This window comes from Pedobacter steynii, from assembly GCF_900103665.1.
Classification (GTDB): domain Bacteria; phylum Bacteroidota; class Bacteroidia; order Sphingobacteriales; family Sphingobacteriaceae; genus Pedobacter; species Pedobacter steynii.
On the sequence record NZ_FNGY01000006.1, the window covers coordinates 1 to 57,671 of the forward strand.

46 protein-coding genes (1 of these 46 running past the window's edge) are annotated in these 57,671 nt (G+C 41.3%); 22 read left to right on the top strand and 24 right to left on the bottom strand.

What is annotated here, in order from left to right; all coding sequences use genetic code 11:
• On the top strand, nt 1-719 hold a 719-nt coding region (locus BLQ87_RS16835), incomplete at its 5' end, for an IS3 family transposase (RefSeq protein ID WP_074609045.1).
• 207 nt (nt 720-926) lie between these two features.
• Here BLQ87_RS16835 and BLQ87_RS16840 read toward each other — a convergent pair.
• Nucleotides 927-1,787, bottom strand: a complete 861-nt coding sequence (locus BLQ87_RS16840) for an HlyD family secretion protein (protein ID WP_074609047.1) — start codon at nt 1,785-1,787, stop codon at nt 927-929.
• A 255-nt stretch (nt 1,788-2,042) separates the two neighbouring features.
• Here BLQ87_RS16840 and BLQ87_RS16845 point away from each other — a divergent pair, with 255 nt between their 5' ends.
• From BLQ87_RS16845 to BLQ87_RS16875, 7 genes are all read left to right on the top strand, one after another.
• The gene (locus tag BLQ87_RS16845) at nt 2,043-2,810 is read left to right on the top strand and encodes a carbonic anhydrase family protein (RefSeq protein WP_074609049.1); all 768 of its coding nucleotides are present in this window, start codon (nt 2,043-2,045) and stop codon (nt 2,808-2,810) included.
• A gap of 70 nt (nt 2,811-2,880) precedes the next feature.
• Entirely contained in the window at nt 2,881-4,068 is a 1,188-nt protein-coding gene (locus BLQ87_RS16850) for a winged helix-turn-helix domain-containing protein (RefSeq protein ID WP_074609051.1), read from the top strand.
• A gap of 114 nt (nt 4,069-4,182) precedes the next feature.
• Nucleotides 4,183-4,728 (top strand): RNA polymerase sigma-70 factor, encoded by a 546-nt coding sequence (locus BLQ87_RS16855; protein WP_074609053.1) that lies wholly within the window; start codon nt 4,183-4,185, stop codon nt 4,726-4,728.
• Between the two features lie 68 nt (nt 4,729-4,796).
• A complete protein-coding gene (locus BLQ87_RS16860) occupies nt 4,797-5,873 on the top strand; it encodes a FecR family protein (protein ID WP_074609055.1) in 1,077 nt (358 codons plus the stop codon).
• A gap of 185 nt (nt 5,874-6,058) precedes the next feature.
• A complete protein-coding gene (locus BLQ87_RS16865) occupies nt 6,059-9,415 on the top strand; it encodes a TonB-dependent receptor (RefSeq protein ID WP_074609057.1) in 3,357 nt (1,118 codons plus the stop codon).
• Nucleotides 9,416-9,504: 89 nt separating this feature from the next.
• On the top strand, nt 9,505-10,992 hold the full coding sequence (locus BLQ87_RS16870) for a RagB/SusD family nutrient uptake outer membrane protein (RefSeq protein ID WP_218129458.1): 1,488 nt from the start codon (nt 9,505-9,507) through the stop codon (nt 10,990-10,992).
• A gap of 75 nt (nt 10,993-11,067) precedes the next feature.
• Nucleotides 11,068-13,353 (top strand): glycosyl hydrolase family 95 catalytic domain-containing protein, encoded by a 2,286-nt coding sequence (locus BLQ87_RS16875; RefSeq protein ID WP_074609059.1) that lies wholly within the window; start codon nt 11,068-11,070, stop codon nt 13,351-13,353.
• Between the two features lie 184 nt (nt 13,354-13,537).
• Here the strand turns inward: BLQ87_RS16875 and BLQ87_RS16880 are convergent, their stop codons facing one another.
• The 6 genes from BLQ87_RS16880 to BLQ87_RS16905 all read right to left on the bottom strand — a co-directional run bounded on the left by BLQ87_RS16880 (nt 13,538) and on the right by BLQ87_RS16905 (nt 21,274).
• Nucleotides 13,538-14,542, bottom strand: a complete 1,005-nt coding sequence (locus BLQ87_RS16880; RefSeq protein ID WP_074609062.1) for a metallophosphoesterase — start codon at nt 14,540-14,542, stop codon at nt 13,538-13,540.
• Nucleotide 14,543: 1 nt separating this feature from the next.
• Nucleotides 14,544-16,064: a RagB/SusD family nutrient uptake outer membrane protein gene (locus BLQ87_RS16885; RefSeq protein ID WP_074609064.1), complete on the bottom strand. Its 1,521-nt coding sequence runs from the start codon at nt 16,062-16,064 to the stop codon at nt 14,544-14,546.
• 20 nt (nt 16,065-16,084) lie between these two features.
• On the bottom strand, nt 16,085-19,075 hold the full coding sequence (locus tag BLQ87_RS16890) for a SusC/RagA family TonB-linked outer membrane protein (RefSeq protein WP_074609066.1): 2,991 nt from the start codon (nt 19,073-19,075) through the stop codon (nt 16,085-16,087).
• Nucleotides 19,076-19,099: 24 nt separating this feature from the next.
• Nucleotides 19,100-20,098, bottom strand: coding sequence for a FecR family protein (locus tag BLQ87_RS16895; RefSeq protein WP_074609068.1), 999 nt, complete (start codon nt 20,096-20,098; stop codon nt 19,100-19,102).
• 58 nt (nt 20,099-20,156) lie between these two features.
• Nucleotides 20,157-20,687, bottom strand: a complete 531-nt coding sequence (locus tag BLQ87_RS16900; protein WP_074609071.1) for a sigma-70 family RNA polymerase sigma factor — start codon at nt 20,685-20,687, stop codon at nt 20,157-20,159.
• A gap of 227 nt (nt 20,688-20,914) precedes the next feature.
• Nucleotides 20,915-21,274 carry a winged helix-turn-helix transcriptional regulator gene (locus BLQ87_RS16905; protein WP_074609074.1) on the bottom strand — a complete coding sequence of 120 codons (360 nt, stop codon included), beginning with the start codon at nt 21,272-21,274 and terminating at the stop codon, nt 20,915-20,917.
• A gap of 168 nt (nt 21,275-21,442) precedes the next feature.
• On the opposite strand from BLQ87_RS16905, the gene BLQ87_RS16910 reads away from it, so the two are divergent.
• Complete coding sequence (locus BLQ87_RS16910; protein ID WP_074609957.1) at nt 21,443-22,162, top strand: alpha/beta hydrolase; 720 nt, start codon at nt 21,443-21,445, stop codon at nt 22,160-22,162.
• A gap of 408 nt (nt 22,163-22,570) precedes the next feature.
• Here BLQ87_RS16910 and BLQ87_RS16915 read toward each other — a convergent pair whose 3' ends face one another.
• Both BLQ87_RS16915 and BLQ87_RS16920 read right to left on the bottom strand, forming a co-directional pair.
• A complete protein-coding gene (locus BLQ87_RS16915; protein WP_074609076.1) occupies nt 22,571-23,473 on the bottom strand; it encodes a DUF6266 family protein in 903 nt (300 codons plus the stop codon).
• Between the two features lie 393 nt (nt 23,474-23,866).
• Nucleotides 23,867-24,622, bottom strand: a complete 756-nt coding sequence (locus BLQ87_RS16920; RefSeq protein ID WP_074609078.1) for a hypothetical protein — start codon at nt 24,620-24,622, stop codon at nt 23,867-23,869.
• 492 nt (nt 24,623-25,114) lie between these two features.
• Here BLQ87_RS16920 and BLQ87_RS33800 point away from each other — a divergent pair, with 492 nt between their 5' ends.
• Both BLQ87_RS33800 and BLQ87_RS16925 read left to right on the top strand, forming a co-directional pair.
• On the top strand, nt 25,115-25,279 hold the full coding sequence (locus tag BLQ87_RS33800; RefSeq protein WP_172664854.1) for a hypothetical protein: 165 nt from the start codon (nt 25,115-25,117) through the stop codon (nt 25,277-25,279).
• 215 nt (nt 25,280-25,494) lie between these two features.
• Complete coding sequence (locus tag BLQ87_RS16925; protein ID WP_074609080.1) at nt 25,495-26,013, top strand: GNAT family N-acetyltransferase; 519 nt, start codon at nt 25,495-25,497, stop codon at nt 26,011-26,013.
• A gap of 80 nt (nt 26,014-26,093) precedes the next feature.
• On the opposite strand, the gene BLQ87_RS16930 is transcribed toward BLQ87_RS16925, so the two are convergent.
• The 3 genes from BLQ87_RS16930 to BLQ87_RS16940 are packed head-to-tail and all read right to left on the bottom strand — an operon-like array spanning nt 26,094 to nt 27,470.
• The gene (locus BLQ87_RS16930; RefSeq protein ID WP_074609082.1) at nt 26,094-26,546 is read right to left on the bottom strand and encodes a DinB family protein; all 453 of its coding nucleotides are present in this window, start codon (nt 26,544-26,546) and stop codon (nt 26,094-26,096) included.
• On the bottom strand, nt 26,530-26,964 hold the full coding sequence (locus BLQ87_RS16935; protein ID WP_074609086.1) for a VOC family protein: 435 nt from the start codon (nt 26,962-26,964) through the stop codon (nt 26,530-26,532). Before BLQ87_RS16935 ends, BLQ87_RS16930 begins: the two co-directional genes overlap by 17 nt.
• A 47-nt stretch (nt 26,965-27,011) precedes the next feature.
• Nucleotides 27,012-27,470, bottom strand: a complete 459-nt coding sequence (locus tag BLQ87_RS16940; protein ID WP_074609088.1) for a helix-turn-helix domain-containing protein — start codon at nt 27,468-27,470, stop codon at nt 27,012-27,014.
• Between the two features lie 103 nt (nt 27,471-27,573).
• Between BLQ87_RS16940 and BLQ87_RS16945 the strand changes: the two genes are divergently transcribed.
• The 3 genes from BLQ87_RS16945 to BLQ87_RS16955 all read left to right on the top strand — a co-directional run bounded on the left by BLQ87_RS16945 (nt 27,574) and on the right by BLQ87_RS16955 (nt 29,739).
• Nucleotides 27,574-28,026, top strand: coding sequence for a carboxymuconolactone decarboxylase family protein (locus BLQ87_RS16945; RefSeq protein ID WP_074609958.1), 453 nt, complete (start codon nt 27,574-27,576; stop codon nt 28,024-28,026).
• A 95-nt stretch (nt 28,027-28,121) separates the two neighbouring features.
• The gene (locus BLQ87_RS16950; RefSeq protein ID WP_074609090.1) at nt 28,122-28,472 is read left to right on the top strand and encodes a YciI family protein; all 351 of its coding nucleotides are present in this window, start codon (nt 28,122-28,124) and stop codon (nt 28,470-28,472) included.
• 10 nt (nt 28,473-28,482) lie between these two features.
• The gene (locus tag BLQ87_RS16955; RefSeq protein ID WP_074609092.1) at nt 28,483-29,739 is read left to right on the top strand and encodes an RNA polymerase sigma factor; all 1,257 of its coding nucleotides are present in this window, start codon (nt 28,483-28,485) and stop codon (nt 29,737-29,739) included.
• Here BLQ87_RS16955 and BLQ87_RS33805 read toward each other — a convergent pair.
• From BLQ87_RS33805 to BLQ87_RS16985, 6 genes are all read right to left on the bottom strand, one after another.
• Nucleotides 29,662-31,467, bottom strand: coding sequence for a substrate-binding domain-containing protein (locus BLQ87_RS33805; protein WP_172664855.1), 1,806 nt, complete (start codon nt 31,465-31,467; stop codon nt 29,662-29,664). The two genes, BLQ87_RS16955 and BLQ87_RS33805, sit on opposite strands and share 78 nt — an antisense overlap.
• 109 nt (nt 31,468-31,576) lie before the next feature.
• Nucleotides 31,577-33,313, bottom strand: a complete 1,737-nt coding sequence (locus BLQ87_RS16965) for a RagB/SusD family nutrient uptake outer membrane protein (RefSeq protein WP_074609096.1) — start codon at nt 33,311-33,313, stop codon at nt 31,577-31,579.
• A gap of 12 nt (nt 33,314-33,325) precedes the next feature.
• Nucleotides 33,326-36,712, bottom strand: a complete 3,387-nt coding sequence (locus BLQ87_RS16970) for a SusC/RagA family TonB-linked outer membrane protein (protein ID WP_172664856.1) — start codon at nt 36,710-36,712, stop codon at nt 33,326-33,328.
• A gap of 257 nt (nt 36,713-36,969) precedes the next feature.
• On the bottom strand, nt 36,970-38,112 hold the full coding sequence (locus tag BLQ87_RS16975; RefSeq protein WP_074609960.1) for a FecR family protein: 1,143 nt from the start codon (nt 38,110-38,112) through the stop codon (nt 36,970-36,972).
• Between the two features lie 80 nt (nt 38,113-38,192).
• Entirely contained in the window at nt 38,193-38,762 is a 570-nt protein-coding gene (locus BLQ87_RS16980) for a sigma-70 family RNA polymerase sigma factor (protein WP_074609100.1), read from the bottom strand.
• 404 nt (nt 38,763-39,166) lie between these two features.
• On the bottom strand, nt 39,167-39,922 hold the full coding sequence (locus tag BLQ87_RS16985; protein ID WP_074609102.1) for an SDR family oxidoreductase: 756 nt from the start codon (nt 39,920-39,922) through the stop codon (nt 39,167-39,169).
• Between the two features lie 213 nt (nt 39,923-40,135).
• Between BLQ87_RS16985 and BLQ87_RS16990 the strand changes: the two genes are divergently transcribed.
• Nucleotides 40,136-40,714 carry a TetR/AcrR family transcriptional regulator gene (locus tag BLQ87_RS16990; RefSeq protein ID WP_074609104.1) on the top strand — a complete coding sequence of 193 codons (579 nt, stop codon included), beginning with the start codon at nt 40,136-40,138 and terminating at the stop codon, nt 40,712-40,714.
• 150 nt (nt 40,715-40,864) lie between these two features.
• Here the strand turns inward: BLQ87_RS16990 and BLQ87_RS16995 are convergent, their stop codons facing one another.
• Nucleotides 40,865-41,302: a GNAT family N-acetyltransferase gene (locus BLQ87_RS16995; RefSeq protein WP_074609106.1), complete on the bottom strand. Its 438-nt coding sequence runs from the start codon at nt 41,300-41,302 to the stop codon at nt 40,865-40,867.
• 218 nt (nt 41,303-41,520) lie between these two features.
• On the opposite strand from BLQ87_RS16995, the gene BLQ87_RS17000 reads away from it, so the two are divergent.
• The gene (locus BLQ87_RS17000) at nt 41,521-43,281 is read left to right on the top strand and encodes an alpha-L-fucosidase (RefSeq protein ID WP_074609108.1); all 1,761 of its coding nucleotides are present in this window, start codon (nt 41,521-41,523) and stop codon (nt 43,279-43,281) included.
• 2 nt (nt 43,282-43,283) lie between these two features.
• On the opposite strand, the gene pdxR is transcribed toward BLQ87_RS17000, so the two are convergent.
• A complete protein-coding gene (gene pdxR, locus BLQ87_RS17005) occupies nt 43,284-44,753 on the bottom strand; it encodes a MocR-like pyridoxine biosynthesis transcription factor PdxR (protein WP_074609110.1) in 1,470 nt (489 codons plus the stop codon).
• A 76-nt stretch (nt 44,754-44,829) separates the two neighbouring features.
• On the opposite strand from pdxR, the gene BLQ87_RS17010 reads away from it, so the two are divergent.
• Nucleotides 44,830-45,471, top strand: coding sequence for an FMN-dependent NADH-azoreductase (locus BLQ87_RS17010; protein ID WP_074609112.1), 642 nt, complete (start codon nt 44,830-44,832; stop codon nt 45,469-45,471).
• Nucleotides 45,472-45,526: 55 nt separating this feature from the next.
• Here BLQ87_RS17010 and BLQ87_RS17015 read toward each other — a convergent pair whose 3' ends face one another.
• Together BLQ87_RS17015 and BLQ87_RS17020 are read right to left on the bottom strand one after the other, a co-directional pair.
• The gene (locus BLQ87_RS17015; RefSeq protein WP_074609114.1) at nt 45,527-45,961 is read right to left on the bottom strand and encodes a carboxymuconolactone decarboxylase family protein; all 435 of its coding nucleotides are present in this window, start codon (nt 45,959-45,961) and stop codon (nt 45,527-45,529) included.
• Nucleotides 45,962-46,106: 145 nt separating this feature from the next.
• Nucleotides 46,107-47,462, bottom strand: a complete 1,356-nt coding sequence (locus tag BLQ87_RS17020) for a hypothetical protein (RefSeq protein ID WP_074609116.1) — start codon at nt 47,460-47,462, stop codon at nt 46,107-46,109.
• Nucleotides 47,463-47,563: 101 nt separating this feature from the next.
• Between BLQ87_RS17020 and BLQ87_RS17025 the strand changes: the two genes are divergently transcribed.
• The 4 genes from BLQ87_RS17025 to BLQ87_RS17040 all read left to right on the top strand — a co-directional run bounded on the left by BLQ87_RS17025 (nt 47,564) and on the right by BLQ87_RS17040 (nt 53,555).
• The gene (locus BLQ87_RS17025) at nt 47,564-48,166 is read left to right on the top strand and encodes a Crp/Fnr family transcriptional regulator (RefSeq protein WP_216857794.1); all 603 of its coding nucleotides are present in this window, start codon (nt 47,564-47,566) and stop codon (nt 48,164-48,166) included.
• 89 nt (nt 48,167-48,255) lie between these two features.
• Nucleotides 48,256-48,924, top strand: coding sequence for an MBL fold metallo-hydrolase (locus BLQ87_RS17030; RefSeq protein WP_074609118.1), 669 nt, complete (start codon nt 48,256-48,258; stop codon nt 48,922-48,924).
• 206 nt (nt 48,925-49,130) lie between these two features.
• Complete coding sequence (locus BLQ87_RS17035; protein WP_074609120.1) at nt 49,131-52,220, top strand: DUF6493 family protein; 3,090 nt, start codon at nt 49,131-49,133, stop codon at nt 52,218-52,220.
• 6 nt (nt 52,221-52,226) lie between these two features.
• Nucleotides 52,227-53,555, top strand: coding sequence for an SWIM zinc finger family protein (locus tag BLQ87_RS17040; RefSeq protein ID WP_074609122.1), 1,329 nt, complete (start codon nt 52,227-52,229; stop codon nt 53,553-53,555).
• A gap of 13 nt (nt 53,556-53,568) precedes the next feature.
• On the opposite strand, the gene BLQ87_RS17045 is transcribed toward BLQ87_RS17040, so the two are convergent.
• Nucleotides 53,569-54,417 carry a hypothetical protein gene (locus tag BLQ87_RS17045; protein ID WP_074609124.1) on the bottom strand — a complete coding sequence of 283 codons (849 nt, stop codon included), beginning with the start codon at nt 54,415-54,417 and terminating at the stop codon, nt 53,569-53,571.
• A 169-nt stretch (nt 54,418-54,586) separates the two neighbouring features.
• Between BLQ87_RS17045 and BLQ87_RS17050 the strand changes: the two genes are divergently transcribed.
• The gene (locus BLQ87_RS17050; protein WP_245723874.1) at nt 54,587-57,016 is read left to right on the top strand and encodes a mechanosensitive ion channel family protein; all 2,430 of its coding nucleotides are present in this window, start codon (nt 54,587-54,589) and stop codon (nt 57,014-57,016) included.
• Nucleotides 57,017-57,048: 32 nt separating this feature from the next.
• Here BLQ87_RS17050 and BLQ87_RS17055 read toward each other — a convergent pair whose 3' ends face one another.
• Nucleotides 57,049-57,671 carry the 3' portion of an MFS transporter gene (locus BLQ87_RS17055; protein WP_074609126.1) on the bottom strand. It continues 640 nt past the right edge of the window, so 623 of the gene's 1,263 nt are visible here — the last part of the coding sequence; its start codon lies beyond the right edge, outside the window — the gene reads right to left on this strand; its stop codon occupies nt 57,049-57,051.

Below are 57,671 nucleotides of genomic sequence, written 5' to 3' on the forward strand. Positions count from 1 at the left end.
TTAAAATCGGAAGGGATTATTTATTTGGTCTAATGCGGGAGCATGGCCTCCATATCAGAACACGAAAAAGGAAAGCGGTGACGACTAATTCAAGGCATTGGATGCGGAAATATAACAACCAAATCAAGGAATTGACCATCAATCGTCCGGAACAGGTTTGGGTAAGTGATATTACCTATATTCAGCTTACAAAACAGTGGGGCTATCTAAGCCTGATCACAGATGCCTATTCTAAAAAGATCATGGGATGGGCTTTTAGAACTGATTTGTCTGCTCAGGGATGTATAGACGCCCTTGAAATGGCAGTAAAAACACGCAAATACCCCAAAGATAAGCTCATACACCATTCTGACAGAGGATCACAATATTGTAGCAAAAACTATGTGGACCTGCTTACCGAAAATCAGGTGGCAATAAGTATGACTGAAAATGGAGATCCTTATGAAAATGCAATAGCGGAACGCGTAAATGGAATATTAAAGGCGGAGTTTGATATGCATAGTTCAAAAGCAAACTTTAAAGAAACAACGAGAAGAATCAGGGAAAATATTCAAACTTATAACCAACTAAGACCACATGCAAGCTGTGATTATCTTACACCAGAACAGGCCCATCTTAAACAGGGAATTCTTAAGAAAAGATGGAAGCCTAAAAAGTACAAAACAAAGGAAAACCAAACTTGTATAACCCGATCAGGAATAACAAATTTGCATGTATAGTCAATTTAAAATTAATTCAATAACCTGTATAGCCATACACGGATAAGACAACCTCGCTCTAACCAGGCTCTATACACGCTCTATACTCGGTGCACGCCCGCTTGAAAGCGTGTTAAAGGCGCATAAGCAACGTGTAAAAAACAGGGCTAAAACAAGTGTTTCTGCAACGTGTTGATTCCCTGATCGATTGCTGGTTTGGCAAAGGTTTTACGGGGCTGTAGCTATTTTAACACTACAGCTCATTTTACTTTTGAATTTGTCCTTAGCTGCTGCCGGTATTTCAAGTTTTATGGTAACGGGAAACCTTTCCATCATTTTTAAGTAGTTCCCACTCTGGTTATTGGGTGCAGTAAGCGGAAAATCATTTGCATTTTTTTGATGGCTAATCTCCGATACTGTGCCGGAAAGATTAAATTCAGGTAAATCATCTACAATAATTGTTGCGGTCTGGCCTTTAAGCAGATGTTGTACCTGATCTGATTTAAAACGGGCAGTAATATGAAACTGATCAACCCCATTTATATCGAGATAGGCATCGTCAGTGTATTCATAGTTTCCTGCTTTCGAGGGGACGATCCGGCTGTTTAAGAGGATTTCCGTCCATTGTTTCAGAAAGTCTGCTGAGAATTTTGATGTTTTCACAGAAATAAGAACAATATGCCTGCAGGTCTTGCCATCTATAAGATAAGTAAGGGTAGAAATGGGCGGGTTTTCCAGGCTGATCAGTTTATAGGGAAAGAGACCGGTTTTTTTTTCTTTAAGGAGTTTAAAAATGCTGCTTTTATCATTTGATAAGTCAGGGAAAATATCAATGCTGTCCAGACTCCTGGTATTTTTGGTGAGGTCATCATTGAGTATCATGACCATTTTTTGCCAGCTTTCCTTACTGTTGTGTTTAAGGTCCCACTTTTGCCGGCGACGGGAAAAATCAGTTTGGACCGATAATTTTTCGTCAGGCTTCCAGGCTTCAGCTTTAGGCCAGCGTATTTCTATATCTTCTCTGTTAGATTGAGCTTTGACCAGTCCACAGGTTAATACTAATAAACTGATTATAAAGATGTTTTTCATGTTGGTAATTGCGATTGTTAAATGATTGAAAACTTCGCTCTACAATCTACGGTGATTTCGAAATAAATGAAAATAATTCGGATTTTTTATGCCCGTGCTTTCTGTTGACGAGGTTGTATGAGTATCTATTTTTGTTTGAAAATCAGAAAGTCTTAAATGTATGTTTTGAAATTTTTTGCCCTGGATAAAAAGAGGAAATAATGAGCATTGGGAAATCGAAATAACTTATAAATTTGACTATTAATTATTTAAACTATGAGAATATTCTGTTTGCTATTTCTATTCGTTGCAACGATAATGCTAAATTCCTGCAGACAACAATCCCCCGAGACAAAAACAGCATCAATCGACGACGAAAAAGATACACTGACCATTGCTGCTGAAGATGTCCTGACTTCGGATATTTTGACAAAAGAGGAACAGGCAAAACTTAAGCCGATAGATGTACTTGAACGTTTAAAAAAAGGAAATCTGGATTTTACAAAAGACAACCTGACGATCCGTAATACTACCGAACGGGTGAGGAAATCATCACTTGGGCAATACCCCAAAGCGGTAATACTTTCCTGCCTGGATTCAAGAGTGCCGGTAGAGGATATATTTCACAGTGGAATAGGCAATCTTTTTGTGGCCAGGGTGGCAGGAAACATTGTAAATGATGATATCCTGGGTAGTCTGGAATATGCCTGTAAGGTTTCAGGTGCGAAACTGGTTCTTGTATTGGGGCATGAATACTGTGGTGCGATCAAGTCGGCCATCGATGGTGTGAAGCTTGGAAATATCACTACATTACTGGATAAAATCCGTCCTGCGGTAAGCGCGACAAAGACTTCATTCTCCGGTGCTGCGGTATCTTCGAATCCGGATTTTGTCGCAGCAGTCTGCGATGAAAACGTAAGGTTGGCAATCACCAAGCTTCGTGCTGGCAGTCCTATATTGAAGGAAATGGAAGAAAAAGGGGCAATAATGATCGTTGGTGGTGTTTATGATATGAACTCCGGGAAAGTCGAAATATTTAAATAGGAATATCCATAGGATGTTTCTCCCCATCCTTGTTATGTGTTAAACGATGACCTCTGGTTAATTTTATCTTATGGAATATATTACCCTTACGAAACTTCAGGCGCGGAAGATCATTCTTAATGCTGTCGGACTTGCCCATAAAGCGCAGTTCGGAACAGGAATCGAAGCTGTTTACCGGGTGATCGACCATCTGGGGTTCGTCCAGCTGGATACGAATTATGTGGTGGAACGTGCCCATCACCATGTGATGGCAGCACGCATACCGGATTACCAAACAGAATGGCTGGCCAACCTTTGCGAAGACGGCCGCGTTTATGAGTACTTTACTTCGGATGCAGGTTATCTTCCCATGAACGACTTCCGTTTTTCGCTATCGGTAAAAAGGGCTTTTGAAACACAGAGCAAGCCGCTCAGCAAACCGGAAGTTAATTTAATGAAAGAGATTCTGGACCGGGTGGAAAGGGAAGGAGCACTAATGGTTGGCGATTTTGAGAACGACCGTGTGGAAGCAAGCTCTGGATGGTGGGATTGGCGGCCTGCAAAAGTCGCGCTGGAAAGGCTTTACCTTAATGGAGATTTGATGATCAGCCGCACTAAAGCCTTCCATAAAGTTTACGACCTGCCGCTCAATTTGGTGCCCCAGGAAACAGACTTAACGACGCCTGAACCTGAAGAATATGCCCGTTTTATCATCCGCAGTACTTTAGCTGCTCTGGGTATTGCCTCTGTTAAGGAAATGGCCTGGCGTTCCCGTCGGGTGAAAGGCAACCTGGTTAAACAGGAGCTGGAAAAAATGGCTCAGGCTGCTGAGGTAAAAGTAGTCACTGTTGAGGGCCTGAAAGGTCCGCTCTATATGCTCCCCAATCAGGAAATTAACATCGAACTGTCTGATGATGTTTTTATCCTTTCCCCCTTTGATATCCTTAACGTCTTCCGCCACCGGTTAAAAGACTTTTTTAATTTTGATTACCAGATCGAGTGCTTCGTGCCCGAGCCCAAACGCCAGTATGGTTATTTTTCGCTACCAGTACTTGCAGGAGACCGTTTTATTGCCAGGATGGATGCCAAAGCAGATCGCAAGCAAAAGGTATTGATCGTCCATAACATCCATTTTGAACCTGTTGATCTGGAGCAAATCACTATTGAAAAGTTCATCCTGACCTTAAAAGCATTCGTCCTTTTCAATCAATGCCAGGACATTGTTTTCAAGCGGTCTAACAATGAAATTTACCTGGAAGCAATCAGAAAAAGTTTTTAACTTTTCAAAGTGGCTGGAGATGAAATTTCTGTATGTAAAATATTTGTTATACTAGTTCTAATTTGATACGTTTACAATAACAAAAAGGGGATCAGGCAATTTTTTACATACCGAATGGACATCAATACGCTACAGAGAAGGATCGCCTTAATGAGAGATGAGGTTGCTTATAAGGAGCTATTCCTCCATTTCTATCCAAGTCTTCTGCGCTTTAGCCTGACCTATGTAAAACAACGTGAAATAGCGGAAGAAATCATATCAGATGTGCTGCTGAAGGTTTGGACAATGGATACTCTTCTTGAAATTTCAAACCTTAAAGTGTATTTATATTCCTCCGTAAGGAACAGTTCGATTAATTTTCTTGTGAAAAACAGAAAATATACCATATGGGATATTGATCAGGTTGCACCATCAGATATGGTAGAGCTTTCTACGCCGATTGATCTGATGCTGGATGCTGAACTCAAAGAGAAAATAGCAAAATCTGTTAAGGCCTTACCTCCAAAATGCCGCATGGCTTTTATGCTAAACAGACAAGATGGACTTTCCTACAAAGAAGTCGCCGAAATCATGGACATTTCCGTAAATACAGTTGATCGTCATCTACAGATCGCCCTGCAAAAAATTGGTATGACACTGAGATCATACCTTTATCAATAAAAAAATAAATTCCTATTGGGGACTTTCCCTCTTTTTATTGTCTTAGCAAATAACAACCTAATATTTTAATGGAGGACGAACGCTTTTATTGGCTCATCAACAGGACTAATGCTGGTGACATTAAGGATCATGAATTTAATGAACTGCTCAGTTTGATTGCGGAAAAGCCAGAATTACGTTCCGTTTATGAGGTGCTTACAGCGAAGCCGGAAACCGGAGGTGCTACAGAATATGTGGAAGCAATGAAAGCTTATACGGTACATTATGCCAAAATGCAGCTATCGGGCCATTTGGAGCATAACCACTCAGATCAATCTATGGAGGGAATCAGGGACTCAAAAGGGAAGGGCATATTCAAAATGTGGATTTTGAAAACTATAGCGGCATCACTTCTGCTCGGTGTTTTTGTTTTCTTCTTTGTTTCAAAGCAAAGCGAAAATGCGCAGCTCGTTTTTATTTCAAAAAAGGGAACTAAGAATAAAATGATATTGCCCGATGGAACAAAAGTATGGCTTAATGCAGATAGTAAGCTGACGCTCGCAAAACAGTTTACTGGCCCTACAAGAGAAGTCAGGCTAAGTGGAGAAGCTTATTTCGAGGTGGCTCATGATAAAAGTCATCCCTTTGTTATTTCAGCAAATGCCATAAAAGTGAAGGTTTTAGGAACGGTTTTTAATTTAAAAGCCTACCCGGATGATGAAGACACTGAAACAACCTTAATTCAGGGGCAGGTCGAAGTGAGCATCGATGGCCAGTCCTCGAGCCGGATCAGTCTGAAACCGGGCGAAAAATTAAAGGTACATAATGAAAAAAATACCTCGGCCAACGCCACAAAAAAGAGGGTAAAGCCAACCATATTGCTGACGAAAACAAGCGTAGCGATCAAGGATAATCAGGCCAGCGAAAGTTTGTGGACGGAAGATAAACTGGTTTTTGATGGCGAACCCTTTGAAAACGTAGCTGCTAAATTAGGGAGGTGGTATAATAAAAATATCATCATAGAAGATGAAGACCTGAAACAAGCCAGCTTCACGGCAACCTTCGAGGAAAAAACCTTAAAAGAAGTGCTCGCTGCACTCCAATATACCACCCGGTTCAGATACAGGATCGAGGAAAACGTAGTCTACATACAACGGGATAAATAAACGAGAATTAAACAACCGACCAAATATAAAACTAAACCAATGAATATGAAAAGAACCTAAACTACGACCAAACAAAAAAGGAGAATGCTGAAACATTCCCCTTTACATTTTAATGTGAATTGTCAAATGACCTCCGTCTGAACACGTAAACGGTCATTTTATTAACAAAACCTAGAACCAAATATATGAAAAAAATTGGACCACAGGCCGTATCCTTACGGTTGGACCGTTCTATGCTCAAGCTTTTATTTATGATAAAAATTGTCATGCTTTTTATTCTACTGGGAACCCTTCAAACTTTTGCCGTTAAGAGTTCTGCTCAGGAAAAGGTTTCGATTTCTATGAAGAAAGCAACTTTGAAGCAAATCTGTAAATCAATAGAAAGTCAAACCACGATTCATTTTGTTTATAATGATGAAATCCTGAAAAAAGTCAGGTTAACAGATATTAATTTTTACAACAGTGCCTGGACTGATGTACTGAAGGAAGTACTCGAAAGCACTGGAATCTCCTTTCGTCTCCTTGACGAAAATTTAGCCGTACTTACCTTGATCAATGACAACGTAATCGTGGTCAAAGGTAAGGTGACAGATGCTAAGGGGCAGGTCGTACCTGGGGTAAACGTCGTGGAAAAAGGGACCAGAAATGGTACGGTAACCAACGAAAAGGGTGAATTTAACCTCAGCGTTAAAGACCTGTCAGCGGTATTGACTTTTAATTTCATAGGTTTTGAAAGCAAGGAGGTAACTGCAAGTGATGGTTTTATGACTGTTGTGCTGCAGGAACAAGATAAGAGTCTGGAAGAGGTGGTTGTAGTTGGCTATGGCACACAAAAGAAAGTAAATCTTTCAGGTTCTGTCGCAAGCGTTTCAGGAAAAACGATGGCAGAGCGCCCGGCTCCCAATGTCCAGAACTTATTACAGGGCCGGATCGCTGGATTAGACGTGGTACAATCTACCGGAGAACCAGGCAGAGACAACGGATCTTTAAGAATACGGGGATTTGGCTCAAGTGGCGCGTCCCCCAATCCATTGATCTTAGTTGACGGGGTAGTCGGATCCATTTCCAATCTTTCCCCTCAGGATATCGAAAGTGTAACCGTACTTAAAGATGCGGCTTCTGCCTCTATATATGGGTCAAGAGCAGCGAATGGCGTAATTTTAGTGACCACAAAGAAAGGTAAAGCCGGTACGAATGATATCGAATATACGGGCAACTGGGGAACCAGTGAGGCGACTAAGTTTCCTGAATTAATTACCAATTCGGTTACTTATATGGAAATGTACAACCAGGCCAAAGCAAGAAGCGGACAAGCGGCTCAATACACCCAAGCTCAGATCGACGCTTACAAAGCCAATCCAAATAGTGCGCAATATCCAAATTTTAACTGGCTGGATTATGTTTTGGGAAAAGGACCGATACAAAACCATAACCTGAGCTTTTTAGGTGGTACTGATAAGAACAACTATAACATTTCATTCAATTATCTTGATCAGAATAGCATCACCAAGGGATATCTTTATAAACGGTATAATGGGCTTGTTGATTTTTCTACCCAGGCCTACAAGCGGGTAAAAGTAGGGACCAATGCTAATTTTTCCTATCAGGATTTTAAAGCACCATGGTTAACCAATGACGACTTATTGCTGCTGGCTTATGCGTCGGCGCCAACTTTTCAACCCTTTTTGCCAGATGGTAGCGGAAGGGTGGTCAGCAGAGATTATGTTTCGAGCGGAGGAACGAACAGAACGGTAGAAGAAGTTTACAACACTGGTGCCCAGTTCACAAAAAACTATAATATCAACGCACAGGCTTTTGTGGATGTTGACCTCGCGACGGGCCTGAAATGGTATTCAAAAGCAGCCGTTACCTTTTTTAATCAGGATTACAGGCAACGTCAATATGCAAGCCCTTCATTTGCTTACCAACCCAACTCAACCGGAGAATATCAACAGGTAAGTAATGGTAACCCTTCTTTTTTCGGGCTCAGACAAACGTCGGCCAGAAATATCACTAAGATATTTTATAGCACCCTTAACTATACCAAAACAATTGCCGATCACCACAACATCAGTGCTTTGGCCGGATACGAGCAGCAAGACAACAGAAGTACAAGCATAGGCGGTAACCGATATGATTTTCCAAATAATACCATTATGGAATTAGATGGAAGCTCGCCTAAAGACCAATCGTTAAGCGGGAGTTCTTTTGAATGGGCCCTGCAATCACTGTTTGGCAGAGTAACCTATAATTACAAAGACAAATACATTTTGGAAGGCAATATCCGTTACGATGGTACATCAAGGGTGGATCCAAAATATAGATGGGGAACATTTGGCGGAGGGTCGGCAGCATGGAAACTCTCTGAAGAAAGTTTTATAAAAAATAAGGTTTCCTGGCTTGACAATTTAAAATTAAGGGCATCTTATGGTGTGCTTGGCAATCAGGAGATACAGACTGGCGGTAATCCTAATTATTATCCATATCAGGATATCCTTTCGAACACGACTTATCCATTTTCTGGTTTAAGTTCTGGTGTTTTGCTATCCAGGCTAACACAAAAAGATTTAAAATGGGAAAAAACAGCCATTACTGATTTTGGTCTGGATGTCGATTTGTTTAAAGGAAAGTTTGGTGCAACTGTCGACTGGTACTATAAAAACACAACGGATATATTGGCGGCACGTGCCGATCAACCTGCTAGTGTAGGCTTAACTGCCCCTATTGTGAACGCGGGGGCGATGGTCAATAAAGGAATAGAAATAGAGTTGAGGCACCAAAACCAAATTGGGGAATTTACCTATGGGGCCAATTTTATATTCAACAGGTACAGAAACAAAGTAACCAAAGTTTTGGCCGAGAGTATTGGAACGATTGAAGTTGGCCAGCCTTACAATAACTTTTTTTTATATGACTGGATCGGGGTTTTTCAGAGCCAGCAGGAAATAGACAACTCGCCAAAACAACCCAATTCCGGCACACTAAAACCTGGAGATCTAAAAATCAGGGATGTAAGCGGAAATGGTACCGTAGGTCCGGAAGACAGGATTCGCATCAGCAGTTTCCCAAATTACACTTACTCTTTCAGTGTGAATGCAGGTTGGAAAGGGTTTAACCTGAGTGCATTTTTTCAAGGTGTAGAAGGCCAAAAGGTACAGGTAAGCCAATGGGGCTATGAACCATTTATGCAAGGGTCTGCTCCACCAACAAAATTTTTAAATGCATGGTCGCCAACCAATCCGAGTAATACGGTTCCGGCTGTTTACCTGACCGGTTATTCAGGTGTGTCTGGGTATAACTCAACCTATTTTCTACAGGATGCTTCCTATCTGAGGTTAAAGAACCTGTACCTTTCTTACACACTTCCCGAACTGATCACTAAAAAAGTTGCAGCAAAGAGCATCACCGTATATGTATCGGGCGACAATTTGATCACATGGACGAAGTATGAAGGTAATGATCCTGAAAGAGCGGGGTCCGGCAGATTTGCCCAGTTTCCCCAGCTCAGGATATACACCGCAGGTTTAAAAATTAAATATTAACCTGGGCAATAGAGATAATGATCACATATATGGTATTCAATAAAAAAAATCATAAAATGAGCATAAAACAAACCAGCATATCGTTAATTATGGCCATCATAATTAGCATGCTAAGCGCTTGTAAAAATGACTTTCTGGATAAGAATCCTACTGCAGCAATTGCCAGTTCGGAATTTTGGAAAAGCGATACAGATACACGAATGGGACTGGCCGGCGTTTATAGAAGGCTGCAAAATGGTTTCTATGGCCAGAGCAAATTATGGCTCGATACTTATTCTGACAACGCATTAGACCGGCACACTTTTTTTGGCTTTAATAACCTGACACTAGGTGTCGTAAATTCAACCAATGTTCCGGGAACCTTTTATAACACACCGTACGAAGGAATCGCAGGATGTAATTTCTTTCTGGATAATGTAGACAAGGCCCCGGTTAGCGATGCGATAAAAACGGGTTATAAAGCCGAAGTGAGATTCATCAGAGCGATGATTTACTTTGATCTGGTACAAGCTTTCGGTGGGGTGGTATTGTACAAAACGGCGCCACAAACGGTTGATGCCGCTAAAATAGCAAAGAGTTCAAAAGAAGATGTTTTGGCTTTTGTACATAGTGAACTGGATTTTGCCATCGCTAATTTGCCGGATGTGGCTTATAGTGGTCATGCCGTAAAAGGCAGCGCTCAGGCATTAAAGGCTAAAGTTTATCTTTTTCAACAGAATTGGCCCTTGGCAGCAAGCACAGCAAATGAAGTCATTACTGGTGGTAAATTTCAAATTTATCAGGGTGGCTATCCAAACCTGTTTCTTACCACAACCCAGCAAAACAACCCGGAAATTATATTTTCCACCAAATACCTTGCTCCAAACAATCCGCAAGGTGGTGAAGGAGTTTTAGTTGAGATAGGCTGGTATGGCTCTATTGCCCCATATCAGAATTTAGTGGATGATTATGAAATGGCGAATGGGAAAAGGATCAATGAAGCGGGCTCTGGCTATGATCCGGCGAATCCATATGTGAACAGGGATCCACGTCTAAAATTCACGATTAAGGTCCCTACCGAAAAATACATCAATCCGGATGGTTCCGTATTTAATGAGTCTGATCCGCTATTGACAACTTATTCCCAAAAGAAGTATCTTGATTTAACTAAACTTCCTTTTGATAGAAGTAAGACACCACTTACCGATCAGAATATCATTCACATCCGTTACGCCGATGTGTTGTTAATGTATGCAGAAGCGAAAAATGAAGCGACCGGGCCAGATGGAACGATCTACGCCGCTTTGAATCTAATCAGACAAAGAACGGGTATTAATTTACCTCCGGTTGATCAGGCCGTATACAATACCCAGGATAAACTGAGAGAATTCATCCTTCACGAACGAAGAATAGAATTGGCCCTGGAGGGTCATCGCTACTATGATTTAAAAAGAAGAAATTTAATGCAAACTAAACTGGCGCCCCTAAAAAATCCAGGCGGCGCACAATTGGTTTTTGGTGAAAAAAACAATGTATTGCCCTTTGCACAATCTGAACTGGATAGGAATAAGCAACTCATCCAAAATAAAGATTATTAAGTAAATTGATCCAAAGTCTCCAATCATCCCGACAGGAGTTCGGGTTGATTGGATTCCCATTTTAAAATGTATCCAATGAGAAGAATATTCACTATCGTTATCGGTGTGCTGTTTTATGCCGGTGTATTTGCACAAACAGGCAGTCATGATCTGCAGTTTGATAGCCTTGCCAGCCGTTGGGATGAAGCAATACCATTGGGTAATGGTATGTTGGGTGTACTGGTATGGCAAAAAGAAGGGCATCTGCGCTTTTCGCTTGACCGTGCTGATCTTTGGGACCAACGCCCGATGAAAGGTCTGCACCGTCCTGAGTTTAATTTTTCCTGGGTGGTCGAGCAGGTAAAGAAAAAAGATTATGCCCCTGTACAGCGATATTTTGATGAACCTTATGACCATGAGCCTGCACCCTCAAAAATTCCCGGCGGCGCGCTGGAATTTGAGACTAAAGGATGGGGAAGTGTAAAATCTGTTCATCTGCAAGTGCCAAAGGCCATGTGTGAAGTGAAATGGAGCAATGGTATCGTCCTGAAAACATTCGTTCATGCTACGAAGCCGGTGGGCTGGTTTAGGTTTGAACACATTAATGACCGTATTGTCCCACAGTTAATCGCACCCAGATATCAGGGCGAAGTAAAGGTATCCGGTGATCCGGTTGGTGGAGATGACTTGTCACGCCTGGGCTATCCGCAAGGTGTCATTAAAAAGGACGGGAATAACATTACTTACCGCCAGCAGGGTTGGGGTGGATTTAAGTATGAAATTAATGTGCAATGGAAACGGGTCAATGCAAGTACTATAGAAGGGGCATGGAGCATTTCATCTCAATATCCCGGTAAAAAGATCAATCCCACAGCATCAGCTGTGTCCAGGGGGGCATTGCAACAGAATTATGCAAAAGATTACGTTTCACATCTGGCCTGGTGGAAAAACTTCTGGGGTAAATCGGCTATCCATATCCCTGATACTTTACTTGAGAAACAATGGTACCTGGAACAGTATAAGTTTGGTTCGGCATCAAGGCAGGGAGCTCCACCCATCTCCTTACAGGCCGTGTGGACCGCCGATAACGGGAGGATACCACCATGGAAAGGGGATTTTCATCATGATCTGAACACGCAGCTGAGTTACTGGCCAGCCTACAGTGCCAATCATTTACAGGAAGGCATGGCCTATCTGGATCATCTGGATGCCAATAGTGCTAATTATAAGCGCTATACGAAAATGTATTTTGGAAAGGCTGGGCTCGCTGTGCCGGGAGTGACCACGATGGATGGTACAGAAATGGGGGGCTGGATCCAATATTCGCTTTCGCCAACAGTATCCTCCTGGTTGGCGCAACATTATTATTTGCAATGGCGTTACAGCATGGATCGGGATTTTTTGCGTAAAAGAGCCTATCCCTGGATAAAAAACACCGCAACGTTTATTGAAAACCTGACCATCCTGGATCAAAATGGCCGTCGTAAATTGCCCATCAGTTCCAGCCCGGAGATCAACGACAATGACCTCAGCGCGTGGTTTCCGCAAAACACGAATTACGATCTGTCTTTGATGAAATTTATATTTAAAGCTGCGGCAGAACTAGCGGGAGAACAGGGCTTGAAAAAAGAAGAACTGCATTGGAAAAAAATATACTCGGAATTTGATGACTTTGCGATCACATCAAATTCTGAACTTATGTTTGCCCCTTCGATGGCTTACAACCAGTCGCACCGTCATTTTTCAAATATGATGGCGATTCATCCCTTAGGACTTGTCAAATGGGAAGACGGGATTAAATCGCAGGCAATTATCAAAAATTCCATTCATTTGCTAGATAGCATAGGGCCGGCCTATTGGTGCGGTTACTCCTATTCCTGGCTGGCCAACTTAAAGGCAAGGGCAAAGGATGGGGAAGGGGCGGCGAGAGATCTTGGTATTTTTGCAAAGGCGTTTTGCTCGGTCAACAGCTTCCATTTAAATGGTGACCAAACCAAATCTGGGTATTCCAAATTTCAATACCGTCCGTTTACACTTGAAGGTAATTTTGCATTTGCAGCTGGTTTACAGGAAATGCTATTGCAGAGTTATGCAGGTTTCATTGAAATCATGCCGGCAATACCCGTTGCATGGAAAACGGTTTCTTTTGAAAACTTAAGAGCGGAAGGTGCTTTTCTGGTCAGTGCCAGGACAAACGATGGCCAGGTGGATGAAGTTAAAATTGTTTCGGAGAAAGGCGGTGTAACAAAATTGAAATTGCCCTTTAAAACATGGTATGCAGTTAGCCAGAAAGGCGTGGTTGTAAACCGTAAGGAAGATGGTTTTTTAAGTCTGATCTGCAAACCAGGGGCGGTACTTGTTTTAAAGAATGGGTACGAATAAATTTTTACAAGAACTTGAACTTTATATTGCTGATTTGCAAAATATACTGAAACGGTACCGGGTCAATAGTAAGATACTTAATGGCCTATAAAAGACGACAAAATACCCGTCTTTCGAAGTAGAATAATGATGGCCGCATTACTCCCAACATTGATCTTCAGAATCAATGTTGGGAGTAATGCGGCTAAACTTTTCTTAAAGTAGTTTCATAAATATTTTTTCCGGTATGGTCTATTATCTTCGCATTTAAACGGGTTTGATCCACCGAAAAATACATAAAACCATACTCCGAAGCTTCGAACTTGCTGTAAGGTATTCCAGCGGTTACATGCGTAACCTCAGAACCCGCACCGGAAATAAACTGTTGGGTAAAACCTCCTGTGCTCAGGTGTTGCAGGGAATGGTCATGTCCGGAAAGGTAAACATCTACTTTGTTGCGTTCAAAGATATCAGATAGGGCTTTTCTTACCGCCAGGGTATCATAGTTTTTGATTCTGGGGCCAACGGTATAAATAGGGTGATGCCCCATCACCATTGTCCATTTTACTTCTGAGCTTGCATTTTTTAAGGTTTCATCCAGCCATTTGAGCTGCATTTCGGGCTGCTGATCTTTTACCCAGGGCTGGTATTGTTCGCTGGTATGAAATTCAGGGATCAGCGGACAGGTATCTATAAAAACCATTAACAGTTTTCCACCGCCTTTTATCGGCACTTCTTTCGAGTAGTACCTGGAAGGCATTTTCCACCTTCTGCTGATCTTACTATACCTTACCTGTGCATCGGGATCTGAGATGTAATCGTGATTTCCAAGAATCGGATACCAGTCCCATTGCAAAGCAAAGTCTGTATAAATATTTTCAAAGGAATAATGCCATAATGGGTCATGTTCGCTGGTCACTCCTTTAGGATAGAAGTTGTCACCAAGGGAAAGAATAAAGTCGTTCGGATTTTCGGTTGCCCATTTACCCATTTGTACCGCAACATGTTTCTGGTGATCGGCTCCATTGCGTCCCCAATCGCCTACCGCCATAAAGTGGATGGGATAATCGTCTTTTAACTCATTGCGTGGTGCTACATCTTCACTTTCCAGGTAGGTCTCAGGACTGACAGCAAGCGATTGCAGGGGTGCAAGCATACTTGCACCTATCGCAGTAAGCGCAGTGCTTTTTACAAAATCTCTTCTCTTCATCTTAATATCCGGTATTTTGTTTCAGGTTTTTATTCAGCACCAGTTCGGTAGCCGGAATCGGGAAGATATCTCTGGAAGCACCTTCATTGCCCGCTTTGAAGCCCCATTTGCCCTGATATTTTCCGAAGCGGATCAAATCATTGCGGCGCCATCCTTCCCAGGCAAGCTCGCGTCCTCTTTCCTCCAGAATGCCATCCAGAGTAATGGTCGTAATTTCCCCGGCTTTTGCGCGAACACGGACCTTATTTACCAGCCCAACTACTTCAGCCATCGACCCACCTGTTCTCAGTAAAGCTTCTGCTTTTAACAGGTAAACATCGGCAAGTCTGAAAATCGGCATATCATTGTTCTGAAAACGGGTGCCGCTATTGGTATTCGGATCAGGATAGAATTTGATAGACCTGACTCCCCTGGATATCCCGTTTACCTCAGGGCCAACGTCCATAGTTTCCGTGTTGGTGAGTACGATCTCTGGTGTAAAATCAAGTTGTGCCGAACCATTTAGAATTTTCGTGGTACCGTCCGCAAGAAACTGTTTCCCCGCCAGCCAGGTCGCATTTCGGATATCTCCCGGCAAATTAAAGGTATCATAAAACTCTTTTAAGGTACACTGTGCATTACTTGGACTAAAAGGGAGATTATACTTGGCCCTTAGTGCGCTGTGAAGCGTAAAACGGGTGATCGCGTTTCCGGCCGAATAATTGGCATCGTATATCGCAGCAAAGATGGTTTCGGAGTTCGCTCCATTAGTTGGCGAAAAAAGCGTGTTGTAATCGCTAACCAGTGCCATTGATGATCCGGTAATAATTTTATCGGCATAGACAATGGATTCCGTATACATCGGCTTTCCGATGTAATGTTCCGCATTGATGTACAATTTTTGCAATAGCGCATAGGCCATCCATTTGGTTGGGCGCCCGTAGAATTCTGAGGTAACAGTAGGAGGGGAAGATAGCCCTTCAGATACCGCAAGCAACTCTTTCTCTATGTAGGCGAACACTTCTGCACGGGTAGATTGTTTTGGGCTTTCTGCAGTTCCGAAACTCGTAATAGGAGCATTGCCAAACATGTCCATCACATAAAAATAATATAAGGCCCGCATGGTGCGTATCTCGTTTAAAAACTGCGTTTTTGTAGGACTATCTGCCGATTTCTCCAACAAATTGAGTACCCGGTTACAGTCGCTTATTCCAGCATATCCCCATTGCCATGCGCCTTGAATGATGGGGTGATCCGGCAACCAGTTGTGTTTATGCAGGGTCTGATATCTTCCCTGATCATAATAGCCCCCGTTCCTGGCGGTAATGATTGCTTCCTCGCTGGTCAGTTCATACATCCTCCAGATATCGACACCGAAACTGGCATTAAATTTTTGATAAACGGTTCCTGTTGCTGCCACGAATGCATCGGGTGTTACCGGAAAATTTCCATTTGTGAGTTGCGATTCCACATCAACATCCAGTTTTGTACAGCTTCCCAATGTGAAAACCATCAGAGCTGCCGCGGTTATATATCTTTTCATTTTCTCTTTTTTATAGAATGTTATAAATTGAAGTTTAGCCCAAAAATTGCAGAGCGTGTTTTAGGATAGAAATTGCGGTAATCGATGCCAGGTGTCTGACCAGCCATGTTGATCTCCGGATCTACACCTTTATACTTGGTAATGATAAAAAGGTTATTCCCTGAAGCGTAAAGCCTCAATGTTCTGCTGCCTTTCATTTTAAAAGTATAACCCAGAGTCGCATTGTCCAGACGGAGGTAAGAACCACTTTCCAGGTAACGGTCTGACACAAACTGTGCTTTATCATCGCTGATCGATTCTGTTAAAGTGACCTTTGCGATGTTGGTTTGAGATGCATAGATCGGTGCGTTCATATCGGCAAGGGTCGCATTAAGGACTTTATTTCCGTAAACCCCACGAATGAAGAAGTTAAAATCAAACTGTTTGTACCTGAAGGTATTGTTCCAGCCATATAATACTTTTGGCTGCGCAGAACCCGTTACACTGAAATGTTCAAATCCTGTGTTTGCTGTAGAAGCGTTTCCGTTTTTGTCATAGAACATTGATTTCCCGTTGGCATCTTTGCCGGCATACCTTAAGGTGTAAAACGATCCCAGGGGAAGCCCTTCTTTAATCACCTGGTAACCCAGTGCGCCCGACTGACCTCTGCCACCCACATTAGCGGTATAAAACTCATTGGCCTGGAACAGATCGTTAGAAATCGAGGTGATTTCGTTTTTGTTGTGTGATAAGTTAACCGCCGTGTTCCAGCTAAAATCTTTGGTTTTAACCGGCGTGCTGTTCAGCGTAAATTCGATACCCTTATTGGTCATTGCGCCAACGTTTGCTGTTAACACATTGAACGGATATTGGGTGGTAGATACCGAATAAGGTGCAATAAGGTCTGTGGTTTTCTTGTTGTATACCTCGATTGAACCGGAAAGTTTGTTTTTAAAGAGACCAAAGTCTAAACCGATGTTCAATGTAGCTGTACGCTCCCATTTCAGATTGGGGTTGTCATTTTGTGTAGGACCAATTGCGGTCAGCCATTTTCCATTCGAGTAAAAATACGATCCGTTTTGCGCACCATAAACCAGTTTGGCAGTGTAGGCATCAAAACCTACTGAATTTCCAGAAACTCCATAACCGGCACGGAGCTTAAGGTGATCAACGAAAGTTACATTTTCCATAAATGCTTCACGGTCTATGTTCCATCCCGCAGAAACTGAAGGAAACATTCCCCATCTGTTGTTAATTCCAAAGGCCGATGAGCCATCACGGCGAATCGTTGCCTGCAACAGATATTTTCCTTTATAATCGTAGATGGCTCTTCCATAAAAGGAGATCAAACGAAGCGTTGAGATGTAAGTATTGCCATAATTCACAACAGTAGATCCGTTTCCGTTACCTAATCCCAGGTTGTTCCACAAAAGATCATCCGAAACGAAGTTTTGTCCGGAAGTCTGGAAGCCATCGCCGTTGCGGTTTTCCTGCCAGGAGTAACCTGCTAATAACTTTAGCCCATGATCTCCAAAAACTTTATCATAGTTGAAATATCCTTCAAAAACCTTTTGTGTGTTTTTTACCGATGAGCGCTCTGCATAACCATTAAATCCCTGCTTCAACATAGAAGCCCTATTGTTATACAGATTTTCGTTGATCTGCTCGTTTTGCATGGATGCCATTGCATTGAAGTCCAGGCCATCAAGAATGTTTGCTTTCAGGGCACCATTGATGAGGTAGAGGTTGGTTTTTCCCTGGAATTTGTTGTTTTGTAACAGTGCTACCGGGTTGTAGTATCCCCCGGTTCCAGTGGTTCTGGATGGGTCTTCGGAAAAACTGCCATCGGCCTTCCTTACGCCAACAGTAGGCAGGTAAGTAAACATATTATTGTAAACCTGGCTGGCGATTCTGTCGTTAACGGTATTGCTATTTGTGAGGTTGAGGTTTAACTTCAGGCGGTTGTTCAGCAGCCGCTGTTCCATATTTGCTCTTGCGATAAAGCGCTCCAATCCCGATGTCTTAATAATTCCCTGATTGTCAAAATAGTTCAGGCTTGCTCCGTAGGAAGAACTTTCGCCTCCTCCATTAAAACTGAGGTTGTGGTTTTGGGAGAAACCTGTTCTGGTTACCTCTTTTAGCCAATCCGTATTGCTGCCATCATCGCTGATTTTATCCAATGTTTTTCCATTGTCTTTTAAATAGGTTCTCAATTCGTCTCCGCTGGCCATGTCGATGCTGTTAGAAATACTTTCTGAAGCAGCATAGGCACTGTAGGAAAGTTTACCAAGCCCTTTTCCTGAATTTTTAGTATTGATCATGATGACGCCATTTGCTGCCCTGGATCCATAAATAGCAGTTGAAGAGGCATCTTTCAGTACTTCCATACTGAGGATGTCGTCTGGTGCGACCAAATCAATGGAAGCACCCGGAACCCCATCAATCACATAAAAGGGTTCCTGAGCACCCTCTCTGAAACTTGAAGGGCCACGCAGGATCACTGCAGGTTTATCTGTTGGGTTTCCACTTCTGGTGATGTTCAGACCGGCAACCTTTCCCTGAAGCAACTGGCCTGGCGAACTCACCACACCACGGTTAAACTCTTCGGGCTTTATCGAAGTTACTGCTCCGGTAATTTCGTTCCTTTTGCTTTTACCGTATCCAATCGTTACTTCCTGCAGGTCGTTTGATTGTTCCTTAAGTTTGATGCTCAGTGCAATTTGCTGGCCTGTGGTAACGGTATAACCAGAGAGGGTATCCGTTTTAAATCCTACGGAACTGAAGATAAAACGGTATGGGCCGCCTGGGGCGATGTTGGCAAAGCTGAACAATCCGCTACCCGAAGAAGTGGTGACTAATGACTTGCGGGTTTTTTCATTTTCTGCCTTTACTGTAACACCTGGAATCCCCTGTCCGGAGACATCCAAAACTATTCCTTTGACAGGTAGATCCTGTGCAAATATCGGACCTGCCCAACCTATGATGCCGAGGCATAACATACGTTTCAGGATTTTGAATTTTGTTGAATACATAATGATTTTTTGGCTTCTTTGGTTTTATTTATCAGTTTTTTGTATGGAGAATTCTTGTGCTGAGGTGCTGGTTAAGGTCATGTTATTGATCAGACAAATCAATTTGAGTACATCTTCAGGTTTTTCTTTAGCCGTATCAACGCTGCCTGTGAAAGTGATTTTGCTGATATCTACTGGCGTCGAATTCACTTTAATACCGTAGGCTTCAGTTAAAAGTTGCAAGACCTTTGCCAATGGTATATTTTTCATGATGATCAGATTGCCTTCTCTCTTCAGCAGCTCTGCTGCAGGATGGATGGTTTCAATAGGTTTGATGATCCTGGAAAGTTTGAGAGATGGGTCGTAAAGCAGGGTGGTGCCAACATTGGAGATATAGGCCAGCGCCTGTTTGGTCAGGGTATCGGCAACGACAATTTTTCCGGTATGAAGCTTAACCGAAATCTGATGTCCGCGGGTATTGATCGTGAACGACGTGCCCAGGGCTGTTGTCTTCAATGCACCCGAGAACACGCTGAAAGGCCTCATTGCATCTGGTTTCACCTTGAATCTGGCCTTACCCTGCAGGTAAACATTTCTGAGTTTTTGATCAAACTGCCTTTTAAATCTGATCGTGGAAGCTGGATAAATGGTGACGGAAGAGGAATCTGGTAACTGGTACCTGATGACCTCAGTTCCCGGATTGGCAACCTCTTTCCATAGACTTGTTTTCTCCTTTTCCTGAAGCTTGTTGTTTGCAGTAAGCTGCGGCTTCTGGTTGTCGGTGTTCTTTGGCCGGATAAATAGTGCAAATCCGACCATTAAAATTATCGCAGCCGCAGAAAGATATTTCGCAACCCTGATGAGCCTAAGCTTTACTTGTTGTTTTGAAGATATTTGCCCGAGTATAAAGCGGTGCATCTCCTCCGATTTTTCCTGCGGTAGTGGTTCATCAGCATTAAAAGATTCCCATTGCTGATCACTAAAATTTTCCTGGATGAACGCCTTGCGGTTTAGCTTGCGTCTTGGTCCTTTGTTTGGCTTCATACAGTAATTACGTATGTCGCTGCCTTTGCCCTTACGGCTTAACAATTATTTAATATGGCTATAGCAAAATCGTATACATATAGTGTTTAAGGCGGGATAGGACCTTGCCGATGTGGCTCTCCACAGTCTTCGGGGATATTCCCAGCATCTCAGCGATTTCCTTATAGGAGAGTCCATTTTGCCTGCTAAGGTTAAATACCATTTTTCTCATTGCCGGCATGGCGTCAATTTCCTGTTCAAAATGTTTAAGCATATCGCGGCTTTCGATCATCTTCATCAGGTTGTCTGTAAAAGGGTATTGATCAGATCTGGTATTATATTTTAATCTCGCAGACTCTTTCCTAAGCTGATCGATCATGACCTGACGGGCCATTCCAAATAGCTGAATATTTAATGCAGTATGCTCATTTAACGATTGTTTCTTTTCCCAAAGCCGGATAAAGCAAAGCTGGACTACCTCTGTAGCAATGTACTCAGACTGTGTTTTCTTGAATACAAACTGATAAATTTGTTGATGATAGCGGGAATAGGCCTCATTAAAAGCCGGAAGTAATCCTGCCCTTATTTCACATACAATATCTTTGTCCATTGTTCGTGCAAAATTATCAGCTTTAAAAAGGAGATGTTTTAAGTTAACATTATGAATATATGAAGTTTTGTCTGGGTTTAACTATGGCTTTGCTTATAAAAAGAAAATAATATGGCGATACACATTGCGATAAAGACGAGTACAGCAGCATCGATGGTCGGCCTGCTGACCTGGGTAGTGATGCCGGTGCTGATCAAAATTAGGAAGAGGTGGCTGCAAAGCGTGGGTTAAGCAGAAAGATATTTCAGCCCCCATTTATGCAGATCGTCAATAATTTTTAGTAATTCCAAACCTTTATCGGTGATCATGTAATGAATACTTTTCGGAGCTTTCTCTTTGAGGATTATTTTGTCAACTAATTTGTCATTAACTAATTCTGAAAGCCTTTTGCCAAGTATCTGATCCGACAAAGATGGGAAAGCATGTTTTAAGGTGCTGAATTGTTTTGTGCCCGAAGCGACCTTATGTAGTACCTGCATTTTCCATCGTGGGCTAATATCTCTTAATACATCATTTACCTCACACGCAAGGCTTAAGGCTGTAATATTACAAGCATTCGATGTCCCGGGTTTTAACTGACTTGACATATTCTGATTTGAGGTTTGCTCACTTTCGGGTGAGTTATTGAATTGTAAAAAGACATTGACAACTTTTGCATAAAATAAAAAATTATGAAATCATTAACCAAAAGTACAAAGTCGTTTTTCATCTTACTAATATTACTACTATCAGTTTTCGAAATAAATGCGCAATCTATGTCAAATAAGCCCATTTTTGTCTTAGTTCATGGTGCTTTTCATGGTGGCTGGTGTTGGCAAAGGGTAAGCACGGAATTGCGCAGCAAAGGAAATCTTGTTTATACGCCAACGTTGAGTGGACTTGGGGAACATAAAAATACATTTAATGACGAGATCGATCTGAATACTCATATTACAGACATTGTAAATTTCCTGATTACAGAAGACTTGCACAATGTAATTTTAGTCGGCCATAGCTATGCCGGAGCCGTGATAGCAGGTGTTGCAGATAGGATGCCGGACCGGTTGTCTAAACTGGTCTTTCTTGATGCGATGCTTATGGAGAATGGCCAAAGCGCACTAGATGTAAGTCCGGACGACATCCGGGAATATTTCATTAAGGTGTCAATGGACTACGACAATGGACTAAGTATCCCGTTCTTCACCAGTGATTTTTTTGGCGTGACTAACTTAGCCGATATTAAATGGGTAAATGACCGTTTGACCAATCAGCCATTTAAAACATTTTGCCAGCCTTTGGAGTTAAAGCACCCCTACGGTAATCATTTGCCGTTGACTTATATTGCTTGTACCGGACCGGAACTAAGAGCGATCCAACCTTTTGCAGACAAAACAAAAAAGAGCAAAAACTGGAAGTATCTGGAACTTAAAACGGGCCATGATGCCATGATAACAATGCCTGTAGAGTTGTCCAATATGCTACAATCATTAAAGTGATGGATAACTCTTAAAGATACGAAAAGGTGATTAGGGGTGGTGATGCGAGTGCTGACCAAAATTAGGAAAAGGTAGCTGCAAAGTTAGTATATTTAATATTTTGTTAATCTGTCTGTGATCCTAAAGCGCTGATCGAATACTTACAAACAAATATCATACGCAATGGGATAAACGTTTCGCGGCCTTAGTTTTTTAAGATTAAGGACCGTATTGCGAATAGAATTGATGAACTGAAAGGTGTTCTGTAGAATTTGGTAAAAAAGGTCAATAGCAGAGCTTATGGGGCGCTTTACATAGGCGGAACCCATTGAATTTATCCAAATCATTTCACCCTGATCCTGGCGCTGTTAACGGTCAGAATGAATGGTTTTGGCTGGCTAAAAGTATTGAATCACATTGCTGTTCAGATCACTCTTTCCTAACAAAAATATAAGACATCATCGTTAATGTCGCTTCCTCTGACTGTGCTGTCGGGGAGATCTTGATTCCGATTTCAACAATCTGAAAATTATCCTGATTATGCCTTAATACGCAATTGCCTATTGGTTTTTGTGTCATCTTATCCTTGACGATATAATGCTCACATGCTTCGGATTCGTTTGGTGATGTTGCAATGGCGTCTTTAACCTCATTTTTTTGTTCAGTAGTGCTGATGTCAGGAAGTGATGCTTTAATGGTATTCAGCGAACCCGCATATACGCTGTTGGAAACCGCTTTCCCATTATCCTTAATAAAGGTGATATAAGCCTCCATACGCTGATTTATATGCTCTGCGCCGATAATAACCACATCTTTACCTTCGACTCTTTTTGCGCCGATTAGTTGACAGCAGGTCTCCTTTATATCGGGGAAATAGATCACCAGCATGCTGCGGTCAGTGTGATATTGGCTCACAGGACTGGCCGATATTTCCCAGTTAAAGGTAATCTCAGTGCCGTTTTGACTGATCGAGGGGTTGACCGCGATAGGAAGGCTACCCATGCTCATTAATACTTTGGTATAATCCAGACTGATGTTGGGATATACTCCCTGAAGGGCATTCTTTTTATTGTAAGAAACTGCCTCATTGTATTCGTTTCTGTCCGTTCCAATAACCGCGAGACGAAATCCTGCCCGGATGGCGTGGATGGAAGGTTTAAGAATCTCATTTACAACCTTCATTTTTTCGCAATTTGCTCTTCTCGCCGGAGTCAGTGGCTTTTCAGTTTTACCTATCATTCTGATGATGTGTTTGCCTTTTAAGGTGTAGCCTACCAGGTTGCCGACTCTGCCTTGGAATCCGCCAAATAACCCATTTATTAATTTTCCCATCTTTTTTTGTTTTTTTAGTTAAATGATTGAGTTGATTAGGAGTAATTTACAAATTCTTTCTTGCATCCTGTTCATATGTGTTCACATAAAGTCAATTGTCACTTGGTTTGAAAAACGTCGTCAAAAGGTCTGGAAGACCAATCACGGACCTATCAACCTCTTATTGATGGTCAAATGACAATCAATCGAAATTAACGGCATATGACACGCATTTTAATCACATTTTAGTGAGATTTTATTTTCATCGCCTTTTTATTTTGCGAGACCTTGATTGATGATTGCGGTTTTGTCTTATTTAAGCTAATTGTTTAGCAAATGATATAAAACTAAATAGCCTGGGTTTATTCACACCCAGGCTATCTTAACCATAAATAAATTGAATTCAGGCTTTTTCTAGCGGTTATAAGCATCTATAGCACTCTCCAGATGTCTGTTACCTGATGCCTGAATGAAATATCCGCCTGTAGCTAAGCCTGCACCAGCTCCGAGTAGTATAAAGGCTGGAGTAAAATTAGGACCTTTACTAAAACTGAATCCATTTCCGTTTGACATTTCTCTACTGCTGCTGCCCGTAACCAAAAAGGAGATTAGTCCGGACACGATAGCCGCCCCGGCAACGATATACATTGTTTTGCCTGTATTGATACTTTTTCTATAATTCTTCAGCATGTCCATGGCCCTTGGATTGTCTGCCATATCTGCGCTCAGGTTGTGGTAGTTTGCCTTTTTCAAATCTGCGTAACCTTTATTGTAGTACATTTTTACATCTACAGCCTGTGGTCTTCTATCCATGTACCTGCTACGTCTGTATCGATGATCGTATTGGTAAGGATAATAGTCTTCCTGCTGAAACATATTGATCTTGCCTTCAATAATGCGCTCGGAAAAGGAGGTGGTACTACCAAAATTAAGTCGGCGGGTGTTGGCAAAAAAGCCGTCCCCATTGCTGAAAAATTTGACTTGTTCTGTTGGAACTTTTCTGGAATCGGCCCGGAGTTGCAGGTATCCGGAAAAATCAGGTCGTAATCTAATGTCTTTGGCATAGATCACAGAATCGGAATAGAGGTAAATGAAGTTTTTTGATTCGTGCACCTGGGCACGGGTGGTCAGGGCATAGCATGCCATGACAACGATGAGTAATTTTTTCATTGTGGTTCATTTTGTGTGTAATTTATATTCTACAAATTGTTGGCCAGTATTTGATTCGTAAGAAATAAAATACATTCAAACAAGAAGCTGGGCCTTGTTCTAAATTCTATGTTTTATATCTGGATTATAATTCAATTGATTCTTGTGGGAATGAATACTTGCTAGATCTAACTTAACCTGAAACACATGAGGGCTTTGTATTAACACGTTTTTTATATGGGTTCGAATAGCCTTGTGCAGATAAATGTTCGAAACTATTATTGTGGTTAATTATAGCTTGTTTTAATTATTTATTTAGATAATAATTTAACTTATAATTTGTTTTTGTTTATACTACATAAGTTAGCCTATGACAGTTACTGCTACAGGCCCCGGCTTCCCCTCCCGATTTATCAATCCACTTACAGATTTTGGTTTTTAGTCCCACCGAATATGCGGCGAGTTCTGATGTGTATAAGAAAGTATATTTTGACCTCATGTGCACTGGGAAAGATGGTAATTGAGAATAGTATTGCTTTCGCTAGTGCAGAAGCGAAGATTGAGGGCATACAGCAAGGATTATTAATTGCTGCCCAGGAATTCAAGAAAGCAGGAATACCTATTGTACAAATTTCAGAAACCCTGGGGTTCTCGATTGAAGAAATTGAAAAAATATAAACGAGGGTTACCCAATAGTACATGAATTTCCCTTCTTTATAAACATAAAGAAGGGAAATGAACAATGTGATTAGCTTTTTGCTTTGTATAAGTATGTTAAAAAACAGTATTAAAATTGCCGTTAATCATGCCATAAAGGAGTAGTAGAGGTAGATGATTAAGATCTTAACCGGTATGTATGTAGAAGAAAAGTGATTTTATATATATATTGTAAAATGAAATTACCGCCTTACCACATTTTTCCTGATATTATCGGTGACAAAATCACAATACGACAAATTCAGCCCTCCGACATCAATGACATTATTGAAATTTCGTTTTATGATGCGATCCAGGCAACAACATCGCAGCAGGCGATAGAAATGCAGGATAAAATCAACAAAGACTATATCGACGGGAATTCAATTCATTGGGGCATTGTAGAGAACGAAACGAATAAGATTGTCGGAACTTGTGGTTATTATCGTGGATTGGACAAAGGAACCGGAGAACTTGGTTGCGTTTTATTACCTCAATACCAGGGGCAAGGTTTTATGACTTTATCAATGTCCCTTGCCATAGACTTTGGAATCAATACTATTGGATTGAACCGTATTTATGCAACAACAAATAAAGAAAACGACAAGGCCAGGAAACTTCTCGAGCGACTTAACTTCATAAAAATTGCGGATTTGGAAGACAATGAATTGGAATACGAATTAAAACACAGCAGCCTTACCGGATCTGTTTCGTAACAGGCGTAGCCACTCTGTTGAAGAGCAGCCACAGGGCCCGGTTTACCTGGAACATGTTGATGTCAACAGATGCTTTTTCGTTAAACATTGAATTGCCTCAAATGATGATCTGAGTGTTTATAGGCAAAGATGCCAATTTGTTCTCTTGTCATTTTACCAAAGAAATCGTGAATGAACTGGTCGTTTGAAAAGTTTTCAAAATCAGTGATTAAATCCAGAAGAATTTTCTTCTGAGCATTCAGATCCCCTTCTTTTTGTTTTACTGTAAATGCTTTTCCGGCCGGCATACCTTTGCCCAGAGGCTTATCATCTTTCGTATTGCTTCTGAGTGCCATTTTACCAAAGATCTTACCCAACCATTCCTGCTTATAAACAAGCCTGTTTTTTCCTAGAACCCATTCGTTCCATATGCTGCAATGCCTGGTCATTTGAAAAACATTCATTTTGCCCCAAAGCGCTTTCTTGTTTTCATCAAGCGTATCGACTCTTCGCGTCAATTCCTCTCTTATTGCCGGATCAAATATTGTTTTCATTATCAAAATTGTTTAAAGGTTGTAATGAAAAATAATTGCCGGAATCATCTTTAAATAATGCTTCTGTTCCGTAAAATTCCTTGGTGGGAGGTTTTATGAATTCCACGCCTTTGGCTTTTAGCTCTTCATAAGTAGCAAAAATATCTGTGCAGGTTAAGACTCCACAACCAAATATTCCTTTTTTGATGAGGTCTATTAAGTTTTCTGCGATTTCTTTCGGAAACATTTTGCTCACAGTAACCGGAAACAATACCAGTTGTAAGTCCGGCTGTTCCGGAGGTGAAACGGTTAGCCAGCGGGTTTCTGGTCCCATGGGGATGTCGTCTACAAGTTTGAAGCCTAATTTGTTTACATAGAAGTCATAAGCGCTATTCTGGTCTATGACGTGAATGTTTGTAATGCTCATTTTAGTAATCATGGTAATTTTGGTTAGATGTTAAACTCATTACAAACTTGAAGAATAATTTAGATATCGGGTTCTTCAAAATTGCTATTCTTAGCATCAAGCCAGCCATGTTGATAGGCATAACAGCTTGGAACAAAAGCAAGTGGTGTCATACTTATTTTCTTTTGAATCTCCTGCTGATGCTTGAGGTAACCGGATGGAGATTGACCTACAACTTTTGAGAAAAGACCACTAAAGGAGGAAAGACTGTCAAAACCTACTAAAAAACAGGCTTCAGAAACCGTAATGTTGTTCTTCAGCAGTTCTTTGGCCTTTTCGATTCTTACATATTTTAAATATTGGTGGGGTGTTTTTCCATAAGCTGATTTGAATAGCCGGATAAAATGAAATTTAGAAAAATAAGCCTCATCAGAAATGCTATTGAGGTCTATTTTATCCGCATAGTGGTTGTCGATGAATAATTTTGCCTGAACGATTCGTCGATATAAATAAACCTTCGGATATTGATCTGTAGTCATTTTTGTATCTCCTATTTACACAAAATAAAAAAAAATCATTAAAGTTTGTCCAATTTTAAAAAGCCGTTTGTCTTCAGGTTATAAATTCAAAAATTATAACAAAATGGAAAAGAGAATCAACATCTTAGGAAAAGGAAAAAATGCATTGAAGCCACTTTTTGAAATGGCGGGTTATTTAAAGCAATCATCACTGGGTACCGGGCTGCAATACCTGATAGAGTTCAGGGTGTCACAAATCAACCAATGTGCCTTTTGCCTGGACATGCACTATAAAGATGCAAGGGCTAAGGGAGAAACTGAACAACGTTTGTATGGTCTTAGTGCATGGAGAGAAGCACCTTATTATACCGAAAGAGAAAGAGCGGCTTTTGAATGGGCGGAAGCAGTGACAGCTGCCCATGTACCTGATGAGGTTTATCAAAGGGTAAGTGCTCATTTTTCAGAACTTGAAATGATTGACCTTACGATGGTCGTGACCACCATCAATACCTGGAATCGTATTAATCTTTCTTTTCCGAATGTGCCTGGAACTTACACAGTTGGTATGTTTGGCTAGAGATCAGCAAAATGTCCTTATCATCCCGGATGAGGACATTTTTATGCTACATTATAAATATCAGTGGTTAATTTTACATTTAAAAACAGAAGAACATGAATGACTTTTTATTGATTTTCAGAAGAGATTTCACGAATAAGGAAGCGCAGCCTTCTCCGGAAGAATTACAAAATTCAATTACTGACTGGCAAAACTGGTTTGGCGGGATTGCGGCGCAAAATAAACTGGCCCGGCCGCTGCAGCGCTGGGATATATCAGGCAAGGTGGTAAAATCAGACAAAAATGTGATCAACGGACCCTTTGTAGAAATTAAAGAATCTATCGGCGGACTGATCGTTATCAAAGCAGAAAGTTATGAAGATGCGGTTGAGATTGCCCAGGGTTGTCCGATCCTTGAATTCGGTGGAAACGTGGAGATCCGAATGGCTACTGAACCTGAGGGATAGATCAAATAAAATGAAGCAGCAGGAACTGATCCCGAATTTATTTAGAAGCGAATATCAAAAAATCGTTTCAGTACTTTGCCGATTGTTCGGTATGGCACATATTGAGGTCGCGGAAGATATTGTGAGTGATACTTTCCTTGCTGCTACAGAGATCTGGAGTACGAAGGGATTACCAGATAATCCCAGAGCGTGGTTATATACCGTTGCAAAAAATAAAACTAAAAATTATCTCAAAAGAGATGCGCTGTTCCAGCAAAAGCTGTCTCCGGAGATTCAGTATGATACTGCCGATACGGAAGAATTTGAGTTGGATTTGTCTGTCAAAAATATCGGGGATAGTCAGCTTGCGATGATCTTTACCGTCTGCAATCCTCAGATATCTACTGAATCTCAGGTAGCATTGGCGCTTAATTTACTTTGCGGTTTTGGTATTCAGGAGATTGCGGATGCTTATTTAACCAATAAAGAGGTCGTTTATAAGCGGCTTAACCGGGCGAAAGAAAAGCTGAAAGAATTGAACATCAGTATTGGACAACCGAGTCTGACTGAGATCCATTTGCGCATGGACAATGTGTTGACTACTTTGTACCTGCTCTTTTCAGAAGGTTATTATTCAATGGCGCAGAATACAACACTTCGAAGGGATTTTTGTACAGAGGCAATGCGACTGGTATACATGCTAACGGACCATGATCATACGAATCTTCCAAAGGTAAATGCTTTGCTTTCGCTAATGTGTTTTCATGCCTCAAGGTTTGATGCCCGTTCTGATCAAAACGGAGAAGCCATTCTGTACCAGGATCAGGATGAAAGTCTTTGGAATATGGAACTGATTGATCGGGGAAAGTATTATTTAGGTTTATCGGCTACCGGTGGTCAGTTAAGTAAGTATCATTTGGAAGCCGGTATTGCCTACTGGCATACCCATAAGGAGGATACGCCGGAAAAATGGGATCAAATTCTTCAGCTTTACAACAACCTGCTGATCCTGGAATATTCGCCTATTGTAGCCTTAAACAGAACCTTTGCGCTGGCAAAGGCCAATGGAAAACGGGCAGCTATTGCAGAGGCCGAAAAACTGAAACTTACGGATAATCATTTTTACTATTCCCTGCTCGGTAATCTATATACGGATATAGATAATACTGTTGCTTTGCAACATTATCAGCAGGCATTGACAATGGCCGTTTCAAATGCAGAGAAGCTGACCATCAGCAGGCACATTCAGCAATTGGGAGGAGTCCCTGGCAATGAGTATGGTATCTAAAATAATTTCCTCGGGAGCTGCTCTATAATAATGCTCTTCTTTAAGGAGTTTAAGAAACAACCGGGCAGCGGCTTCGCCCATTTTTAGGGTTTGCTGATCAATGGTGCTCAAGGCTGTAGCCGCATGTGCTCCAAATGCTTCATTTGCAAAACCGATGACTTTCACCTGATCAGGCACGTTTATTTGATATTCTTTTAATTTCTTAAGCACTCCCAAACCGGTATAATCCTCCAGCGCAAACACCCCGTCAAAAGGGATGTTCTTTTCCATCAAATGCTGAATGCATTCGCTACCCAATGTTAAAGAGGGGACCCCGTAAAAGATCAATGCTTCCTTTACCGGCAAATTGTACTGCTTTAAGGCAGCTTTATAGCCCCTCAGCCGCTCCTTAAATATGGGCACATTCTGATCTGTGGAAATATGAACAATATGTTTACATCCTTGTCTGATTAAATGTTCTGTAGCCGAAAAACCACCTTTATAATCGTCTATTCTTACAGATGGGACGCAAATTTCCTGAACGATACGATCGAACAGCAACAAGGGAATGTTATGTCTCTTTAGATCGGTGAAGTGGTCGTAATTTGATGTTTGAAGCGCTACGGAAGAAATGATCCCATCGACGCCTGATTTTATAAGTGTTTTAATTCCGGTTACTTCTTTATCGAATGATTCTTTTGATTGATACAATAATACATTATAACCGTTTTCATTTAATACCGTTTCGATGCCCTGTACGACAGAACTAAAAAAACTTCTGTCTAAGGTGGGGACCACTATGCCTATAATGTTTGTTCGGTTTGGACGAACTGAAGTGGCAGTTTCCCGTAGAACAGCTGAGGGGTTTTGTGTATTGATCTTTTTATATTTAAGTTCATAGTGTTTTTGAAATTTTACCGGTGATAGTCCGATTAATTCTTTGAACTGTTTGTTGAAATTGGAATGATTATTATAGCCGCAGCGGAAGCTTGTTTCGGATATATTGTACTTACCTTCCAGCAGTAATTTTGTGGCATGACTAATTCTTACTTCCTTTATAAAATCTATCAGAGTCTGGCCGGTTTCTCTCTTGAAGAAACGACAAAATGATGCCGATGTCATCGACAAAATATCTGCGACCACCGGCAATGAAATATTATTCTCAAAATTCTGGAATATATAATCATATACCTTACTGATTTTTGGTCCCTCATGAGCATTGTCAATCATGTTTAAATAAGAGGAAGACAGTGCCTGTTTTGTACCTGACTGCGCAAGTATATCCAACAATTGTAACATGAGTCCTGTCCTTGCCATTCCTTCAGACAGCAGCATTTTCTGCATCATCTTTTTTGCTATTGGTATCGTTGGACCAGAAAATGAAATTCCTTTCGAAGCTTTGGAAAGAAGCTCATTTAGTGGTTTTGCCTCCGGCTTTTCCAATAATTGCTGTCCAAGAAAATCAGGCGAAAAATGAACTGAAATTGATTGTGGCTGAACGGTTGGATCCAACTCCCTATCGATTTGCCAACAGTGAGGCAGATAGCTCCCCAGGAGCAGAAGCTGTGTTCCTTCAAACTCCAGAATATTGTCTCCAATAAAATGCTTGCCACAGTAATTCTCCAGTAATGCGATTTCGAAGTACTTGTGAGATTTTAAGACATTGTAAGGCTGCTCTTCTAATATTTCCGACTGGATGCTAAAGGATTGATCGGGTGGAAACATGAAATTTTCGTAAATGCACTGCATAAATGAATCTTAACCTATGGTGAATACGATATAGAAAGATGTTAGCCTGAAATTAACCAGGCTAACATCTGGCTCGAAAGTTTATCTTGCGATTTTTTGACTTTAAATATTAATCCAAAGGATTAAAGGTTCCTCCCCAGTTATTGTTTTGCAGCAATTTGGGATTTCTGTCCAAACGGGATTTAGGAATGCCATAAATATAATAATCGTCTTTGATCGCAATATCCGATTTATCCGTAGGGATAACCGTGATGGTGAATTTGTTGTAAATCTGATTGATATCATCCATTGGTTTCACGTCTTTTTCGCCGGGTTTTAGCAAATAGGCGAGTCCATGACGCTGTTGAAGTGCACGCAGGTATCCAAACATCTTCCATCGCCTGAGGTCATCCCATCTTTTACCTTCAAAGCAGAATTCAACAAACCTTTCGTTTTTATAAGCGGTTCTGATGTCGTCCTGAGCGAGGGCAGTGATGCCATAATTACCTGTGCCTGCAAGGATCCCGGCCCGATCACGGATCTGATAAAGGACGTTTAAAGCCTCGGTGGATTTATTCAGTTCGTTGGCACATTCGCCATAGTTCATCAATACTTCTGCGAATCTTATTTCCGGCCAATCTACGCCCGCGTTTCCTACGTTGCCTTTATTTATGGTTTTATCAACCGCCTTTACCCTATAGAAACTAGAGTTTGACCACAGCGGGTCCGGAGTAATCTGATTGTGAGCTCCTTCAAGCCCCGTATTACCGGCGTAGTTGCTGATGCTTAAAAAATAGGTCCAGAGGTAAGTGTTTCCGTCTTTCATCCCCTTCAGGTATTGATTTGGCGAACCATTGTAGTAGATGCTGGTGTAAAACCTGTCATCACGACTGCGGAATAAGGTATCATAAGACCTTGTTTCCGAACTCCAGCTCTTGCCATCTTTCATTGGGAAAGCATTTACCAGCTCCAGGGAAGGGCGGTCCTTTCCTACATCTCCACCCGAAAAATCCAGCGGAATAATGCCCGCCTGACTGTAAGTTGCTTCGGGATAGTTGAATCTTCTTACCATGACTACTTCCTTGTTCATCTCGTCGTCCCACATTTTGGCATAAGGTTTATACAAGCCTTTACTCCGGCCTTCTAAAAACTCTTTGGCAACCTTGTTGGCATCGTAGGCTTTCTGCCACTTGGTCTGATCATTATTCGGATTGAATAGCGGGCTGGCGAAAAATAGCAGCACACGGCCTTTGAATGCCATTGCAGCTCCTTTATCTATCCTGCCTATATCATTATTAGTCCATGCATCAGGCAGTAAAGCAATGGCCTCATCCAGATCTTTGATAATCTGGGTTAAACATTCTGATGTTTTACTTCTTGGCATCGCCAGGGAGCTCAGGTCTGTAGTTGGCAATTGAGCCGTCAGGATGAGCGGGACTCCTCCATATGTTTTCACCAGTCCATAATAACTCCAGGCTCTCCAGAAAAGTGCCTGTGCTTTGATCTTGCTGCGTGCATTTTGGTCAAAGCTTGCTTTATCGATATTATCCAGTAACATATTGACGGTACGGATATTATCATATGTTCCAAAACGGTCATTGGAATCGAAGGTGGCTGTTCCTCTGAACCAATCGCTGGTTTGTCGCTGGTAGGCTACTCCTTCATCTGAATCGGCCCCATCGCCATAGGTATTTCCCGGCATTAAAGCAGCGTAAATTTCATTCAGATAGGCGCCTGCAATATTGGGATCAGACCAAACATCGGAGGGGTTTACAGCGGTAAGGTTCTCCTTATCCAGGACCTTTTTACATCCGCCAAGGAAACTCAGTACTGCTATGAGTATGGGTAGTATGAATAATTTTTTCATCTTTTGCAATTTTTAAAACTGAATATTTAACCCTAAAATAAAACTCCTCATGATGGGATAGCTGCCAAATCCATTCAGCTCAGGATCATAGAATTTAAATTTCGATAGGTAGAAGAGGTTTGTAGTGGAAGTATATAGCTTAACATTATTGATCCCTGTAATTTTTAGCACGGATTTTGGAATGTTGTAACCCAGGTTGAGGTATTTCATTCTTACGAAACTGGCATTGTAGGTATTAAATGTGGATGCTTCAGTGTAACCGTTAGCTCTCGAATCGCCCCATGCGTACAATTTGGGCGTGCTGCCCCCCGGGTTCTCGGCAGTCCAGGAATCTGCATGATATACCGGGATTTTCCCACCGCCACCAAAGTTTCTGCCCCAGGAATCGTTATAGGTAAGATCAAAACCCGCTGATCCTGCAAAGAGCATATCCAGGGTAAATCCTTTATAGGCGAAATTCATGAGCAGGCCAAAAGATATAGGTGCGTTATTGCTCCCCATATACTTTCCAAGCACAATTTTATCGTAACCATCGATTTTTCCATCAGGTTGTCCGGCAGGACCGCTGATATCCTCAAAATTCATCATTCCCAGTTCAGGTTTAGCACCCATTATGGTATAGTTGGCGGGTAGCTTGTCAATATCTGATGGAGCGCGTAAAATTCCGGTAGCCCGGTATCCGGTCGAATAGGAAGCTGTCTTTCCTTCAGGATTGTCAAATGGTTGTGCATTGGATGCATGATCTTTGAGAATTGTTTTGGTGGTAGCGAGCCCGAATGTTCCTTTGAGGTTATAGGTAAAAGCCCTTTCCGGATTGCTGTTATAGCCCAATTCAAATTCAATGCCTTTTGCATCGCCTATGCCGTAATTACTTGCAGGTAATTTGGCGCCAAATTCTGATGGAAGTACCAGAACACGCTCGCCAAGGATATCATAGGTATGCTTTTTCCACAATTCGGTTGTGAAGGTAAACCGGTCTTTAATCTTTAAATCAAGGCCTATATTGGTAGATTCAGATTTCTCCCAGGTCAGATGAGCTGCCGGAAGACCTCCATAGCTAATACGGGGCAATGCCGTGGCAGGGTTTCCCATATAGTAGGTGCCTTTCTGGATGTTATATTGATCAAGCCATTTCCATCCTCCAATACCATCATCTCCGGTAATACCGTAAGAAGCGCGGAGTTTGATCATGTTAATGGTATTATACAATTTTGAAGACTTATACCAGTTTTCCTCGGATGCCAGCCAGCCTCCTGAAACAGATGGAAACCAGCCCCATCTCTGATCAGGAGCAAACTTGATGGAACCATCCCGTCTGATAGAGCCGGAGAAAAAGTATTTCCCGGCATATTCATAAATCACTCTTCCTATATAAGACAAGCGGCCATCCTGTTTTTCTTCTCCACCTGTACGCCAGTCGCTGTTGTTCTTGCTGGCAGCGAAGAACTGATCAACAGGGAACAGTGGGAAATTATTGCGGGTCATACTGAAATTGTAACTCTGATATTCGTATTGTTCGTATATACCGGTCGCGGCAAGGTGATGCTTGCCAAATGTCCTGTCGTAGTTGATTTGGGTATTTAACTGATAGGAATCCGACTTTGTATACTGATTGGTTAAATACTCGACCTCCGGATTACCGCTCTTTGTGGAGCTTAATATTTCATTCGTTACAATCAGACTGTTTGGGCCGGTACGCTTGAAGTTGTAGATCGTTTGTTTTTCTCCATAAATCTTATCAAAACTATTATTGATGTTCTTGCTAAAGGAAGCATGTAAGGATAATCCCTGTACGAAAGGTACACGGTAATCTACCTTCATCAATGCGTCTATTTGCTGGTTGTTATTTCTCAGGTACCCGCTGTTTTTGATCATTTCGGGAAGGTTGCCCAGCCATCCGGGATTAACGGGTTTTCCATCCATATAGGGGATAGAAAATACATCAAAGTAAAGCAATTTTGGCCAGAGGCCACCTAAATCATCACTGTTATCGGTAAGAAAATTAAACCGGTTCTTTGTCCCATAAGTGGTCGCCAGATTCAGGCTAAGGGTAAGGTCCCTGGTAATGTTGGAAGAGATGTTTGAGCGAAGGTTGTAGCGGTTATACTTTGTGTTTGGCAGGAAAGCCTTGTCATTAAAGAATGAGCCGCCCAGATAATAGGTTAATTTTTCACTCCCGCCAGATATGCTAAGGGAATGCTTCTGACTTGCCGGGTCCTGGTATACCGCATTAAAATTGGCCATTCCACCCGGATTTGCTTTTAGCACCCAGTCAATTTCTTCGTCTGAAACACCACCGATTGCTGCCTGTGTGGTCTTAAGGGCCGTTTTCATATCGATATATTCCGGATAGCTGCTGGCCTTGTCCATGGTGAAAATGGAATTGTATTCTACCTGTGCTTTACCTGGTGCACCTTTTTTTGTGGTTACCAGTATTACACCGTTCGCTGCCCTTGATCCATACACCGCAGCAGAAGCAGCATCCTTCAGCGCTGAGATCTGGTCTACTTCATTTGGGTCCAGTGCATCGAAACTTGTTTTGTCTCTGATCACACCATCTATTACAAATAAGGGATCGCTGGCATTCCAGGATGCAGAGGCACGTATGCGTACACCAGATCCTGCCCCGGGCGCACCTGTAGCGGTTCTGACGTGCATCCCGGCGAGTCTTCCTGCCAATACGTTGGAAAGGCTGGAACTTGGTATTTTGTCCATCTCCTTTCCGGAGACAGTTGAGATGGCAGAGGTAATATTGATTTTCTTTTGTGTTCCATAACCTACAGAGATGACCACATTCTCCAGCTCATTTTGTTGTGGAGACAAACTGATCGTCATCGGATCTGAAGTCGCCTTTACCTCTTTAGTTGTATATCCCAGAAATGAAACGATGAGTTCGGCATTTTCAGCTATTCCTTGCAGTGAGAATTCTCCGTTCCCGTCAGAAGTAGTGCCTTTTGTACTACTTTTAACTTTTATTGATGCTCCTGATAAAGGTTTTCCATTTTCATCCAGAACTCTTCCCTTAATGTCTATGACCTTTATAAGAGATGCAAAATTATCTGTTACAGGAGTCTGCTTTCTGATGATGATCATTTTGCCCTTAATGGTATAGCTTAAGGGTTGATCTTTTAAAGCTATTTTAAGTACTTCCTCCAGGGGAGTACCTTGAAAATCAGCGTTTATATTCCGGGTGTTCTTTATATTTCGCTTAGACCATATGATATCATACCCCGTCTGTTTGTTTATTTCATTAAACAGCTGTTTTAACGATGTATTTTTTTTAATGTAATTGAATCTTTGAGCAAAACCTGCGGCAGAAACCTGCAGCATACCCGCAATTAGAAAAACAGCAATTAGCTTCATTGTTGCCAGGAATTTAATGATGTAGCCTCGCGGCATACAAAAATATTTAGTATATTTTTTATACATTTGGTTGTTTGGTTTGATACAAAAAGTGTGAGCTGTCCAAGGCTTACATGCACTTTTTGAATGATCAGGAAATAATTAATTAATTAATTGTTTTCGGTTTTACCAAATTACATTCAGGGGTGTTACTGCACCTTTGAATGTATTTCAAACCGTTCAATTTCGGGGCTTAGGAATCTGGTTTGTGTCTGTTCATCGTTTTTAATTTAGTTTATAATCGGTTGGTTGAATTAGTTGTTGTTTTTAACAATGATTTTTTTCCCTTTTAGGCCAAAGGATACTTCTCCGGTAAGCTCAAGCATTTCCAGAACTTCAGATACCTTAGTATATCTTGTCATCACACCTCCAAATTCTATGTTTTTAAGTGACTGATCCTGAAATATAACGTCGACGTCATACCACCTGGAAACTTTTCTCATGATACTTTCCAGAGATTCATCGCTAAAATTGAAATATCCGTTTTTCCATGCGATCACATTCTTCGTGTCAACAGAGATGACCTTTACCTCGTTTTTGTCAAGGATAGCCTGCTGCTCCGGTTTCAATAAAGTACCATTTATATCCACACTTCCTTCGAGCAGTGTGGTTTTTGTTTCCGGCTCATTTTTGTATCCATTGATGTTAAAATGGGTTCCGTGAACGGTAACCAGTTGTCCATCGGAAACGACACGAAAAGGCTTCGATTTATCTTTGGCAACTTCAAAATAGGCTTCTCCGGTTATCAATACTTTTCTCTCTTTTAGTCCTGAAAAGCTGGCTGGAAATTGAACTGAGGATTCGGAATTTAGCCATATATGGGAACCATCAGGCAGAATCAGCTGATACTGCTCTCCTCTGGATGTCGTTAATGTATTGTAGGCTAAATGAGCCGTACTAATCTTATTTTTCTGCTTATAAATTAACTGTCCGTTTATAGTCTTGTAAACTTCTGTCCCGGTTTTTTTTAATAATGTCTCATCGACAGCATCTGAAAGTGCAAATTCCTGCCCATTAGAAAGGGTCAGTGTTGCTGTACTTTTGCCGGGTATTGTCTCGTCATGGATGATTTTTGCAATACCAGGAGGAATCTCCCGATATTTAATGAATAATAGTCCTAACCCTATGGTGAGGATGACGATCGCTGCGGCAGCTATTCTTCTCCACATCGTTGCTATTCGGGGGCGGTTAATCCCTAATTCTTTTTTAATTCTTTTAAAAATAACCTGCCTGTGGGCATATTCATCTTTAGCATACGGGGTAAATAGCTCAATAGGTTCAACAGTAATTTGCTTAAACCAATCATCAAATTCAGTCTGCTCTTCCTTATTAAGTTTACCCTGAAGATATTTATGTGCGATCTCCTGAAGTCTTATCTCATCTGTTTTTTCCATCATTGTAATGGCCATTTACAAACAAGTATCTTAAGTCAGATAAATGACACATGAAAAATAAAAAAAATAAAAATGCTCAGAAATTAAAGTAAGAACCCTGAAAGGAAAGTATTCAGTTTGGTTCGAATTATTTTTTTTGTTCTCACTAAATTAGCATTGACAGCTTTCTCAGTCATCCCGGTCTCATTGGCAATTTCTCTGTGGCTCATTCCCTGTTCTTTATTCATGCGATAAATGATTGCACTTTTTTCGGGAAGCTCTCCGATAATTTCGTCCAGCCGGGAATAAAGTTCTTCGAAGTCCAAATATTGCTGAGTAGAATCATCCAGAATATCATAATCCAGAACATTGTCTTCTTCGGCCAATCGCTTCATCCTTTCCCGGCTCAGGAATCTCAATACCCGGTACTTTACCGAAACAATCAGGTAGTTTTTAAATTCTGAATTGATTTCCAACTGTCCTCTTCTCTTCCATAACGAAACAAATACATCCTGAACGATATCCTCTGAAGCTCTCGTATTCCCTGTTTTTTGAACAGCGTAAAAGAGAACCTGTTTCCAATGACGGTTGTAAATCTCAGTAAATGCAGAATCGTCTCCATCAGAAAATAAAGAGAGGAGCACGGAATCTGTTAGATTATGATATGACTTCATTTTGTTGGTAATCCCTTGGTTGGTTTGTAGTTGTTGGAGTAGTTAGGGGCGGTCGACTAAACTATTAACCATGTATTTCTGGTTAAAATTAGTAAAAAACTTCTAATTTGCTTAATTGAGTTAGTCTACAGTTAATTTTTAACACCCAGTGGTATCTGTTGAGGAACAGACACATTCAGCAGTTAGAAAAGCTTATTTAAAAAACAGCTTGCCTTTGGTTTGGCCGTAGCTCGATTCAATAACCAGAGTGGCGTCATCACGATAGGCGTATTTATTGCAATATTTTGTTTCGATATAAAGCTCCTTATCAACGACCTTGTATAAGTCTCTTTCCAGTCGTATATGATAAAGAGACTGTATTCCGGGATACAGTCTCTTTATTTTGAATCCGATGCGGCTTGTCCTTATCTTAAATTACCTGGTTTGCGGATCCAGTCTGCATAGGTTTCCTGACCAAGGCGGGGGCGATCTCCCGGCACCAGTGATTGGTCATTAATTTCCGCTCCGAAATATGGGGCATGTATGTCCGTTATTACCTTTCCGTTGTCATTTTTAAGGCTGAGGTATTGTCTGACGATCTCGTCCAGCCCTATCTTTTCAGGTCCGGCGACTTCTGTTGTTCCGTTCAATGGTGCTCCAAGTGTAATGTCGGCCAGTGCTGCAACGACATCGTCTGAAGCGATAGGTTGGAACTGAGCCGGCGATACATGGATTTGATCTCCCTGGATTCCTGCCTGTGCAATGCCGCCCACAAATTCAAAGAATTGTGTGGCATGAAGGATGGAGTAGGGGATTCCGGATTCCTTTATCAACTTTTCCTGTACCAGCTTGGCCTGGAAATAAGTATTTGCATTTGGACGGTCTGTGCCGACAACCGATAAGGCTACATGATGTTTTACGCCGGCGATGAGTTCGGCAACAATAAGATTTCGCCCTGAAGTTTCGAAGAATTCAAGGACTGCTTTTTGCTCAAATGATGGAGAGTTGGCCACGTCGACTACCACTTCTGCTCCCTTCAGGGCTTCATTAAGTCCTTCGCCCGTAACGGCATTTACTCCGGTACCTGGAGAAGCTGCCAGTACTTCGTGCCCGGCTTCAGTTAAGGTTTTTACCAGTTTTGTTCCGATGAGGCCAGTGCCTCCGATGACTACAATTTTCATACGCTAATGCTAAAATTTAAGTTGTTTTTACTAATGACAATCCGGGTTTCAGAATTGGACAAGCTGAGCTCTTTTTTTTACAGCTGATAACTGGCTTCTTCTTTGTTTCAAATGGGTATAGCTGGATAGAATAATCTTTAGAAAGTAAAATAGAGAGAAATAACTTGCGGGAATAGACCGAATGGTTTATTTTTGTGTCGTCAAATCATTTTCATGAATAAAGCAGAACGAACCAGAAGATTTATTATTGAACAATCGGCACCTATCATTAACAAAAAAGGAATGGCAGGTACTTCTCTCAGCGACATCATGGAGGTTACAAAGCTGGCCAAAGGTGGGATCTATGGGAATTTCGAAAGTAAGGATGAGATCTGTTCGGAATCATTTTTATACCTGACCGAAACCTTGTCTCAGCAATTAGACAGGGCGGTATTACATGGAGAAACTGCAAAAGAGAAATTTTCTAATTTGTTGAATGCCTATAAAGGAATTAAAACTGAAGGTGGTTGCCCTATTCTGAACTTTGGTGTGGAAGCTGATGATACCCATCCGGGTATGAAAGAAAATGTTAAAAAGGTAATCCGCGCTTCTCAGAAAAGGTTTTTTGATATCCTGGCGAATGGGATGGCCAACAATGAAATATCACCAGATCTGGATCCAAAGAATTTTAGCATAAAAGTTTTTGCCATGATTGAAGGGGCAATCCTATGTGGGAGAGTGTTAGAGAGTAATGACCAAATGCGGATCGTATTGGATGCGATCCAGCATGAATTTGATGGCTGGTTAATATAATTTTTTGCACTAATAAAGACTGATTGGTCTATTTTGTACTTATCAAATCTTAAAAACGACAGACTGTCGCTGCTCTTTTTGATCCTGGAACTCATTTACAGCGGGCATAAAAAGAGGGTGTCTCGGCGCCCTCTTTTTATGTAATTCTGCCTATTTTAAAGAAGCGCTGAGATGAACTGCAGAGAATTGAAATCCGTTTTTCAAATACAGTTTTTGCGCAGTATTGTTATCGAAACCTGTATCAAGTACTACTGCATCCATATGATTTGCTATCGCGATTGCGCGTACATGGGCTAATAATTGAGAAGCAAAACCTTTCCCTCTATAAGATTCCAGTGTGGAGAGGTCATCAATATATATGATGTTTCCACTGTGCAATGAGGTCATTGCACGATATCCTGCAAAGGCAACGACCTGATCATCCACTATAATTCCGGCCATGCTGTATTTTTCATTTTGCATCATCTCAGAAATCGTCGAAGACCATTTGTTTTTATTCAGATGTGGCCTTAGCAGAAAAGCAACTTCCCAGCATTGTTCAATCTCTGTATCTGTCTTGATTATTTTAACCTGATAGGTATTGTCCATATTTTTTTATTTGTTATAAAATTAAGGCAATGACATGGATGCTAAATATACCAGTCCCGAAATAAAGGGTGGCCCAGTGTATTGATCCTGCTATGCCGGCTTCGAGTAGGATAATCCATCAGAAAAAGAGTTTAGTTCATTTTTTTTGATGTATGGAGCACTTATTTTTGATATGGTAAGAAGGAGGATATTGATTTAAACAAACACACACGAAAAGTATGAAGTCTTATTTAACAATTGCGATTCTCTTCCTGCAGATTACGGTGCTAAAAGCACAATGGTCAGTTATTGATACAGATCAGTATCCCCGACAATCATGGTATAAATATCAACCTTTTACAAAAACAGAATGGGAAGGGAGTAATTTTGCTTCTCCAGAGAAGATGAAATGGTTTACTGATGCCCGTTATGGTATGTTTATCCATTTCGGTTTATCCGCCTATGTTGATAAAGACGTCAGCTGGCCAATTTGTTATACACGTAAAGCTCCGGATACCGGTCATGGTGCCTACCCGGATAGTGTATGGCATAAATGGCCGTCGAAATTTAAACTTGAAAATTTTAATGCAGACGAATGGGTACAGATAGCCAGAGATGCAGGGATGAAGTATATTGTGGTGATTGGGAAGCATCACGATGGTTTTCATATGTGGGATACCCGGTTTTCAGATTTTAAAATTACCAATACTCCTTTCGGACGTGATTTTCTTAAGGAGATTGCAGATGCTTGTCATAAAGTAAATATGCCCTTTGGGATTTATTATTCTCAGCGTGATTGGTATCATCCTGATTATTCGCCGGTAGACCCTTCTATGGTGAAAGCCTCGCCAGAGCCACCTTATTTTGAAGTGTTGCCGGGGAAGAAATTAGGCCCCGGACCATCACATAAAAAATATATCGATTATCAATTTAATGTAGTGAGGGAACTTTGTACCAAATACGGGAAAATCGATTTGTTTTGGTTTGATGCTGCCTGGTGGGGGGGAATGTTTACTTCAGATATGTGGGATTCGGAGAATTTAACACGGATGATACGTAAACTGCAACCGGATATTGTGATCAATAATCGCGCAAGCGTTCCAGGAGATTTTGATACTCCGGAACAACAGATAGGCAGTTATCAATCCCGTCCATGGGAGAGCTGCATGACCTTGAATGGGGAATGGGCGCACTCTCCCAGCCCAAACAGATCAGAAAAAAGCTTAATCCGGGATCTGTTATCTTCTGCTCAGGGCAACGGAAATGTGCTCCTCAGTTGGGGACCGCTTTGGGATGGTAAATTTGATGTGGTTCAAAAGAAACTGTTGCTCGATATCGGCGGATGGCTAAAAAAATATGGTGATGGTGTTTATGGAACCAAAGGAGGACCATGGTTACCGGAGAAATGGGGAGGAGCAACTTACAAAGGGAATAAGATCTATGTCTATGTTTACGACTGGAAGGATGGTAAACTAAGCTTGCCTGCTATACCTGGTAATGCCATTCTGAACTTAAAATATTTAAATGTTTCAGGACGGCCTGCTTTTAAAATCAAAAAGGAGGAATGGCAGTTCAGTAGGCCGGAAAGCCCTGATGATATTGCCACAATAATAGAATTGGAGATGGCGAAACCGGTCGACGGAGTTTTGAACCGTCAAAAACAGTCTTTTTTTGACAGCCCTGAATACGGTTCTGCGATTAAAACTGCGGAAGTTACTACCTCAGACTGGAAGAATGGGAAATACCTGCTTGATCTTAAAAAGAATCATCAGCTGACCGGTATAGCTATGTATGGCTGCAATGATCCAATTGTGATCAGCGTTTCGCTTAACGGTAAAAATTGGGAGAAAGCAGGCGTTATAAATTCTACCAAAAAAGAGATTACAATGACCACCTATTTAAGCGGAGCAGAAGTGCTTGGTAAAAATGTACGGTACCTGCAATTTAATAAACAAGGGAAATCCGGGTCTATCACATTTACCATTTATGCTAAGGAGTAATGTTAGGTTTCGCTGATGATCGTCTTCAGAATTTTAAGCGCTGCTGTCATTTCATTTTCAGCTAGTGAGGCGAAGCCTAATCTCAGTCCATTGGTAGAGAAAGACTCGTTCTTGTAAAAAATTCCATTGTCGATAAACAGTCCCTTTTTCAAGGCAGCTTCAGACATTTTGATCAAATCGATCTTTTTATCAAAAGTTGACCATACCGCAAGTCCTCCTTCCGGTATTTTGAAGGTAATCTCCTCACTAAAATCCTTTTTAAGCAGCTCACAAAAGACATTCCTGCGTTGCTTATAGATTTTTAATGATTTCCGGAAATACCGGTCCATTTCTCCATTGTCGAACATCAGGGCAAATGCTTCCTCTAACACGGTATCTCCTTGTCTGTCTATCAGCTCTCTTAATGAAGCTGCGGCTGCTATAAATGCGGGAGGGCCTGCCATAAATCCAATCCTCAGGGCAGGGGCAAAAGTTTTAGTAACCGAACCGATGTAAATTACATTTTGATTGTGGTCAATACTTGCCAGTGGTACATAAGGTTTATTATCGTAATGAAAATCAAAATCATAATCATCCTCTATAATTGCAAAACGGTGTTCCTTTGCGAGTTTTAGTAATTTTAACCTCCGGTCCATGCTCATGGTTACCGTGGTGGGGCAATGATGGTGAGGGATGATATAAACCGCTTTTATTTTTTTGTGCTGCAAGAGTTCTTCGAGATGATCAATGTCCATACCATTGTCGTCGATAGGAATCCGTAAAAGGTTTGCACCAGCTTGCCTGAAAGTCTCGTCTGCACATAAATAGTTTGACAGGCCAACGGCGATATGATCAGCAGGCTGGAGCAGGAGTTGCGCTGCTAAATAGATTCCCATCTGACTGCCTTTTGTAATCAGGATATTTTCAGGAGAGACCACCAAACCCCGGGTATTGGAAAGGTAATTGCAAATAGATTCCCGAAGATGTTCTGATCCTTTGGAGCTGCCATATTTAAGAAAATTTTTCCCATAGAATTTTCTGGAAATGCTTCGGTATTCGCGCATGAGCTGGTCTATCGGTGCCAGACGTACGTCGGGGAAACCATCGTCAATGGTGAGGATATTTTTCTGGAGGTTTTTGCTGGGGATCGAAGTTGTAAACTTATTCGTCCATATAAAAGCTTCCTGAGGGACCTTGTTTTTATCGATTTCGGGTATTTTGGTTTTAGAGAGAATGGGCAGGCTGGAAAGTACAAACACGCCCTTACGCTCAACAGATTCAGCCCAACCCTGACTAATCAATTCTTCATAAGCCAGTTTTACCGTGTTTCTGTTAATGCCGATTAATTCTGCGAGGATGCGGGAACTTGGCAATAGATCGGATGGCTGCAGTGTGCCATCGGTAATCAATGAGATGAAACTATTGCAGACCTGAATGTAAAGCGTTACAGCAGCATCTCGATCAATCTGAATTAATGATTTGTAAGGTAACATCTGGGCTGTAGTGTTTATGAGAATTGGTATGCAAATATAATCCAATGGCTCTTTAATTTTGTCTAAAATTATTAGAATGAAGAAAGTATTAGTCATTAATTCGAGCGCAAGAACAGGAAGATCTCAAAGTAGAAAGCTTACCGAAGTATTTGTTGACCATTGGAGAAGTATCCATAGCAATCCGGTGATCAGGTTTCGTGAGCTTGGAAATGCCGATGTGCCCCATATCAACGAAAATTGGATTGCTGCGGCCTTCAAACCCGCAGAAGACAGATCTGAACAGGAAGTTGAGGCTTTAAAAATAAGCGATGTGTATATTGCCGAATTAAAGGAAGCAGATGTGATTGTGTTGGGCACTCCGATGTACAATTGGTCAATTCCCAGCGCGCTCAAAGCTTATATCGACCAGGTGGTGAGAGTGAACGAAACCTGGAAGCGGAATCCGGACAATATGCAAAATCCATATATTGGTCTTCTTGAAAATAAGACCGTATTTCTATTGTTAGCCAGAGGGGCACAAGGATATGAAAAAGGAGGATACAACGAACACATCGATTTTCAGACCGACTACTTAAAGACCGTGTTTAATATTATTGGGATTAATAACATTCATGTGATTGCGATTAACGGAGAATCTTTTGATGCAGAAAAATATAGGAACGCTATAGCTGCCTCACATCAAGAGGTGAAAGCGCTGATGGAAACGGAATTGGTATAAACATAAAAAGCACGGTCCTTAAAGACTGTGCTTTTTTATGTTCCTGGCATCCACGTTAGACTGGCATTAGTTTAGTCGAGATGCCAATTCTATTCCATGCATTAATGGTAATAATGGCTAGGATCACCTGGGCCAGGTAGGTCTCACCCAATACTTTCTCCGCCTGCTCATAGGTTTCATCGGACACATGATTGCTGATTAAAGTCACTTCTTCTGTCAAGGCCAATATGGCCTGTTCTTCTTCAGAAAAAAATGGGGTATCACGCCAGGCGTTGAGCGCATAAATGCGTTGTTCTGTTTCACCTGCTTTACGGGCTTCTTTAGTGTGCATATCAATACAAAAAGCACATCCGTTGATTTGTGAAGCTCTGATTTTAATCAGCTCTTTATGTGTTCTTGTGAGCGGTGTGCTTTCTATGAACTTCTCCAATCCGAGAATTGCGCTATATCCTGTAGGCTCTACTTTAGCCATGTTAATTCGTGTTTTCATTTCTTAAGTATTTATAAGATTTTTTGTTGACACAAAATTACGGTAAGGACATGGATGAAGAATAGACCAATTCCAAAATAAGGGCTGGCCCAGTGTTTACCTTTTTTCTATATGTTCCCTTAATTTACCCTGCATAAGATGCCTTCTAATTTTCTAAAAGCGACTCCAGCATCATCGCCTCCTGCCAAAATACAAACAATAAACTCAATAACAAGCAGTACCATAAGAAATCGGTTTGCTTACGTGGCTTAAGCCAAAAGAGGAGCACCGCAAAAAACGGAAGCCCTGTTAGGTAGATGAGAAACAGCGCTGCGACTTGTTGAAAAGAAGCAGTATAGTGATTGGGAATCACCGACCAGATCATGAATTGTATGATCCAGCTTAAAAGTGGCAATGAAATACAAAGTAAAAGCTTGTATCCTATTTTTATATCCGGTGCATTTGGAAGCGTGTTTTTGTGGTTTTTTCGTAATTGTATGACGACTGCAATGAAAAGTCCCAATACGATTGCAAGTTGAAAGCCTTTAAACAGGTTCGTATCTTTTCTGGTCATTGGATTTTTTGAAGAGGTCAGTTTTGAAGATGCATATTCCTCGATCCGGACGGTTTCCCCTTTGTTAAAAATCTTTTTGATGGCCGTGTGTGCGGATGGATTATTAAATGTCCATACAGAATCCTCTATGCCATTTTTAAATTGACCCTCTATCAGGATTTGTTCTTTGTTTTTCCTTAAGAATTTGCCATGTAGCCGATTTCCCTTGAATATTAAATGATCCTGGTAGCTGTTTGTTTCGATGGTTAACCGGTTGATTTGTTCGGGTGGAATGTCCTTATACTGGCGGGATAATGCACTTAGAACTCTTTTATCCAGATCTTTCAAAATCAGGTTCTTATTAAAGTCGTCATTTTTTACGGGATCTCTGTCCATTTGAATCTCTTCGGCCTGAATGACAAGCAAAGTGTCAAAATTGTAAATTTTGAACCCCTGATCTATCGAATTGCTATCGGGTAGATGAACCGGTAATGGAAACAATACATATTGTGGCTGTTCAAAATACAGTGAAGGCGGCCTGGGCTTGGATGTGGCACAAAATGAAAAAAAGACAATCAGCGCTGCGAGTTCCGGATTGAAGTATGTTCTTTTTTGAGGGAGGGATTGGGTATACCAGCTCAATGGTAAGACGATAAGAGCAAACAGATCGCTAAGGTCTACTGTTCTTTGCACAGTAAACAGATATTCACTAAACAGCTGAATGAACGGATCTGAATACCTGCTTTTCCAGTAGATGAAAAATAAAGCCGTTAAGATATATACCGTCTGTTTCCTTTTTGGGAATAGTGCTGACCAGAATATAGGAAAGATGAACAGTCCGCAGAAGTCCGACAGTTTTCCGGTAAATGCGTTATGAAAAGCGGCCTTAAAGTAGAAGTCGTTGAGCAGCAGCAGAAATAAACAGATCAGAAATGGGAGTGTGGTTAATCGTTTCAGGTTTATTGACATGCCAATGTTTGTTAGTGTCTGCAATTGATACCCAAAATGAATTTTAGTAACCCTAAAAAAAACCTACAGTTTTTATTTTAAAGTAGGTATCTTTAATACCAATGATAAATAATGACTTAAAAGAACAGATCCTTAGTGCTGCAACATTCTCTGCTGAGGAACTTGAAATGATCAGTCGGTGCTTTGTGGCGAATCGCTACGATCAAAAGGAGCATATCCTTTCTGAAGGAAATAAATCATCCTGTATACATTTTATTGTTTCAGGACTGGTTAGGGTTTACCATTTTAAAGATGCTAAAGAAGTTACAACCTACCTTGCCTGTGATGGGGGATTTGCAGCATCGTATTCCAGTTTCATTACACAGGGACTGTCTTCTGAATATATCCAATGTCTTGAAAATACGCATACCCTTTCTATTTCCTATGAGAAAATGCAATGGTTGTACCAACAGCTGGCGCAGTGGCAGGTGGTTGGAAGAATTCTTGCAGAGCAAAATTACCTTTGTATGGCCGATAGAATTCTAAACTTACATTCCAGTCCCGCGAAGGAAAAATACCTTAAATTTCTCCAAACCAGTCCTGCTAAAATCGTCCAGCAAACCCCTTTAATTTATGTCGCTTCTTTTCTTGGTATTGCACCGGAATCATTAAGCCGGATCAGAAGAGAAACTGCTAAAATCAGTCTGGCAGAAAAAATGTATTGAGCGGAGAATTGCTTCCCAAAGATTTCCTAACATTTGTCAAGTGTCCTTAGCCCCCCTGTTTCACAACTTTGGTTATAAATTATCAAAGGATGAAAGAAATAGCCAAAGGAGTGTTTCAGCTTGCATTAATGCCGAGAAATGCAATCAATTGTTACGTGGTAGATGACGTATTGATCGATGCCGGAATCCGGGGTTCAGCCCCTAAAATATTAGAGATGATAAAGAATCTGAAGGTGACAAAACATGTATTGACACATGCTCATGCGGATCATCAGGGAAGTAGCAGTTTGATCTGCGAAAAATTGAATATCCCCCTTTTCACTTCGGTTTTTGAGAAGGAAAATGCGGAATCAGGGCAGGTAACTGCGGAATATCCCGATAAAGATCATTTTATTGCCCGTTTTCAGCAGAAATACTGGGCCGGAAAAGGGTATAAAGTATCAGGGACCCTTAAGGAAGGAGATGATGCAGGCAGTTTCAGGGCAATAGAAACACCAGGGCATTCTGCGGGTCATCTTTCCTTTTTCAGAGAACACGATGGCGTATTGATTGCCGGTGATGCACTGGTAAACATGAATCTGCTCAGTACTATGGTTGGTTTACGCCTTCCACCAGCCTTATTTACGACAAACAAGGAACAGAACATCGATTCTGTTAAAAAGATCGCGGCATTAAAACCAAGGATAATTTGTTTTGGTCATGGGCCAGTGTTGGTCAACAACGGGAGTTTAAATCGATTGATAGCCCGATTGAAATGATGCTATTCCGAATATAAAATCTGAGCCGGTTCTTTTAAAATAATAGATTAATTGCATCTTTAGGCAAATGTTCGTCAATATGATGAAATTTTTACTTCAGGTATTAATACAAAGGAAATTTGGTACGGAAATTTACTGATGCCTGGAAATTCAATACCTGAGACATTAAATGATCATTTTAGTTATAAAAGATATAGGGAAAAGGCATGAAAAAGCACCTTAAATATATTGATGGTACGTCTGATAAATTTTGGCAGATTGAGGTTACAGATACGACTTACACTGTTGTTTATGGAAGAAACGGAACGAGTGGAACCGCTCAAACAAAATCATTTAGCAGCAATGAGGAGTGCTTAAAAGCAGCAGAAAAATCACTAAATGAAAAAGTAAAGAAAGGATACTCTGAAGATGGAGAAGTGGTGGCTGGTAATCCTGCATCCAAATCTGCGAAAAGCTCAGGTACGAATATACAGGCAGTACTGAATGCTTATGATGCAATTATTCTATCTAAAGATCTAAAGACACTGTTGCCTTTTTTGAAGGACAATGCCAAAGGAAACCTGGATGCTTTAAAAAAGCACATCAGGAAAGCCAAGCGGTATTGGATGGATTTTGTAGACCTGACCAATGAACGTCAGTATCGAAGAGACAATTCTCAATGGGGAATAAGAGGAGAACAAAGACAATTTGATATCATTACCCTGAGTGCCATTGCGCTGTTCAATAAGACAGATATTAATTCATGGGATGAGGCCGTTGAAATGTTGAAAAGAGTGGAAGAACCGTTGATTTTAGAGGTGTTACACTGGGCCAAACCGGAATGGATCACCGGCTTTTTATTGGATAAAGCAAAAAAGGACAATTGGAGAAGGTTTGACTATAAGGCCTTGCGTTTTATGGAAGCTGAGTCGCTGATCAGTTATGAACCTGAGCTGTATGCATTAAGTCTTGGATCTTTTAGTGAATGGGCTGCGAAAATCAAAGCAAGGGAGTTTATCGATTTTGTACTAAATGATCAATTGGCATACGAGCGTGATGTGCCGGAACTGTTCAATTATCAAACAGAACTTCAGGATGGATATTTCAGAGAGAAGGATACGGAGGCTTATGATGCTTATAGGACCTGGGAGATCATTTACAATTCCTTATTAGCGGAAGGTAAACTAAACCGGAATTATTATATAGCGCAAATCATCTTAATCCAGACCAAAGACTGGAATACGCCCCTTAAATCCTTTTTTCGCAAAAGGCTGACAGAGCTGAATCCTGCAGCAGATGAACTTCTGCCTTATCAGGAAAATATTTTTGCGGCGCTTCAGTATGCACATGCGCCAGTAGTCAACTTCGCGATGGAGCTGGCTAAAAAGATGTATGAAGAGAAGAAATTCAATGTGGACTCTTTTCTGGATTGGCTGGAGCCGGTGATGATGGCGAGCGACAATAAAACTGCCATTAAAACTGCTTTTCCAATTTTAGAGAAACTCAATAAACAGTACCCCAAGCTCAATAGAAGAATCGCGGCTTTATTGGCGGATGTGTATGTCGTTCCGGATTTGAATCTACAGGAAAGGGCAACCAAGTTACTCCTGAAAATTGCACCTGAGAAAGACCCTGATCTGAGCGAAAAGTTATCTTCCTATGTTGCCCTGATGCAAGGGAATGTGAGAACAAGCTTAAGTGCTTTTCTGATGGAAGAAACAATGGGGATTGATCAGGAGGAAAGAGAAGTCTACCATTATGAGCTTAAAAAGGAAAATCTGCTGTTGCAAGAGGTTGAGCTCCCTAAAGATTGGAACGATATTGTGTTTTTATTTGGGAAGTTTATCGCTTCTGATGAAATCGCAGACGGAGAGATTTTATTAAATACCTTCATTACTCAAAGACATTTATTTCCAAAAGACTATTCGGAGCAGCTGCAACCCTATGGGAAACAGTTGCAAAAGAAATACTTTGAAAGTATTTACAAAAATTACGTCAGCGTTTTCCTGCAGCAGAAGATCGAAGATTACAATGCGGTTTTTAAAATTGAGGATCGTCCTTATCAATCGATAAAGACCTTATTGCTGATCAGACCTCTTTTGCATGCTGTGCAGGGTAGGATGGCTGCAGAAAAACCTTTACCGATGCTGTCTTTCCCTTCGCATCTTCCACATTGGGTAGCCCCTAAAGTTTTATTGGAAAGACTGATTGCTTACCAAAAAGAAGGTGCCGAAATTAATAAGCTGGATCTGAGCGTGGCCATCAGCAGGATGCCGCGGGAAAATGTAGAAGAGGCGATGCCTTTGCTGGAGCAATTGAATCCTGAATTGAAGGATCTAATGGCATTTTGTCTGGGGAAAACCAAAGATATTAAGTTTAAGAGCGGCTCAGTCCTGAATAAACTGCTGTCCAAAATAAACGTGACTCCTGAAGATCAGCTCAAAGCCATATGGGCGGTGGCAGCCAGGACGTATTATCCTGATGATACTTTTCCGGAGTTTGAAGAAACGTACCTGAAGGACATTCCATTTGTGGTTTCCCCCTTTAGTCCAACCATTACCTTTGAGGAGCGCTGGAATGAATTTATGAATTATCGGACGAAACAAAATGAGCGCTCCCCTTCCTGGTATGAGCTGACTTTCCATATCCCGGGGTATAAGAATATGCCTGATTATTTTCTATATGGTTTAGACCTGTTTGGCAGAAAAAACCGTTGGGAATACGTGATGGATGTGGAGGGAAATGTCTATTATTGGGATAGTCTGATGCCACAAAATTCGGCCGCATTGGCCTATTTTCTATTGCGTTCATCTTGTACACTTTCGAGCAGTGGGGGACGGGAACTGAAAGGCTTTTTAACTTTAGTGAACCGACCAGGATTTGTATTTTCTGATCTGACCATGCTGGTCTTTGCCTGCACGTTTTTTCAGGAAAAAAAAGACATCCGTCTGATGTCTGCAGAGGTGCTGATTAACCTTATTGAAATGCGTGCTGTTGATGTTACTTTGCTTTCCGAAAAACTGGCTTATCTGACTAATAATAAATATGGACCTTTTTTAAGGTTGGTGGAAAGTATCAGTACCCTAAAAGACATCTCTCCATTGCACAATTCTGCCTTTTTGCAGTTGACGGAAGGTATCTTTAAAGGTATGGAGCTGGAGGAAAAGCTGCCGGTTAACTTTAAAAAGATAGTGGAGCATTATGTTGATGTTCTTTATAAAACAAAAGAACAACCTTCGGCAGATGCTGTTGTTTTGTTTGAGAAACTGAAAGATAATGCTTCGTTGAAAGCTTTGGTAAAGCAAATTTTAAAATAGATAAGAATGACTGATTTACAATATCAATATAGTGGTGTTTCGACCTATACTAAAGAAAAGGGAATAAATAGCCTTGTTTTGGCACACCAGACAGAAATAGAAGCAGTAAATAATATTCCTTGCTTTTTCTGGGGTACACTAACCGATCCTTATGTGACGGCGAAATGCTGGAGTACGATTGCAAAAGTAGTGCGTTCCAGTTTTGGACCTACACCGCCAAGTTTGCGGGACCCGATTGTTTCAGCGGGGACAGAAAGAATCAGGTTTGAAGGTTTTTCGTCCTGCAATGGAGTGTATGTAAGGCTGGACATGAAACCGGAATCTATAGATGGAGAATTTATTGCCAACGGGACGACTAACGTAGATTTTAATGATCCCATGCTGAATGCCCTGAACAGCATTCAGAAAAATGAAAAGGTGACGTTAGCGGTTGGCCAGCAGGATGTACAGGTCATTACGACTAAAGCGAAAGTAACCGAGAAGAAAGTGACCCTGCCTATGCGCTGGATCAAAGGATTAACAAGTGTGCAGTTATACCTGGCAGATATGGACCTGAAGTTTGAATTGAACAAGATCCAGACGATACAGCTTTTTCAAACCTTACCCAAGGGGAGTGTGAAAGGAGATTTCTTTATTACAAAACGGGCGGGTAAGTTTATGTTCTCCACACTCATGACAACAGATGGTGTGCGTATTGGCGGTATACACCGGCTACGCTTGCTGGATGGGGTTTTGGCGATATCGGAAAAGATTTTTATCTACGAATCCACAGACAAACAAACCTGTGCAGTGGTATGTGAATTCGGTAAAATGCAATTGCTGATGGCTTTTTCACCTGATGCCTACCGGGGATTTTCAGGAGAAGGGAAGGCCCTGGAGCATATGACAGAAAATGTGCCGGTGGAGTGGGTATACGGACTGAATAGTTTACTGAAATCCAATGAAACTTTTGACCCTACTTTGCTATCTATAGAACACGATATTGATTTTGGAACGATGGATCAGCTGACCTCAAGCTTGTCGTCTATCGGATTGTTGGGGTATGACCTGATGGGACGGAGCCATTTTTACAGGCAATTGCCATTTAAAACAGAGCGTATCCTGAGCTTAAATCCAAGGTTAAAAAATGCAAAAAAGCTGGTGGACAATGAAGAAGTTCAGATCCTAAGAAACGAAGCAGGATATGTGGAAGCAAATGTAAAAGGCACAGGTGTGCAGCATAAGGTCGTTATGGACCATCAGGGAGACCGCTGTACTTGTGAATGGTTTACTGCATACCAGGGAAAACGAGGTATTTGTAAACACATTCTGGCGGTAAAAATGCTGATCCAATAAAAAGGGATGGATCCTATTTTCGGTACAATGGAGATCTTTTCAATAAGTATTCCAAGGGACTAGTATAGGATCCATCGGTATTTGTCAGGAAGGCCTTATGACTCTGATTATAGATGCTTGCGTTGTTATCCATGTAGACGTGTATACTTACGCTGACTTCATATCGTTGTGCCGCATTGGTGTAATTTGAATTTGAACTGGAAACCCCTTTTATTTTTTCATCATCATTTCTTTTTACTTTGGTGTTGGAATTGCCACCCGAATAGCTGGTCTGATAACCTTTGGTTTGCAGTACCGTACCATCAATCACATATTCTACCCCAAGGATATCGCAAATGTTCTTCATGGTAAAACCCATCATTTTATCCCTTGTAGCACCTGCCTGAATCAGCGCAGCATTTGTGGTTCTCGGATCGAGGATGGTATATCCTGCTGAATGTTGCGACAAAAAACCATAAGCATCTTCCTGTGCTTTATAACCTACCTGTTCTGCACCTGGCTGATTGTCCATTAAGAAAGTGAAAGGTAAAATTGCGATTTTATTGTGGTGATCCACCGGTGTCGCCGTCATTGTTACCTGATCTTTCTGGCGGCTTTCTGCAGGTAGGGCTGCTTGTCCGAAAACTTCAACCCTGCCACTGGAATGGGTTATTTTTAATATCTCTGATTTTTTGATCGTGTATTCCAGAGTTTCACCTGAATAGATAAAAGTCACGTCGGTATCGCCCATCTTGGTAAGGCGACCTTTCATTTCTTCTCCATTGATTTTTTGAATGATATCCGGCTTTGTTGTCGCCCGGTTTTGAGCGAATATGTTAAGCGAGAGGAACATGATGATGATAAACAGCTGAATCTTTTTCATAATAAAGAGGTTGTGTTTCAAATATAATCATTTATTGCAGGAGGTTATTCGATTCCTACAGAAAAATTAGCTGACAATTTTCCGTATTATTGGGTATTAATCCTTTTAAACTATGGTCCTGAAAAGAATAGGTGGCTTTCTTTTGTTTTATGTCTGTCTGTTTAGTTGTATGAACTTGCATGCTCAAAAGAAAGATACCCTTAACGGATCGCATGAAAAAGATAGCGTAAAGCTGGATTTTGTAGCCAGGATGCAAGCCTTTGCAAAACGCTCTTCAAAGAGCAGTGCTGAGGAGTTTGCTGCGGATAAGGCAATCATCAGCCAGATCAAGACATTTGATGAGATCAAACGCACCATGCAGAAAGCGAAGATCTATCTTAAGGCCAATCTGGACACACCTGGAACAAAGCTGGAGCTTGAAGCGATTGATAAAGATTTTGCGATTGCCGGAGATGGCATTTTTACCAACAAAGGTTCTGCACAAACCTTCCGGAATTTAACAGCTTCTTCAAAAATATTGTCTGAGCTGCTCAATAAAGCAAATGTCAGAAAAATAAAGCTGGATACCCGTCAGGGAGAGCTGAACAATTTCCGTTATCAACTTGATTCTTTAATGAGCGAACCGGCATTGTTTAAGTTCCCAACGGATTCGGCAACCTTGATGAAGTACCTTCAGAAAATCAAGGTACTGGCCTATGAAACGAACCCCGTAGACAGTTCACTTAAACTGGCAAGCAACAACGTTCAGACCTTGCTTAACCAGGTAAATATGACCGTTTTTAAACTGCAAAGTAGTTTAGAGGAAATTGAATCCTACCAGAAAGATATGGCTAACCATACGTACAAACGAGAGTTTGACAACATTTGGGCACCAGCAACTTATTCTCGTCCGTTCGGAGAAATACTGGAATTTTCAAAAACAAAAGGATTATTGACACTTAGCTTTTACGCCGAAAATAACGCTGGTAAATTGATCATGTTGCTTTTACTTGTAGTAACCTCGTTTGTTTATTTGCGATCACTCAGAAATATTTATAGGGAAAGCAATTTACTGAAACCTGATTTTGACGGTCAGCTGGTACTTCGATATCCTGTCTTATCGGCAATACTGATGGTATTAAGTTTGTTCCAGTTCTTCTTTATTTCGCCCCCATTTGTTTTAAATGTTATCTTCTGGTCGGTATCCTGTGGCTGTCTGACCATTATTTTTAATAAATATGTGAATAAATACTGGATGCGGGTATGGCTGATCATGTTTGTTTTTTTTCTCATCAGTGCAATGGGTAATCTGGTATTACAGGCTTCAAGGATTGAACGTTGGTTTATGCTGTTGGTTTCGATATTTGGGGTTGTAGTGGGCCTGATCATATTGATGAAAGGACAGCGGGAAAAGCTAAGGGAAAAATGGATCATCTGGTCTATTGCTTTTATGGTTTTACTGGAATTTATTGCGATAACAGCAAATATTTTCGGTCGGTATAATCTGGCAAAAACACTATTTATCGGCGGTTTTTTGAATGTGGTGATCGCGATTCTTTTCCTGTGGGCTGTACGTCTGATTAATGAAGGTTTGTTTTTGGCCTTTAACGTATATTCGGGGCAGGACAGAAAACTCTTTTACCTCAACTTTGAAAAAGTAGGGAAAAAGGCTCCCTTGTTGTTTTATGTATTGCTTTTTATCGGTTGGCTGGTATTGGTTGGCCGCAATTTTCCTTCATTTGATTACTTGTCTGAACCACTTCAAAACTTTTTTACTCAGGAACGCATACTTGGAGGTTATACCTTCAGCATTTACAATCTCGTCCTGTTTATCGCAATTATGCTGATCTCGGTAATTGTATCTAAGGTTGTTTCCTTTTTTGCTTCCGATGGACAGTTTGCTTCCGGTAAAGAGAATAAGCACGAGCGGCAAGGGATAGGCAGCTGGCTGTTGCTGGTTCGTATTTCTATTCTTTGTATTGGGTTGTTTTTAGCTATAGCAGCTGCAGGAATTCCGGTCGACCGGATTACGATCGTTTTAGGCGCTTTAGGTGTGGGCATTGGTTTCGGTCTGCAAACTTTGGTCAATAATCTGGTGAGCGGATTGATCATTGCATTTGAAAAACCGGTCAACGTTGGGGATATTGTGGATATTGATGGGCAGGGAGGAAAGATGAAATCTATCGGATTCAGAAGCAGTGTCATTTCCAATTGGGATGGGGCAGATGTGGTGATGCCCAATGGTGATTTACTGAATGCACACCTGATCAACTGGTCGCTCGGTGGAAATAGAAAAAGAATGTCCATCACGATCGGTATTGCTTATGATTCGGATCTGGAAAAATGCAGACAGATCCTGATCGGGATCCTGGACAATGACCAGCGGATCAATAAGAACCCTGGTCCTGTGGTGCAATTTGAGCAGTTTAGCAACAGCTCAATTGATCTGCGAATCTACTTCTGGACAAAACATATTGGCGATATTCCAGCTACGAAAAGTGACCTGATTGTGGCGATTGCCGATGCTTTTAAAACCAATGGGATTGTTATCCCATTCCCCCAGCAGGACGTTTATCTGCATAGTCCGGAGAAGCCAGATCCAGAAAAGACAGATTTATAAATGCTGAATTCATTGATGCGATGATGTGCATTTTACGAATTAAGCGTTGAGGCGGCTTCTTTTGCTATTTGTTGACTTCGTGTTTTTATGGTTGAAATGAAGACAGCGGAAAGTAAGCAGATGAAGGAGATCACCATGAAAATACTTCCCGTAGCTCCTGTAGCATCTATCACGAAGCCAAATAAAGGTTCTCCCAATGCGGCAAACAAGTAACCTGTCATGTTCATAAAACCGATGCCGGTTCCTATGGTGTTTTTCGGGAGCATCTGCGGACTCAACGGCCAGAAATTTGCCTGAGGCCCATATACAAAAAATCCTGCCAGAAACATCAGGGCTCCGCCCAGAAGAAGGTTGGAGGACGGGGAAATATAGATCAGGATGCTGAGGATGGCACTGATGATCATTCCCAGTCTGATGGAGGCAATTCTATCGCCTTTAAAAACTGAATCCGATAAAGCTCCAAAGGAGATTGCACCGGTGGCCATGCCAATTGGTAAAAGTAGAGTCACCCAAAGGTATTGGGGATTTTCCTTCCATCCTTTACCTAAGTAATGTACAGGGACCCAGAAAATCAGGCCATATCTGGCCATACTTTCAAAACCAAAGGATAGGGAAGCTTTGATGAAATTTGGATTTCTTATCACGGTCTTATATC

Bases quoted from the DNA above. Each gene is read 5' to 3' on its own strand.
- BLQ87_RS16840 (WP_074609047.1), bottom strand. From the start codon at position 1,787: ATGAAAAACATCTTTATAATCAGTTTATTAGTATTAACCTGTGGACTG.
- BLQ87_RS16845 (WP_074609049.1), top strand. From the start codon at position 2,043: ATGAGAATATTCTGTTTGCTATTTCTATTCGTTGCAACGATAATGCTA.
- BLQ87_RS16850 (WP_074609051.1), top strand. From the start codon at position 2,881: ATGGAATATATTACCCTTACGAAACTTCAGGCGCGGAAGATCATTCTT.
- BLQ87_RS16855 (WP_074609053.1), top strand. From the start codon at position 4,183: ATGGACATCAATACGCTACAGAGAAGGATCGCCTTAATGAGAGATGAG.
- BLQ87_RS16860 (WP_074609055.1), top strand. From the start codon at position 4,797: ATGGAGGACGAACGCTTTTATTGGCTCATCAACAGGACTAATGCTGGT.
- BLQ87_RS16865 (WP_074609057.1), top strand. From the start codon at position 6,059: ATGAAAAAAATTGGACCACAGGCCGTATCCTTACGGTTGGACCGTTCT.
- BLQ87_RS16870 (WP_218129458.1), top strand. From the start codon at position 9,505: ATGGCCATCATAATTAGCATGCTAAGCGCTTGTAAAAATGACTTTCTG.
- BLQ87_RS16875 (WP_074609059.1), top strand. From the start codon at position 11,068: ATGAGAAGAATATTCACTATCGTTATCGGTGTGCTGTTTTATGCCGGT.
- BLQ87_RS16880 (WP_074609062.1), bottom strand. From the start codon at position 14,542: ATGAAGAGAAGAGATTTTGTAAAAAGCACTGCGCTTACTGCGATAGGT.
- BLQ87_RS16885 (WP_074609064.1), bottom strand. From the start codon at position 16,064: ATGAAAAGATATATAACCGCGGCAGCTCTGATGGTTTTCACATTGGGA.
- BLQ87_RS16890 (WP_074609066.1), bottom strand. From the start codon at position 19,075: ATGTATTCAACAAAATTCAAAATCCTGAAACGTATGTTATGCCTCGGC.
- BLQ87_RS16895 (WP_074609068.1), bottom strand. From the start codon at position 20,098: ATGAAGCCAAACAAAGGACCAAGACGCAAGCTAAACCGCAAGGCGTTC.
- BLQ87_RS16900 (WP_074609071.1), bottom strand. From the start codon at position 20,687: ATGGACAAAGATATTGTATGTGAAATAAGGGCAGGATTACTTCCGGCT.
- BLQ87_RS16905 (WP_074609074.1), bottom strand. From the start codon at position 21,274: ATGTCAAGTCAGTTAAAACCCGGGACATCGAATGCTTGTAATATTACA.
- BLQ87_RS16910 (WP_074609957.1), top strand. From the start codon at position 21,443: ATGTCAAATAAGCCCATTTTTGTCTTAGTTCATGGTGCTTTTCATGGT.
- BLQ87_RS16915 (WP_074609076.1), bottom strand. From the start codon at position 23,473: ATGGGAAAATTAATAAATGGGTTATTTGGCGGATTCCAAGGCAGAGTC.
- BLQ87_RS16920 (WP_074609078.1), bottom strand. From the start codon at position 24,622: ATGAAAAAATTACTCATCGTTGTCATGGCATGCTATGCCCTGACCACC.
- BLQ87_RS33800 (WP_172664854.1), top strand. From the start codon at position 25,115: ATGGTAATTGAGAATAGTATTGCTTTCGCTAGTGCAGAAGCGAAGATT.
- BLQ87_RS16925 (WP_074609080.1), top strand. From the start codon at position 25,495: ATGAAATTACCGCCTTACCACATTTTTCCTGATATTATCGGTGACAAA.
- BLQ87_RS16930 (WP_074609082.1), bottom strand. From the start codon at position 26,546: ATGAAAACAATATTTGATCCGGCAATAAGAGAGGAATTGACGCGAAGA.
- BLQ87_RS16935 (WP_074609086.1), bottom strand. From the start codon at position 26,964: ATGATTACTAAAATGAGCATTACAAACATTCACGTCATAGACCAGAAT.
- BLQ87_RS16940 (WP_074609088.1), bottom strand. From the start codon at position 27,470: ATGACTACAGATCAATATCCGAAGGTTTATTTATATCGACGAATCGTT.
- BLQ87_RS16945 (WP_074609958.1), top strand. From the start codon at position 27,574: ATGGAAAAGAGAATCAACATCTTAGGAAAAGGAAAAAATGCATTGAAG.
- BLQ87_RS16950 (WP_074609090.1), top strand. From the start codon at position 28,122: ATGAATGACTTTTTATTGATTTTCAGAAGAGATTTCACGAATAAGGAA.
- BLQ87_RS16955 (WP_074609092.1), top strand. From the start codon at position 28,483: ATGAAGCAGCAGGAACTGATCCCGAATTTATTTAGAAGCGAATATCAA.
- BLQ87_RS33805 (WP_172664855.1), bottom strand. From the start codon at position 31,467: ATGCAGTGCATTTACGAAAATTTCATGTTTCCACCCGATCAATCCTTT.
- BLQ87_RS16965 (WP_074609096.1), bottom strand. From the start codon at position 33,313: ATGAAAAAATTATTCATACTACCCATACTCATAGCAGTACTGAGTTTC.
- BLQ87_RS16970 (WP_172664856.1), bottom strand. From the start codon at position 36,712: ATGCCGCGAGGCTACATCATTAAATTCCTGGCAACAATGAAGCTAATT.
- BLQ87_RS16975 (WP_074609960.1), bottom strand. From the start codon at position 38,112: ATGATGGAAAAAACAGATGAGATAAGACTTCAGGAGATCGCACATAAA.
- BLQ87_RS16980 (WP_074609100.1), bottom strand. From the start codon at position 38,762: ATGAAGTCATATCATAATCTAACAGATTCCGTGCTCCTCTCTTTATTT.
- BLQ87_RS16985 (WP_074609102.1), bottom strand. From the start codon at position 39,922: ATGAAAATTGTAGTCATCGGAGGCACTGGCCTCATCGGAACAAAACTG.
- BLQ87_RS16990 (WP_074609104.1), top strand. From the start codon at position 40,136: ATGAATAAAGCAGAACGAACCAGAAGATTTATTATTGAACAATCGGCA.
- BLQ87_RS16995 (WP_074609106.1), bottom strand. From the start codon at position 41,302: ATGGACAATACCTATCAGGTTAAAATAATCAAGACAGATACAGAGATT.
- BLQ87_RS17000 (WP_074609108.1), top strand. From the start codon at position 41,521: ATGAAGTCTTATTTAACAATTGCGATTCTCTTCCTGCAGATTACGGTG.
- pdxR (WP_074609110.1), bottom strand. From the start codon at position 44,753: ATGTTACCTTACAAATCATTAATTCAGATTGATCGAGATGCTGCTGTA.
- BLQ87_RS17010 (WP_074609112.1), top strand. From the start codon at position 44,830: ATGAAGAAAGTATTAGTCATTAATTCGAGCGCAAGAACAGGAAGATCT.
- BLQ87_RS17015 (WP_074609114.1), bottom strand. From the start codon at position 45,961: ATGAAAACACGAATTAACATGGCTAAAGTAGAGCCTACAGGATATAGC.
- BLQ87_RS17020 (WP_074609116.1), bottom strand. From the start codon at position 47,462: ATGTCAATAAACCTGAAACGATTAACCACACTCCCATTTCTGATCTGT.
- BLQ87_RS17025 (WP_216857794.1), top strand. From the start codon at position 47,564: ATGATAAATAATGACTTAAAAGAACAGATCCTTAGTGCTGCAACATTC.
- BLQ87_RS17030 (WP_074609118.1), top strand. From the start codon at position 48,256: ATGAAAGAAATAGCCAAAGGAGTGTTTCAGCTTGCATTAATGCCGAGA.
- BLQ87_RS17035 (WP_074609120.1), top strand. From the start codon at position 49,131: ATGAAAAAGCACCTTAAATATATTGATGGTACGTCTGATAAATTTTGG.
- BLQ87_RS17040 (WP_074609122.1), top strand. From the start codon at position 52,227: ATGACTGATTTACAATATCAATATAGTGGTGTTTCGACCTATACTAAA.
- BLQ87_RS17045 (WP_074609124.1), bottom strand. From the start codon at position 54,417: ATGAAAAAGATTCAGCTGTTTATCATCATCATGTTCCTCTCGCTTAAC.
- BLQ87_RS17050 (WP_245723874.1), top strand. From the start codon at position 54,587: ATGAACTTGCATGCTCAAAAGAAAGATACCCTTAACGGATCGCATGAA.